This is a genomic window from Vibrio casei (assembly GCF_002218025.2).
GTDB classification, from domain to species: Bacteria; Pseudomonadota; Gammaproteobacteria; order Enterobacterales; family Vibrionaceae; genus Vibrio; species Vibrio casei.
In genome coordinates this window covers 1,787,812-1,845,482 of sequence record NZ_AP018680.1, presented here as the reverse complement: position 1 = coordinate 1,845,482, position 57,671 = coordinate 1,787,812, and the positions used below count along the sequence as shown (strand labels likewise).

Annotated in this window: 47 protein-coding genes and 1 tRNA gene (2 of these 48 only partly in view); 37 read left to right on the top strand and 11 right to left on the bottom strand. The window is 40.2% G+C overall.

The window, feature by feature from the left end; genetic code table 11:
• The 3 genes from VCASEI_RS08680 to feoB form a co-directional block, all read left to right on the top strand.
• Nucleotides 1-2,078, top strand: partial view of a helix-turn-helix domain-containing protein gene (locus VCASEI_RS08680; RefSeq protein ID WP_162621040.1) — the 3' portion only. It extends 1,414 nt beyond the left edge of the window; 2,078 of the gene's 3,492 nt are visible here — the last part of the coding sequence; the start codon falls outside the window, past its left edge; it ends in the stop codon at nt 2,076-2,078.
• Nucleotides 2,079-2,689: 611 nt separating this feature from the next.
• Nucleotides 2,690-2,920, top strand: a complete 231-nt coding sequence (locus VCASEI_RS08675) for a FeoA family protein (protein WP_086962525.1) — start codon at nt 2,690-2,692, stop codon at nt 2,918-2,920.
• Complete coding sequence (feoB, locus tag VCASEI_RS08670) at nt 2,917-5,205, top strand: Fe(2+) transporter permease subunit FeoB (protein ID WP_086962522.1); 2,289 nt, start codon at nt 2,917-2,919, stop codon at nt 5,203-5,205. The genes VCASEI_RS08675 and feoB overlap by 4 nt, the downstream gene beginning before the upstream one ends.
• A 189-nt stretch (nt 5,206-5,394) precedes the next feature.
• On the opposite strand, the gene VCASEI_RS08665 is transcribed toward feoB, so the two are convergent.
• Together VCASEI_RS08665 and argS are read right to left on the bottom strand one after the other, a co-directional pair.
• On the bottom strand, nt 5,395-5,826 hold the full coding sequence (locus tag VCASEI_RS08665) for an HIT family protein (protein WP_086962520.1): 432 nt from the start codon (nt 5,824-5,826) through the stop codon (nt 5,395-5,397).
• A gap of 149 nt (nt 5,827-5,975) precedes the next feature.
• Nucleotides 5,976-7,709, bottom strand: coding sequence for an arginine--tRNA ligase (gene argS, locus VCASEI_RS08660; protein ID WP_086962518.1), 1,734 nt, complete (start codon nt 7,707-7,709; stop codon nt 5,976-5,978).
• A gap of 260 nt (nt 7,710-7,969) precedes the next feature.
• Here argS and VCASEI_RS08655 point away from each other — a divergent pair, with 260 nt between their 5' ends.
• The gene (locus tag VCASEI_RS08655) at nt 7,970-8,560 is read left to right on the top strand and encodes a VOC family protein (protein WP_086962516.1); all 591 of its coding nucleotides are present in this window, start codon (nt 7,970-7,972) and stop codon (nt 8,558-8,560) included.
• A gap of 78 nt (nt 8,561-8,638) precedes the next feature.
• Here the strand turns inward: VCASEI_RS08655 and purU are convergent, their stop codons facing one another.
• Nucleotides 8,639-9,481 (bottom strand): formyltetrahydrofolate deformylase, encoded by an 843-nt coding sequence (purU, locus tag VCASEI_RS08650; RefSeq protein ID WP_086962514.1) that lies wholly within the window; start codon nt 9,479-9,481, stop codon nt 8,639-8,641.
• A gap of 343 nt (nt 9,482-9,824) precedes the next feature.
• Here purU and VCASEI_RS08645 point away from each other — a divergent pair, with 343 nt between their 5' ends.
• The 6 genes from VCASEI_RS08645 (at nt 9,825) to rnd (ending at nt 17,222) form a co-directional block, all read left to right on the top strand.
• Nucleotides 9,825-11,768, top strand: a complete 1,944-nt coding sequence (locus VCASEI_RS08645) for an ATP-dependent DNA helicase (protein WP_086962512.1) — start codon at nt 9,825-9,827, stop codon at nt 11,766-11,768.
• A gap of 17 nt (nt 11,769-11,785) precedes the next feature.
• Complete coding sequence (gene tsaB / locus VCASEI_RS08640) at nt 11,786-12,502, top strand: tRNA (adenosine(37)-N6)-threonylcarbamoyltransferase complex dimerization subunit type 1 TsaB (RefSeq protein ID WP_086962510.1); 717 nt, start codon at nt 11,786-11,788, stop codon at nt 12,500-12,502.
• A gap of 169 nt (nt 12,503-12,671) precedes the next feature.
• Nucleotides 12,672-13,220: a Slp family lipoprotein gene (locus VCASEI_RS08635; RefSeq protein ID WP_086962509.1), complete on the top strand. Its 549-nt coding sequence runs from the start codon at nt 12,672-12,674 to the stop codon at nt 13,218-13,220.
• A complete protein-coding gene (locus tag VCASEI_RS08630) occupies nt 13,220-14,098 on the top strand; it encodes an alpha/beta fold hydrolase (protein WP_086962507.1) in 879 nt (292 codons plus the stop codon). Before VCASEI_RS08635 ends, VCASEI_RS08630 begins: the two co-directional genes overlap by 1 nt.
• A 168-nt stretch (nt 14,099-14,266) precedes the next feature.
• Nucleotides 14,267-15,973, top strand: a complete 1,707-nt coding sequence (gene fadD, locus VCASEI_RS08625; protein ID WP_086962505.1) for a long-chain-fatty-acid--CoA ligase FadD — start codon at nt 14,267-14,269, stop codon at nt 15,971-15,973.
• Nucleotides 15,974-16,103: 130 nt separating this feature from the next.
• On the top strand, nt 16,104-17,222 hold the full coding sequence (gene rnd, locus VCASEI_RS08620; RefSeq protein WP_086962503.1) for a ribonuclease D: 1,119 nt from the start codon (nt 16,104-16,106) through the stop codon (nt 17,220-17,222).
• 86 nt (nt 17,223-17,308) lie between these two features.
• Here rnd and minE read toward each other — a convergent pair whose 3' ends face one another.
• The 3 genes from minE to minC all read right to left on the bottom strand — a co-directional run bounded on the left by minE (nt 17,309) and on the right by minC (nt 19,174).
• Complete coding sequence (minE, locus tag VCASEI_RS08615) at nt 17,309-17,569, bottom strand: cell division topological specificity factor MinE (protein ID WP_086962501.1); 261 nt, start codon at nt 17,567-17,569, stop codon at nt 17,309-17,311.
• Between the two features lies 1 nt (nt 17,570).
• On the bottom strand, nt 17,571-18,383 hold the full coding sequence (minD, locus tag VCASEI_RS08610) for a septum site-determining protein MinD (RefSeq protein ID WP_086962499.1): 813 nt from the start codon (nt 18,381-18,383) through the stop codon (nt 17,571-17,573).
• A gap of 128 nt (nt 18,384-18,511) precedes the next feature.
• Nucleotides 18,512-19,174 (bottom strand): septum site-determining protein MinC, encoded by a 663-nt coding sequence (gene minC, locus VCASEI_RS08605; RefSeq protein ID WP_086962498.1) that lies wholly within the window; start codon nt 19,172-19,174, stop codon nt 18,512-18,514.
• Nucleotides 19,175-19,419: 245 nt separating this feature from the next.
• Here minC and VCASEI_RS08600 point away from each other — a divergent pair, with 245 nt between their 5' ends.
• From VCASEI_RS08600 to VCASEI_RS08585, 4 genes are all read left to right on the top strand, one after another.
• The gene (locus tag VCASEI_RS08600; protein WP_089110215.1) at nt 19,420-19,692 is read left to right on the top strand and encodes a YcgL domain-containing protein; all 273 of its coding nucleotides are present in this window, start codon (nt 19,420-19,422) and stop codon (nt 19,690-19,692) included.
• A gap of 67 nt (nt 19,693-19,759) precedes the next feature.
• Nucleotides 19,760-20,701, top strand: coding sequence for a lytic murein transglycosylase (locus tag VCASEI_RS08595; RefSeq protein WP_394347157.1), 942 nt, complete (start codon nt 19,760-19,762; stop codon nt 20,699-20,701).
• A gap of 179 nt (nt 20,702-20,880) precedes the next feature.
• Nucleotides 20,881-22,059, top strand: a complete 1,179-nt coding sequence (locus VCASEI_RS08590) for an efflux RND transporter periplasmic adaptor subunit (protein WP_086962493.1) — start codon at nt 20,881-20,883, stop codon at nt 22,057-22,059.
• Between the two features lie 12 nt (nt 22,060-22,071).
• Nucleotides 22,072-25,203 carry an efflux RND transporter permease subunit gene (locus VCASEI_RS08585; protein WP_089110213.1) on the top strand — a complete coding sequence of 1,044 codons (3,132 nt, stop codon included), beginning with the start codon at nt 22,072-22,074 and terminating at the stop codon, nt 25,201-25,203.
• Between the two features lie 100 nt (nt 25,204-25,303).
• Here VCASEI_RS08585 and folD read toward each other — a convergent pair whose 3' ends face one another.
• Nucleotides 25,304-26,158: a bifunctional methylenetetrahydrofolate dehydrogenase/methenyltetrahydrofolate cyclohydrolase FolD gene (gene folD / locus VCASEI_RS08580; protein WP_089110212.1), complete on the bottom strand. Its 855-nt coding sequence runs from the start codon at nt 26,156-26,158 to the stop codon at nt 25,304-25,306.
• Nucleotides 26,159-26,371: 213 nt separating this feature from the next.
• Between folD and VCASEI_RS08575 the strand changes: the two genes are divergently transcribed.
• Nucleotides 26,372-26,448 (top strand) — tRNA-Arg (locus VCASEI_RS08575).
• A gap of 220 nt (nt 26,449-26,668) precedes the next feature.
• On the opposite strand, the gene VCASEI_RS08570 is transcribed toward VCASEI_RS08575, so the two are convergent.
• On the bottom strand, nt 26,669-27,925 hold the full coding sequence (locus VCASEI_RS08570; protein WP_089110211.1) for an adenylosuccinate synthase: 1,257 nt from the start codon (nt 27,923-27,925) through the stop codon (nt 26,669-26,671).
• 133 nt (nt 27,926-28,058) lie between these two features.
• On the opposite strand from VCASEI_RS08570, the gene VCASEI_RS08565 reads away from it, so the two are divergent.
• From VCASEI_RS08565 to VCASEI_RS08500, 14 genes are all read left to right on the top strand, one after another.
• Complete coding sequence (locus VCASEI_RS08565; RefSeq protein ID WP_086960865.1) at nt 28,059-28,946, top strand: LysR family transcriptional regulator; 888 nt, start codon at nt 28,059-28,061, stop codon at nt 28,944-28,946.
• Between the two features lie 285 nt (nt 28,947-29,231).
• Entirely contained in the window at nt 29,232-30,461 is a 1,230-nt protein-coding gene (locus VCASEI_RS08560; RefSeq protein ID WP_089110210.1) for an aromatic amino acid transporter, read from the top strand.
• Between the two features lie 242 nt (nt 30,462-30,703).
• Complete coding sequence (locus VCASEI_RS08555; protein WP_089110209.1) at nt 30,704-31,249, top strand: hypothetical protein; 546 nt, start codon at nt 30,704-30,706, stop codon at nt 31,247-31,249.
• Between the two features lie 107 nt (nt 31,250-31,356).
• A complete protein-coding gene (locus tag VCASEI_RS08550; protein WP_089110208.1) occupies nt 31,357-32,751 on the top strand; it encodes a sensor domain-containing diguanylate cyclase in 1,395 nt (464 codons plus the stop codon).
• A 34-nt stretch (nt 32,752-32,785) separates the two neighbouring features.
• Nucleotides 32,786-33,352, top strand: coding sequence for a hypothetical protein (locus VCASEI_RS08545; protein WP_089110207.1), 567 nt, complete (start codon nt 32,786-32,788; stop codon nt 33,350-33,352).
• A 209-nt stretch (nt 33,353-33,561) separates the two neighbouring features.
• Nucleotides 33,562-34,278 carry a response regulator gene (locus VCASEI_RS08540; RefSeq protein ID WP_089110206.1) on the top strand — a complete coding sequence of 239 codons (717 nt, stop codon included), beginning with the start codon at nt 33,562-33,564 and terminating at the stop codon, nt 34,276-34,278.
• Between the two features lie 3 nt (nt 34,279-34,281).
• Nucleotides 34,282-35,733 (top strand): ATP-binding protein, encoded by a 1,452-nt coding sequence (locus VCASEI_RS08535; protein ID WP_086960878.1) that lies wholly within the window; start codon nt 34,282-34,284, stop codon nt 35,731-35,733.
• Between the two features lie 206 nt (nt 35,734-35,939).
• On the top strand, nt 35,940-37,205 hold the full coding sequence (locus tag VCASEI_RS08530; protein WP_089110205.1) for an ABC transporter substrate-binding protein: 1,266 nt from the start codon (nt 35,940-35,942) through the stop codon (nt 37,203-37,205).
• Between the two features lie 199 nt (nt 37,206-37,404).
• Nucleotides 37,405-38,310: a carbohydrate ABC transporter permease gene (locus tag VCASEI_RS08525; RefSeq protein ID WP_086961213.1), complete on the top strand. Its 906-nt coding sequence runs from the start codon at nt 37,405-37,407 to the stop codon at nt 38,308-38,310.
• A gap of 41 nt (nt 38,311-38,351) precedes the next feature.
• On the top strand, nt 38,352-39,224 hold the full coding sequence (locus VCASEI_RS08520; RefSeq protein WP_089110222.1) for a carbohydrate ABC transporter permease: 873 nt from the start codon (nt 38,352-38,354) through the stop codon (nt 39,222-39,224).
• Between the two features lie 190 nt (nt 39,225-39,414).
• Nucleotides 39,415-40,536, top strand: coding sequence for an ABC transporter ATP-binding protein (locus VCASEI_RS08515; RefSeq protein WP_089110204.1), 1,122 nt, complete (start codon nt 39,415-39,417; stop codon nt 40,534-40,536).
• Nucleotides 40,537-40,841: 305 nt separating this feature from the next.
• Nucleotides 40,842-41,849: a TRAP transporter substrate-binding protein gene (locus tag VCASEI_RS08510; protein ID WP_089110203.1), complete on the top strand. Its 1,008-nt coding sequence runs from the start codon at nt 40,842-40,844 to the stop codon at nt 41,847-41,849.
• A 96-nt stretch (nt 41,850-41,945) separates the two neighbouring features.
• Nucleotides 41,946-42,569 (top strand): TRAP transporter small permease, encoded by a 624-nt coding sequence (locus VCASEI_RS08505; RefSeq protein WP_086960885.1) that lies wholly within the window; start codon nt 41,946-41,948, stop codon nt 42,567-42,569.
• A gap of 3 nt (nt 42,570-42,572) precedes the next feature.
• Nucleotides 42,573-43,934: a TRAP transporter large permease gene (locus tag VCASEI_RS08500; RefSeq protein WP_086960887.1), complete on the top strand. Its 1,362-nt coding sequence runs from the start codon at nt 42,573-42,575 to the stop codon at nt 43,932-43,934.
• A 136-nt stretch (nt 43,935-44,070) separates the two neighbouring features.
• Here the strand turns inward: VCASEI_RS08500 and VCASEI_RS08495 are convergent, their stop codons facing one another.
• Nucleotides 44,071-45,420, bottom strand: coding sequence for a sigma-54-dependent transcriptional regulator (locus VCASEI_RS08495; RefSeq protein ID WP_086960889.1), 1,350 nt, complete (start codon nt 45,418-45,420; stop codon nt 44,071-44,073).
• Between the two features lie 21 nt (nt 45,421-45,441).
• Nucleotides 45,442-47,262: a sensor histidine kinase gene (locus VCASEI_RS08490; protein ID WP_086960892.1), complete on the bottom strand. Its 1,821-nt coding sequence runs from the start codon at nt 47,260-47,262 to the stop codon at nt 45,442-45,444.
• Between the two features lie 521 nt (nt 47,263-47,783).
• Between VCASEI_RS08490 and tig the strand changes: the two genes are divergently transcribed.
• From tig to VCASEI_RS08455, 7 genes are all read left to right on the top strand, one after another.
• Nucleotides 47,784-49,088, top strand: a complete 1,305-nt coding sequence (tig, locus tag VCASEI_RS08485) for a trigger factor (protein ID WP_086960894.1) — start codon at nt 47,784-47,786, stop codon at nt 49,086-49,088.
• Between the two features lie 250 nt (nt 49,089-49,338).
• On the top strand, nt 49,339-49,965 hold the full coding sequence (gene clpP, locus VCASEI_RS08480) for an ATP-dependent Clp endopeptidase proteolytic subunit ClpP (protein WP_086960896.1): 627 nt from the start codon (nt 49,339-49,341) through the stop codon (nt 49,963-49,965).
• 165 nt (nt 49,966-50,130) lie between these two features.
• Nucleotides 50,131-51,411 carry an ATP-dependent protease ATP-binding subunit ClpX gene (gene clpX / locus VCASEI_RS08475; RefSeq protein ID WP_086960898.1) on the top strand — a complete coding sequence of 427 codons (1,281 nt, stop codon included), beginning with the start codon at nt 50,131-50,133 and terminating at the stop codon, nt 51,409-51,411.
• Nucleotides 51,412-51,542: 131 nt separating this feature from the next.
• Nucleotides 51,543-53,894: an endopeptidase La gene (gene lon / locus VCASEI_RS08470; RefSeq protein ID WP_089110202.1), complete on the top strand. Its 2,352-nt coding sequence runs from the start codon at nt 51,543-51,545 to the stop codon at nt 53,892-53,894.
• A gap of 208 nt (nt 53,895-54,102) precedes the next feature.
• Nucleotides 54,103-54,375 (top strand): HU family DNA-binding protein, encoded by a 273-nt coding sequence (locus VCASEI_RS08465; protein WP_086960902.1) that lies wholly within the window; start codon nt 54,103-54,105, stop codon nt 54,373-54,375.
• 222 nt (nt 54,376-54,597) lie between these two features.
• Nucleotides 54,598-56,457 (top strand): peptidylprolyl isomerase, encoded by a 1,860-nt coding sequence (gene ppiD / locus VCASEI_RS08460; RefSeq protein WP_086960904.1) that lies wholly within the window; start codon nt 54,598-54,600, stop codon nt 56,455-56,457.
• Between the two features lie 209 nt (nt 56,458-56,666).
• Nucleotides 56,667-56,993: a ComEA family DNA-binding protein gene (locus tag VCASEI_RS08455; RefSeq protein ID WP_374700994.1), complete on the top strand. Its 327-nt coding sequence runs from the start codon at nt 56,667-56,669 to the stop codon at nt 56,991-56,993.
• A 60-nt stretch (nt 56,994-57,053) separates the two neighbouring features.
• Here VCASEI_RS08455 and rrtA read toward each other — a convergent pair whose 3' ends face one another.
• Complete coding sequence (gene rrtA / locus VCASEI_RS08450; protein WP_089110201.1) at nt 57,054-57,614, bottom strand: rhombosortase; 561 nt, start codon at nt 57,612-57,614, stop codon at nt 57,054-57,056.
• Nucleotides 57,615-57,624: 10 nt separating this feature from the next.
• Here rrtA and VCASEI_RS08445 point away from each other — a divergent pair, with 10 nt between their 5' ends.
• Nucleotides 57,625-57,671 carry the 5' end (the start) of a tRNA-uridine aminocarboxypropyltransferase gene (locus tag VCASEI_RS08445; protein ID WP_089110200.1) on the top strand. Its footprint extends 592 nt past the window's final position, so 47 of the gene's 639 nt are visible here — the first part of the coding sequence; it begins with the start codon at nt 57,625-57,627; its stop codon lies beyond the right edge, outside the window.

Below are 57,671 nucleotides of genomic sequence, written 5' to 3'. Positions count from 1 at the left end.
CAGAGCATGGTATCTATGAATATAAAGATCAAGAAGTAACATTTAACGCAAATAGTATAGGTTTGGGAAATACGATAAGTATTAGTGACTTTAATATGAAAACCTTATGGACTGCAAATAACTATGGTGTCCTTACCTTTAATATTGAGAATGGAAAATCGTTAAAGGTACCATTAAAAAATACTAATAGCGTACCTTTGTGCGTTGCTGCTTCGCAATATGGCACATGGGTTGTTACTTCTAAAGGGTTGAGTTTTTACAATGATGATGCTCGTTTAATGAAGCATTATTCATCACCGTTTGGTGTGATTACTAATGAATTTTTACCTAATCGATGTGCATTATCTTCTAATGGTGAGCATTTAGTACTAGCCAGTAAATTAGGTTTGGTTTTTGCCTCAACCAAAGGTTTGGAAGCGAAATCATTACCCGAGAACAAGGTATTAATAGGAGAAGTTCAGGTCGATCGAACTGTCGTCTCCGTTGCTCCATCACTCAAACAGCCACTTTATATTGAACCGAATAAACCGATTAGTTTCTTATTCGGTATTTTGCCTGACTTTGATACTCCCCACCTCCAATATCGCTTAATTGGCAGTAAAAACGAATTATGGACAACTTATAAAGGTTCACAATTGACTTTCGATTACTTGAACTCGGGTCAGTATACGCTTGAATTTAAAACGTTATCACAGGTAGGCAGTAACCAAGGAGGAACGCAACTGAGGTTTATTGTTAACAATAAATGGTATCAATTACCTTGGATGGTTTTTTTTCTTGGGGGGGGGATTTTAATATTGATTATCAGTGTGATAGCTTGGCGGTCACGAATCATGGTTCGTTCAAACTTTCGTTTACGACAATTAATTAATTTAAAAACACAGCAATTGAACCATCAAAGTCAATTACTCATTAGTACGAATATACAGTTAAAAAAGCAGACGAAAACCAGACAAATCCTCGTGAATAATATGGCAGAAAAAGTGAAGGCGTCTATTTATGAATTACAACAGCAGATTAGGCTGATCGGTAATGGTGCTCACAGTTTAAGTCGGTATTCTAATGAGGCTTTAGATAGAGTTGAACAAATTTTAGCGCTGCATTCTAATAACGCTAAGCAAAATACTTTGTTGGATGGGCAAGTTGTCTCTCTCGTTATTCATACGGTTATTAAAGGGTGGTTAGCCGAGATTGAAAAAGCCTCGGTGACATTAAAATTAGATGATTTAACCGAAGGTTGTACCGTTCAAGTGAAACACTTTAATTTAGATTCAATATTGAGCATGTTAATCGCGAGTGCGTTATCTCGGTCAGAGGCTAATCAAGTTATTTACCTTAAGGTTAAATTGGTTGATAACAAGCTACAGATTACACTACAAGATACAGGAAAAGATCTCACGGAGGAAGATATTCGAGATCTTGAAGCTTATGAGTATGGTTTGAAAAATCATGCTCTAGCATATCAATCATCAGAAATTTCTTTATCTGCGATAGCACATATGGTTATGGAAAGTGGGGGAAGGCTTAATTTTAAAACGAATCGTATTTGTAGAACAACAGAAGTGTCGGTTTCTTGGCCTATTGGATCGTGTCATTACCCTCGGCATAGTCACGGACGTCATCCGGATATTGGATTACAGAATAGTCAGTTAATAAAAAGAGAACAGATAAAAGGTGATCTCAATGAATGTGAAGAATCACTTACTCTGTCTGATAACTATAATGCTACTCTAGCATTAACCCTTAAAGATAAATGGTTGAGTAAAGTGTACGCTTTAGTCGAGCATCATTATCCAAACCCAGACTTTAGCACCAGTTCAGCGGCAAAGTTATTGTTTGTCTCTGAACGTAGTTTACAGCGGAAATTTAAGTACCTTACGGGTAAATCTTTTATGGATTACGTTATTAAAGTTCGATTGGATAATGCTTGCGAACGTTTAATGTTGGGGCAAAAAATTGCTGATATTGCTTTTGAGGTAGGATTTAATGACCCTTCTTACTTTAGCCAACGTTTTAAACATCACTTTGGTTTATCGCCAAGTAAATTCTTAGAGAATACGTCTAATAAAATGAATTAGCCTGCTCATTTGACTTCTACTGATATTGTAAACAATACCATTAACGGTCCTACCTATTTGGATAGAAACCGTTATCAATAATTAATTATTGATTTAAAACAAAAAATCGTCTCGTTTTATCACGAGGCGATTTTTTTTAAATAAAAAAAACGTGACACAACCGGGGGGATCATGTCACGGGTGTCAATGACACCATCGCTTGCTGCCGGAGTGTATCGGAGTGCAATACACATCAGGAATAAAAGGTTTGATACTTGTTATCAACAGGATTATTTGTAACGCAGACGCAGTTATTTTTTGTATAAAAATAACGACAATGTTTCATGATGATTGCGACAGTTTAACTCTTATGGGTTAAAATTCCTTTAAATCAATAGCTTAATTTGTTTTTGGTAAGCGTGATATGTTTTATAAATTAATCAACTTGAAAAATATTGACGTTTTTAACAAATTTAAATGTAACTGAAATGACGTTTTTAACGGGATGTAAATACGAATTAATTTCAAATGAACGATTGAATTGATATAACTCAAAAAAACTTACTGCTTTAAAGGTTATTATGAGTAAAAATAGAAATCATTATCATTAATTTTTGGTTTGGAATTTAAGCATGAAGTTAAATGAACTTAAAAATGGGCAGTCAGCTCGCATTGTTACTTTATCGGCGCTCTCTAGTGATATTCGAAAGAAATTAATGATTATGGGAATGCTTCCAAATACGGAAGTTAAATTGATACGTAAAGCGCCATTAGGTGATCCCTTACAAGTAGAAGTAAGAGGAGTCTCATTGGCTATTCGTGGAAAAGTAGCAGAAGTGATTGAAATAGAGGTTGATGCATGAGCTTTAACATATTAACTGTTGGGAATCCGAATAGTGGAAAAACCACTTTATTTAATGGCTTAACAGGTGCTAAGCAGAATGTAGGTAACTGGGCCGGTGTTACAGTTGAGAAAAAAACTGGCTTTTTTGAGTATCGCGATACTGAATTCAAGCTAACCGATTTGCCGGGCATTTATTCTTTAGATAGCGCCAATGATGCAAACAGTATTGATGAGTCAATAGCCTCTTCTGCTATTTCTTCAATGTCTGCTGATTTGATTATTAATGTAGTTGATGCGACAAGCTTAGAAAGAAGTTTATACATGACACTTCAACTTCGTGAGCTTGGTCGGCCGATGATCGTCGTCCTGAATAAGCTTGATGCTTTGCATCGCGAACGCCAGGAAATCGATGTTGACGCTTTACAAAAAGAGCTGGGTTGCCCCGTTTTTATTTTATCGGCTATTAATGCAAAGCAAGTGACTAAATTTAAAGATGATCTGTTTGGTCTTTTGCAAAAACCTTTGTTTATCGATGGGCTGACATTAGATTATGGCGATACGATAGAAAGTAGCATTGAAGCTTTGAATCCAATTTGGTCAAAAGACAGTATTATTTTGCCAAGAGCGATGTCAATTCGTGCTTTAGAACAAGATTCATTGGTTGTTGATCGTTTAGCCGATATTGACAAAGAATATTGTAGAGAAACTGTTCAGCGTTTAAATGCTGAGTTGGACTTAGATTTAGCGATTACCAATACAAAGTATAATTACCTTCACCAACTTTGCCATCAAGTGAGAAGCATTGATTCTAGTTTGAGTAAAAACTTTACTGAAAAATTAGACCAAATTGTATTAAATAAATGGCTAGGTATTCCTATCTTTTTTGTCATTATGTACTTGATGTTTATGTTCTCAATTAACATTGGTAGTGCGTTTATTGATTTCTTTGATATCGGTGTGGGAGCAATTTTAGTCGATGGTGGGCATTACTTATTAGATAGTCATTTACCCGTTTGGTTAGTCACGGTATTGGCTGATGGCCTCGGTGGCGGTATTCAAACTGTCGCGACCTTTATACCGGTTATCGCTTGTTTGTATTTATTTCTATCGTTATTGGAAAGCTCCGGCTATATGGCTCGTGCGGCTTTTGTTCTTGATAAAGTGATGCAAAAAATTGGCCTTCCGGGTAAAGCCTTTGTCCCTTTAATATTGGGCTTTGGTTGTAACGTGCCTGCGATTATGGCAACCAGAACAATGGATCAAGAACGGGAGCGTAAACTTTCTGCGGCAATGGCACCGTTCATGTCGTGCGGTGCTCGCTTACCGGTATATACGTTATTTGCAGCCGCATTTTTTCCAAATAACGGGCAAAATGTGGTATTCGCTTTGTATGTTTTGGGTATTTTAGCGGCCGTGTTTACGGGGATTATTCTTAAAAATACGTTATATCCAGGTAAGAGTAGCAGTTTTATTATGGAGATGCCGGACTATGAAATTCCAACAGTGCGTAGTATTGGTTTAAAAACATGGCAAAAATTAAAACGTTTTGTTCTTGGTGCGGGTAAAACGATTGTCGTAGTTGTCGCTATTTTAAGTTTTTTAAATTCATTAGGAACCGATGGTTCATTCGGTAATGAAGACAGTCAAAACTCAGTTTTATCAAAAGTTGCACAAGTTGTGACACCCGTTTTCGCTCCTATGGGGATAGAAAAGGATAACTGGCCCGCGACCGTGGGAATTATTACTGGGATTTTTGCTAAAGAAGCCGTTGTCGGAACTTTAAATAACTTGTATTCAGATCCTACGGATGAAGCGGTAGAGTTCAGCTTAACCAACAGTTTGCAAGAAGCATTACAGAGTATCCCTGATAATTTATCAGCATTAAGCTTTTCTGACCCATTAGGCATTGATGTTGGGGACTTAGCCGATTCAAACGTTGCGGCGGAAGACCAAGGGGTAAGTTCAGGTATTTTTGGTAACTTACAAGCGTATTTTATTACTGGTGGTGCCGCTTTTGCTTATTTGATTTTTATCTTACTCTACACACCGTGTGTTGCTGCAATGGGAGCTTATGCGCGCGAATTTGGCTCTAAGTTTGCTCGTTTTATTGGTTTATGGACTATGTTTCTAGCTTATGCTTCGGCGGTGATTTATTACCAAGCGAGCAGTTTTAGTTTACATCCTGTCGCCAGTACTAGTTGGATTCTTGGCATGACGCTAGTGATGCTGCTTGTTTATACCCGCTTAAAGCAGGTTGGTTTAAAAGAGCAAAAACTCCGTATTGATATCGTTAATATCACCTAATTAAGTGTATTAATTGTACCCTTCGTACTTTGGTATATATGATCCAATAATATCCAGGCTGCTGAAGTAACCGGCTAGTGTCTGGGTATTTTTTGGGTATCTTTATTGAGTATTCTTAGGGGACTTCTGACGCAATACCAAAGTGTTTTATACTATTAATATGTTTATACTATCAATGACTTAATAAAATCATACCGCACTGAATCCAGCGTATTTTTCCATAAATGCATGGCGTAACTGTGCCAGAACTAATTGGGTTGATTCTTGGTTTCTCGTTTTACCTTCGGTGTTTCCCCAAACTGGCTTTGGCCACGCGATATCGATATCAAAACGAGCGATATGATGAATATGCAATTGTGGCACCATGTTACCTAATGCACCTAGATTGAGTTTTTTAGGTTTATAAAGAGTCTCTAAACTTTCAAAGACGGTTTGAGATTCCACTAAAAACTGTTGTTGCTCTGCCATTGGTAAATGGTGCAACTCTTGGAGGTTGGGTTTTTTAGGGACCAAAATCACCCAAGGGCCGATGTCTTCCTTATGCAGTAAAGCTAAACACAATGGAAATTCACCAATGATATCGGTATCAGCTTGAAGTTGAGGGTGCAAAAGAAAACTCATAAAACAACCTTATATTTTTTGATTGGTATAAAAAGAATACCACTAAATGAATAAAAAAATCCCTTCGAATCTGAAATATCGAAGGGGTTCAGTTTTAGTCTATAAATAGGGTAAGACATCGTGGAGTAAGACGCCGAATAAGAACGAAATTACATGCGTTCTAAAGTCTTAATACCTAACAAGTCTAAACCTTGCTTAATGGTTTTTGCTGTTAATGCAGCCAGTTTTAAGCGGCTTTGTTTTACGGTCTCATCTGCGGCATTTAGGATTGGACAGGCTTCATAGAAGCTAGAAAATTGACCTGCTAATTCAAATAAATAACTACACATTAAGTGCGGTTGACCTTCACGAGCGACAGAAGTGACCGCTTCATCAAATTGCAGTAATTTAGAAATCAGTGCTTTTTCTTTGTCATCACCGATCATTATATCACCCGAAAGGCTGTTCATATCAATGTCTGCTTTAGCAAAGATAGAGGCCACACGAGTATAAGCATATTGCATATAAGGGGCAGTATTTCCCTCAAACGCTAGCATGTTATCCCAATCGAAAATGTAATCGGTGGTACGGTGCTTAGAAAGATCGGAGTATTTCACTGCTGCCATTGCCACTGTATTAGCAATGTTGGCTTTTTCTTCAGTTGAAAGCTCAGGGTTTTTATCTTCAATCAGTTTTTGCGCACGTTCAGTCGCTTCATCAAGAAGATCAGCTAAACGAACCGTACCGCCAGCGCGAGTTTTAAATGGACGACCATCTTTGCCTAGCATCATGCCGAAAGCGTGGTGTTCAAGTGAAACAGACTCAGGCACATAACCGGCTTTGCGCACGATAGTCCAAGCTTGCATTAGGTGTTGATGTTGGCGTGAATCAATAAAGTACAATACGCGATCTGCACCTAGTGTTTCATAACGATATTTCGCACATGCAATGTCGGTTGTGGTGTACAGGTAACCACCATCGCGTTTTTGTACGATAACGCCCATAGGTTCGCCATCTTTGTTTTTGTATTCATCAAGGAAAACGACTTGTGCGCCTTCACTTTCAACCGCTAAGCCTTTTTCTTTTAAGTCAGCGACGATAACCGATAACATGTCGTTATACATGCTTTCACCCATGACATCATCACGAGTTAACGATACGTTTAAGCGATCGTAGTTACGTTGATTTTGGATCATGGTGACATCCACTAATTTCTTCCACATTTTCGCACAATGCTCATCACCACCTTGCAGTTTAACAACGTAGGCACGAGCACGTTCAGCAAAGGCTTCATCTTCATCGTATAACTTTTTTGATTCGCGGTAGAAGCCTTCTAAATCAGCAAGCTCCATCGATACTTCGCCTTGCTCTTTTTCTACTCGCTCAAGGTTAGCAATCAACATACCAAATTGCGTACCCCAGTCACCAATGTGGTTAGCACGAATTACTTTGTGGCCTAAAAATTCAAGAGTACGAACCACCGCATCACCAATGATGGTTGAACGTAAGTGACCAACGTGCATCTCTTTTGCCACATTTGGTGCGGAATAATCGGCAACAATAGTTTGTTGAGCTTGAGTGGCAATCCCTAAACGTGCATCAGCCAATGCAGCAGAGGCTTGTTTGGCTAAAAAGGCCGGCTCTAGGAAAATGTTAATGAAGCCCGGACCCGCAATTTCAGCCTTGCTCGCGATACCGTCTAGGTCTAATACATCAATGACTTTTTGTGCAAATTCACGTGGGTTCATGCCTAATTTTTTTGCCACGCCCATAACACCATTGGCTTGGTAGTCACCAAATTGTGCTTTGGCTGATGGTCGGACGGCGGCTGGGCTTCCAGCAGGTGCGCCAGCGGCTTCAAGAGCCTGTGAAACTTTGTCATTAATGAGGGCTGCAATATTCACGTGAGCTTCCTATGTAGTAGCGATAAGAGTGGTTGTGCTTGAATAGACAACCAGTCAAAATTTTTAATTAGAAAATGTGATCCATGATACCAATATTTATCGACACATGAAAAACCTAATCGACAAAATAAAGGTATTTTGCTCGATTTATCGTCTTATTATTTGGTGTTAGGTCTTGGGTAGTTATTTCAATGGTTTTTGCTATCGCGGTATTTCAGATACACTTCGCAATATTCATCTTCATTTGGAACACAACAATTATGACGGCTTCACTATCAGCTCATCTATTTCCTAAAACATTATTGTCTGATTTACCTCGCTTCTGGGGGGATATTTTAATGTTAGCGAATGAGTTGGGCATTGATACTCCAGCTTTGGTGGCGGATCATATTGCGATGCGAATTAACGATCTCAACGTAGCAAAGTTGGTGCACCAAGAATGGCTCACTCAAGGAAAACAAATTTCTAAGGCGTTAATTAATGGCCGGCCGATTATTGTGATTGAGTTTGAGCAGCCATTAGTCATTGATGGACATCATATTGAATGTTTAGAACTGCCTTATCCAAGTGATAAAGCGTATCCAAATGAAGGTTGGGAGCATGTTGAGTTTGTCGTACCTAGTTCTGCGCAAACCGCACATGAATTTGTCGAAGAGGTAAAAGCTGTATTTCCGCAATTGTCGGGTAATTGGGATAGCTTGGCTGAAAAAGGGATCAAAGTGAAATTATCCAGCCCACAAGGAGAGGGGGAGCGTTTGGTCAATCCGACAGTGGCTTTCAAGAAAAATGGCGTGTGTATTAAGCTGCATCCACATTCTTTGAAAGAAGTGATTGCGAGCGAGCAAGTCTAATAAGTTTATCTTTTCTAAAATTAGCAGGGGCGCTCAGCTAAAAACCGAGCGCCCCTATTTTTGTTATAAATCGCTTTGCTATAGAATTACAGTCTTATTGCCGTAAACAAACACATGATCATTGACCACTTTGTTTAATGCCTTGCTCAATACATTCTTCTCTACATCACGGCCTGCTTGGGCCATATCTGCTGCGCTGAAATTATGATCGACAGGGATCACATCTTGCTTAATGATTGGACCTTCATCTAAATCGTTGGTTACAAAGTGCGCAGTAGCACCAATAATTTTCACACCACGGTCAAAGGCTTGTTGATACGGTTTTGCGCCAATGAAAGCAGGTAAAAAGCTATGGTGAATATTGATGATTTTATGTGGAAACTGAGAAACAAAATTTGGCGTCAACACACGCATGTATTTTGCTAAAACCACGTAGCGAGGATCATAACCTTTAATCACATCGAGCATTTTTTCTTCATGCTCTTCACGGCTTAAACCTTCATGAGAGATAAAGTGATAAGGAATATCAAAGCGCTCGGTTAAGGTTTGCAATTTATCGTAGTTACCCACTACCGCTGCAATTTCAACATCTAGGCTACCGTCGTAGGCTTTCATCAAAATATCACCAAGACAGTGCGCTTCTTTTGTCACCATAATCACGATTTTTTTGCACGATGAGCTAATCAAAGAACGTTTGCTACTCGCTGGAAGGGCGAGATCTAAATCAGCCAGTAATGTTTTATCATCAAAAGTGCCTTCCAGTTCGGTTCGCATGAAGAAGTGACCGCTGGCATTATCAACGAATTCATTATTATGAATAATGTTTAACTGATGTTTAAAGCAAATATTGGTAATTTTAGCGATTAAACCATGTTCATCACTGCAATGCGTTAGCAGTGTTTTTCTTTCTACGTTTTCCATATTCAATCCAAAAAGTGGCTATACCTAATAACGACAATACCAAATAGTAATAATATCGAACGGAAAGCTGATTTCTTGGTATCACTACCATTCGATTAAAAAGATTTACTTTAATATCAAATCGCCGTGACGTGGATGTCTGTCAGCATTTGATAAACAAAAGTAGCCGAACAATTTAACGGTCAGCCCGCCAATTGGCAAGTGGATTGAAAGCTTTTCTCTTTAACTGTCTACAATGTGAGTCTCCCATTGGATCTAGCATACCAAGTAAGTCATTTCCACTGCTTTAATAAAGCTGCCATAATTGCTCGCTCCTATAACGTCATTTGGGTATCGGCAATCCATGATCAGCAAAACTTTTTCTTCCTCTGGTGCACTTGGTAAAGCTATTCCGGGGTTTCAGCCGCGACAGCCTCAGATTGATATGGCTGAAGCGGTACACAAGGCAATTCAACATCAAGATCAGTTGGTAGTCGAAGCGGGAACTGGAACGGGAAAAACCTTTGCGTATCTTGTGCCTGCATTATTAAGTGGTAAAAAAGTAATTATCAGCACCGGCTCTAAGAACTTGCAAGAGCAGCTTTATCATAGAGATTTGCCTTTGATGGTGAGTGCCTTGGGTTTTATGGGAAATGTTGCATTATTAAAAGGGCGTTCTAACTACCTGTGTTTAGACCGTTTAAGCCGTCAATTGATTGAAAGTCATACCACAGAAGCTGACCCTGAATTGTTATCTCAATTGGTGAAAGTCCGTTCTTGGTCTTCGGCTAATAAAAGTGGCGATCTGGGGGAGTGTGATGCGATAGCTGAAGACTCACCGATCATCAGCACGATTACGTCTACCAATGATAATTGTTTAGGGAAGGAATGCCCAAGTTACCAAGATTGCTTTGTTCTTAAAGCTCGGCGCAAAGCCATGGATGCAGACATTGTTGTGGTTAATCATCATTTGTTTTTGGCTGATTTGGCGATAAAAGAAACCGGATTTGGTGAGTTAATTCCCGATGCTGACGTCTTTATTTTTGATGAAGCTCATCAATTGCCCGATATCGCTAGCCAATACTTCGGACAATCTATTTCAAGTCGTCAAATCCAAGAACTCGCAAAAGACATTGAAATTGGTTATCGCACAGAAGCGAAGGACATGCGTCAATTGCAAAAAATTGCTGTTAAATTAAACCAAACTTTCATGGATCTGCGTATTACATTAGGCGAGGTGAGTTCAAAAGGAACCCGATTTTCAGAAAAAGGCACTCGTGGTAATTGGCGTGAAGTGGTGAAAGCACCATCGGTGATACGAGATATTGAGCGCTTACATGATGCTTTAGACTTGGCTTTAGAGGTCTTAAAAATAGCGTTAGGTCGCAGTGAATTATTGGACGCTGCTTATGAGCGTACACATATGGTAAAAAGCCGACTAACCCGAGTCTGTGATGTTTCTATTACCGGTTATTCTTATTGGTTTGAATGTTCGCCACGCCATTTTAGTTTGCATATTACGCCATTATCGGTGTCTGAAAAGTTTAAAGAACAAATAGAATTGAAGAAGGGCAGTTGGATTTTTACTTCTGCTACGTTAGCGGTAAAAGATAACTTTAAACATTTTACGGATCGTTTAGGCATATCGCCAAAGCAACAGTTTACTTTACCAAGCCCGTTTGATTATCAAACTCAAGCGCTACTCTGTGTGCCTCGTTATTTACCAGAGCCAAACAGTGTGGGAATGGCCGAAAAATTAGCCGAAATGTTATCACCGGTGATCGTTGCGAATAAAGGCCGTTGTTTTTTCTTGTGTACGTCTCACCATATGATGCGACAATTAGCGGATTTATTTCGAGATCAATTAGATTTACCTGTATTGGTTCAAGGTGAAACCAGTAAACAAAAATTATTGAATGAATTTATAGAGCTGGGGAATGCCGTTTTGGTTGCAACTGGTGCGTTTTGGGAAGGGATTGATGTTAGAGGCGATACGTTAAGCTGTGTTATCATCGACAAATTGCCGTTTACGGCACCGGATGATCCATTATTAAAAGCTCGAATTGAAGATTGTCGTTTAAAGCAAGGCGATGCTTTTTCAGAAGTGCAATTGCCTGAAGCTGTGATTACCTTAAAGCAAGGCGTTGGTCGCTTAATTCGAGATCAGAACGATAAAGGGGTGTTGATTATCTGTGATAATCGTTTGGTCACCCGAGATTATGGTGGCATCTTTTTACAGAGTTTACCCCCGATACCAAGAACCCGAGACTTGAGTAAAGTATCGGATTTTTTATTAAATAATAATTGAAATAGCTTGAGGCTTTAATGAGCGCAAAAATTCTTGCCTTAGATACATCAACAGAAAACTGCTCTGTTGCACTGATGATCAATGATCAAATGTTCACACGTAGTGAAGTGGCACCACGCGATCATACTAAAAAAATTCTGCCTATGGTTGATGAAGTATTAAAAGAAGCGGGTATTTCATTACATGATCTGGATGCATTAGCATTTGGACGTGGGCCGGGTAGTTTTACGGGTGTTCGTATTGGTATTGGCATTGCACAAGGTCTTTCTTTTGGTGCCGAGCTCCCCATGATTGGTATTTCGACTCTAGCTGCGATGGCGCAAGCTTGTTATAGAGTGAATCAAAGTGGACAAGTTGTGACTGCTATCGATGCCAGAATGAGTGAAATTTATTGGGCTCAGTATATTCGTCAAGATGATGGTGGGTGGTCTGCGCTTCTCATGAGTGATTCTCAAGGTGAGTGTGTAATTCCACCACAGGAGTTGGTCGATAATGTGTTGACATCGGAAGGTCTTTGGGTACAAGCGGGAACTGGCTGGGCGGCTTATCATGAAACGTTATCTCATCTCCCGTTGAATATGCAATCAAGCGATATTTTGTACCCAGAAGCTCAAGACATTGCCGTATTAGCGCAGCTTGAGTGGAATAAAGGTAATACAGTCAACGCAGAACAGGCGAGCCCAACGTACTTACGCGATAAAGTTACGTGGAAAAAATTACCTGGCCGTGAATAAATGATGTGGAAAATACAGTATGGTCATTGTTGGAATGGATAAAAGGAGAGCGTATCTAGCTTTTATCTTATTGAAATATTAAGTCTTTTTTTATGCACTTTTCAAGCGTTAAAGCATTGAGATAGCGTTTTGTCTAAACGATAGGCTTACTTTAGCGAAAGGATAAATTATGCAACGTTTATTACTGATAACTTTAACTATCCTTACCTTAACGGCCTGCTCAACCTTACCTGAAGAGTTGAATACTCGTACCGCAGATGCCCCCATAACGGACTACCAGCAGTGGAAAAATACGCCACTAGTGTCTAAAAAAGAGGTTCGTTTAGGTGGTGTCATCACGAAAATCACCAATCAAAAAGATAAAACTCGTATTGAGATTGCGAACATACCGATTTCTAGCATAGGTAAACCGGATATTAATCAAGCGCCTGAAGGTCGATTTGTTGCATATGTTGATGGTTTTCTCGATCCTGTTAATTATGAAAAAGGCAGCTTGATCAGTGTGGTGGGTCAAACCATGCCATCCGAAAAAGGGAGAGTTGGTGAATTCGAATATACTTTTCCGGTTATGAAAGCCTATGGGCAGCGTTTATGGGTGATCCAGGAAAGTACTTATATCATGAATGATAATTATGGGATGGGAGGCTGTGGTTTTAGCACTTATCGTTGTCGAGGCTATGTTCCCATCAGGATGAATGTGATTAAAGAAGTCCGATAATGTTAAAAGAACGAAAGTTGCAATTGTCTAATATTGGTTTATCGGCACTTGAATATGGAAATGAGAGTGAGGCGCAAGCTGCTCTCATTTTTATTCATGGTTGGCTCGATAATGCCGCGAGTTTTACCACTACGATTGAATCTATCTGTCAAAAAGCAGAGGCGTCAAACTGGTACTTTCTATCGCTTGATCTTCCTGGGCATGGTTTGTCTCAGCATCGCAATCAGGATAATTATTATCCATTTCACGACTATATCTCCGAACTTCATGAATTATTAGCTCAAATAGAAGTAAAAAACTTAATTTTAGTAGGGCATTCTCTTGGTGCTTTAATCGCAAGTTGCTATAGTGCGGCTTTTCCGGAAAAGGTCCAGGGGGTCATTCTGATTGAAGGACTTGGGCCACTCACGGAAAGTGCTGAAAAATCGGTACAACGTCTTCGTAAAGGCGTACTGAGCCGACAACGTATATTAGCAAAACCAATACGCCGCTATGCAACACGTCATGATGCTTGTTTACATCGAATGCATGCGAATCAACTCAGTGAGTATCAACTTAAGCCGATCATTGAACGAGGTACACATCAAGAGGGTGAATATTGGTATTGGCGCTATGATCCTAAGTTGACGTGTGACTCTTTATTTAGGATGACGGAAGCACAAGGCTTAGCGTATTTATCAGCCATTGAGTGCCGTAACTTGTTAATTCTTGGTGACCAAGGTTTTCCGCAACTGGCAGAAGCGCAGCAAAGGAAAGAAGCATTAAAGTTTAATGAAGAAGTTACCGTGATGGGTGGTCATCACTGCCATATTGAATCGGTAGAAGAAGTAAGTGAATTAATCGTGACATTTGTCCGAAAGCAGCTCACAGAAATGTGATTTTATTACAGACGGTTAGTTCTCATACTCGTTAGTATTTATATAAGAATAATGTATTTAAATAATCTAGATTCGCCAGTGGATCTTATTCCAACTCAACGAGAATAAATTGAGTGAAAGAATGGTGATAAGAAAAGAGTACTGACGATTTAATGAAAGGAAAATATTGTGGAAAAAGCTTGGCTAAAACGTTACCCAGAAAACGTGCCGGAAACGATTGATCCAGACAAATATTCATCGTTAGTTGAAATGTTTGAGCAATCGGTACAAAAATTTGCGGACCAACCTGCTTTCATGAACATGGGTTCGGTGATGACTTACCGGAAGCTAGAAGAGCGTAGTCGTGCTTTTGCGGCTTATCTACAAAATGATCTTAAATTGCAAAAAGGCGATCGTGTCGCTTTAATGATGCCGAATGTTCTGCAATATCCTATTGCTTTATTTGGCATTTTGCGTGCAGGCATGATTGCGGTGAATGTGAACCCACTGTATACGCCAAGAGAACTAGAACACCAGCTAAACGACGCCGATGCAAAGGCGATTGTTATTGTGTCTAACTTTGCACATACCCTTGAAAAGGCCGTTGCTAATACGCCTATTAAACATGTTATTTTAACGAGCCTTGGCGAAATGTTGCCGAAAGTAAAAGGCACCATTGTTGATTTTGTCGTTAAATATGTAAAAGGGATGGTACCTAAGTATAATTTACCCGGGGCGATTTCGTTTCGTAAAGCATTGTATCGTGGTCGACGCTTACAGTATGTAAAACCATTTATTGAAGGTGATGACATTGCTTTCTTGCAGTATACCGGCGGGACAACCGGCGTAGCTAAAGGCGCTATTTTATCGCATCGCAATATGGTCGCGAATGTTCTGCAAGCCAAAGGAGCTTATGGTTCATTCCTACAAGAGGGGCGTGAAGTTGTGGTCACGGCGCTGCCGTTGTATCACGTGTTTGCGTTAACAATTAACTGCTTATTGTTTATCGAAATTGGTGCTCGTAATCTATTGATTACCAACCCACGAGATATCCCAGGTTTTGTTAAAGAGCTTCAAGGTGTGCCTTTTACGGCGATGACAGGTGTGAACACATTGTTTAATGCCTTAGTGAATAATGAAGATTTTAAAGAATTGGATTTTAGTCATTTACGATTTTCTGTCGGTGGTGGTATGGCGGTTCAGCGCGCAGTGGCTGAAAAATGGTTAAAGATCACCAAATGTTATTTACTTGAAGGGTATGGTTTAACTGAATGTGCGCCTTTAGTAGCCGCTTACCCATACGATTTGAAAGAATATAATGGGTCTATTGGCCTTGCAATGCCTTCAACGGATGTTCGTATTATTGATGATGAAGGCAATGTATTACCTTATGATCAAACGGGTGAGCTTCAAGTACGAGGCCCACAGGTCATGGAAGGGTATTGGAAGCGTTCTGAAGCGACCAAAGAAATTCTGACCCATGATGGCTGGTTATCAACCGGTGATATTGTTCGGTTTGATGAAGAAGGCTTTATGTATATTGTTGATCGTAAAAAAGACATGATTTTGGTGTCTGGTTTTAACGTTTACCCGAACGAAATTGAAGATGTGGTTGCGTTAAATAGTAAGGTCTTAGAAGTGGCAGCCATTGGCCAACCTAACGACGCTTCGGGTGAAGTGGTTAAAATCTATGTGGTTAAAAATAATAGTAGCTTAACAAAAGAAGAATTAATCGCCCATTGTCGTGAGCATCTAACGGGGTATAAAATTCCTAAAATTGTTGAGTTCAGAGAAGAGCTGCCAAAAAGTAATGTAGGTAAAATTCTTCGCCGTGAGCTCAGGGAAGAAAACATAGCAAATCTTTCAAAGAAATCAGCGGACAAGCAACCGGCTTAGCTTGAGGGATATGTGCTCAATAAATTTGAGTATACTGTAAAATTATTAAGTGATTAGAATGCCAGAAGCTACTTCTATTCTATCTAGTTTAGAGAAGGAAAGATCTGGCATTTTTATTTTAAGGAATGACGTGAACTATACCATCATCAAAGATACTCAAGCACTAGCTCATGTGTGTGAAAAAGCACGATTAGCGCAAGTGGTCATGCTCGATACTGAATTTGTCCGTACTCGGACTTACCATCCTCAGTTGGGGTTAATTCAGCTATTTGATGGTGAACAATTAGTATTAATCGATCCACTTGAAATTGATAACATGGACTCGTTTGCTGAGTTGTTACAAGACCAATCCGTGATGAAAATTTTACACGCCTGTGGTGAAGATTTAGAAGTGTTTCAGCATTCGTTTGGTTGTATTCCAAATCCGATGATTGATACGCAGTTAATGGCCGCTTTTCTCGGTCATGGATTGTCTACAGGGTTTGCTGCTCTAGTCAATGAGTACTTATCGGTAGAGCTCGATAAAAGTGAATCAAGGGCCGATTGGTTAGCTCGCCCATTAACCGATAAGCAACTTGATTATGCTGCTGCCGATGTTTACTACTTATTGCCTCTTTATCAGCAATTGCTGGAAGAAGTAGAGTCAAAAGGTTGGTTGGAAGCGGTTCAGCAAGAATCAACCCTTTTAATCAGTAAGCGCTTAAAAACAGTAGACGCTAATAATGCTTTTCTTGATGTTAAAGGCGCTTGGACACTTAACTCCGAACAATTGGCAATTTTAAAAGTGATTGCAAAGTGGCGTTTGCTAGAAGCGCAAAAGCGAGACTTGGCTTTAAACTTCATTGTTAAAGAAGCCAATATGCTAGAAATATGCCGCCTTAAAATGACCAGTTTGAAACAAATGAATGAAGCGGGTTTTGATCACCGTGAGATCCGTCGACATGGTAATACATTGATTGATCTTGTGAAGCAAGGGGTGGCAACACCGAAAAGTGAATGGCCAGATAAAATCACACGTTTAATGGATGATCCGACTTATAAACAACTGTTTAAACGACTTAAAGATGAAGTTAAGGCTGTGTCTGAATCAACTGGTTTGGCAACGGAATTTTTAGCCTCTAAAAAACAACTTAATCAGTTTATTTCATGGGTTTGGTTAGACGATCGTTCGGAAAGCAACCTTCCGGATGTGATGCGAGACTGGCGTAAAGATATTTTAGGGGAAATACTCAATAAACAGATGAAATAGCGTATTTCGATTTTCGTTATTTACCCTTTTAGACAATTTAAGCCGCTTTCATATCAATGTGAAGCGGCTTTCTTATGAGGAAGGTTTTACTCTTTTTCTGGTAGCTGAATGTTTAATTCTAGTACAGAAAGATCATCATCGCCTTGCTCTAAGCTCACGTTGACCATGGAAGGGTCAACCGACACGTACTTGCTTAGCACTTGCAAAATATCTTCTTTTAATTGAGGTAAATAAGAAGGGTTAGTACTGCCATGATTACGACGTTCAGCAACAATGATCTGTAAGCGTTCTTTGGCGAGGTTGGCGGTGTCTTTTTTCTTCGGTCGGAAGAATTGTAGTAGTGACATATTAACCTCCAAATAAACGTTTAAAGATGCCTTTTTTCTCTTCAGTTAAGAAGCGAAACTCTCTTTCTTCACCAAGTAGGCGGTCAACCGCGTCACTATAGGCAAGACCTGCATCGGATTCATCATCGTGAATTACAGGCACGCCTTTGTTTGAAGCATTTAATACGGCTTGGCTTTCTGGAATGACACCCAATAAAGGAATATGCAGAATGTCTTCAACATCGGTGACACTCAGCATTTCACCAGCGTTAACACGAGCAGGATTATAACGGGTTAATAGTAAATGTTGCTTAACCGGTTCAAGTCCTTGTTCGGCCCGTAATGATTTAGAATCGAGTAAGCCTAAAATTCGGTCTGAATCTCGAACCGAAGAGACTTCTGGATTGGTAGTAATGACTGCTTCATCAGCAAAGTATAGCGACATCAAGGCACCTTGCTCGATACCGGCAGGAGAGTCACAAATAATGAAATCAAACCCCATATCATGCAGTTCAGTTAAAATGCGTTTCACACCAATGTGAGTTAATGCATCTTTGTCACGAGTCTGAGAGGCCGGAAGAATGTATAAGTTCTCACAGCGTTTATCTTTAATCAGAGCTTGATTGAGTGTTGCTTCGCCATTGATAACATTTACAAAATCATAAACAACACGACGTTCACAACCCATAATGAGATCAAGGTTACGCAAACCGATATCAAAATCGATAACCGCAGTTTTTTTGCCTCGTAAGGCCAGCCCAGATGCGATTGCTGCGCTAGAGGTAGTCTTGCCTACACCTCCTTTACCTGACGTCACGACGATAGTACGTGCCATTTTTCCCTTTCCTTTTGTTAAATATGGATATTCACTTAGGTGCGTAAAATTCAAGATATTTGAGCTGAATGTAACATGGCTGCTTAAAAATATCTAAAGTGTTGCTGCTAATACGAAAGCGATTAATATTATGTTACTTTTTCAAACTGTAGCGTCTTATCTTGCAATGAAAGAATGACTTTCTTTTGCCAATATTCAGTATCAATTTGGTCACTTAAACAATAATTGCCAGCAATTGAAACCAATTCAGCTTGTAGATCTTGGCAAATGATTTTTGCATCTTGTTGGCCATTCGCGCCAGCAATGGCTCGGCCTCGACAAGTACCATGAATATGAATGCTTCCGTCGGCGATCACTTCTGCGCCGGCACTTACATGGCTTAAAATGACTAAATCTGTATCTTTGGCATAGACTTGTTGCCCAGAACGTATTGGTGTCCGAATGACTTTCGTTGGAACTAATTCTGCTGGGGGTTGATAGCTACTTTTACTGTTAGACATCACCGCAAAACCGGCATTAGTCACCAATGTTTTTACGTTATTGCTTTTACAACCAGTAACGCCAACTGGGATCATACCAGCCTTCACAATTCCCTGACGCAAGGCAATGAAATCTATGTCAATTTGCTGTGACTTTTCAATGTCGACGACTAAGGGTGCATGGGTGAAAAAAGCAGGTGCTTGATTGACTTTACTGTGTAAAAATTGAAGACAGTTTTCTACATTATCTTCCGTTAAATGAAGGACAGATAAGGCAAAGCTGCTTCCTTTTAAATCGGGTTTTGTAGCCATATAGACAATTACTCTAAAGTTGAATGCGTGTATTGAAAATACAATGAGTTAAATTTCAAACCATTGGTTACCAGTCGTCGGAATGTTTAACTTTAAAAAGGCTCTCAATGTTATAGTCTATATAAGACTTTACTGGGTTAATTGCCTGTCAAATGACATTATAATGATAAAAAACGGTGTTAATTCCAAGCGAAAGTCCATTTACCAGTTTAGATTGCTTATATTAAATGCAAAAAAGGATAGTTATGTTGTGTTCTGTGTATAAAAGCAGCAAGAAAGAAGGAATGTATCTTTATATTTCAAAGAAAGATGATTTTTCAGACGTTCCTCAAGCTCTATTGACAATGTTTGGTAAACCCATTTTCGTTATGGTGATGAAAATGGAAGGGCGAAAACTCGCATTAGCCGATATTGAAAAAGTAAAAATGTCTTTAAAAGACGACGGATTCTTTTTACAGCTGCCACCACCACAGATCAACTTACTTGATGAATATAAATCTCGTAAATCTCAATCGTAAACGTGTTGTAAGGGGAAGTATGAAAACCAAATTTATTGGTGTGGCTGCATTTTTGGTTGGAAGCATAATGAGTTTCCAAAGTTTTGCGACACCTGAAACTGATTTTGACGCTTATGTTCAAGGTTTAAAGCAAGAAGCGAAAGAAAAAGGCATTAGCGAGTCTACGATAAATTCAGCATTTAAAAATGTTCAATTTAAGCCCAAAGCGGTGGTTGCTGATAATAACCAACCTGAGAAAAAACTGACTTTGGATGAGTATATCCCAAGAGCGGTTCCTAAATGGAAAGTTCAACAAGGAAAGCGGCTTTATCATGAGTATTTTGATGATTTAAAACGTATTGGTGATGCTTATGGCGTTCAACCTCGTTTCATTGTTGCATTGTGGGGCGTTGAAAGTAATTTCGGGCGATTTACGGGCAATTACAATGTGGTGGAAGCGCTGTCGACTTTGGCGTTTGATGGTCGCCGTGAAGCGCTTTTTCGTAAACAAACCATGGCGGCATTACAGATCATTGATGAAGGTCATATCAGCGCTGACAATATGAAAGGATCTTGGGCTGGTGCTATGGGGCAGGCTCAATTCATGCCAACTTCATTTTTACATTATGCGGCTGATGGTAATGGAGATGGTAAAAAAGACATTTGGACAACTAAGGAAGATGTGTTTGCTTCCACAGCTAACTATTTAAAAACAGAAGGTTGGGACGATAAATACACGTGGGGACGCCAAATTCACGTACCGGCTGGCATCAACCCTGAACTTCAAGGAAGAGATGAAGAGAAAGGCAAATATTTACAAGAGTGGAGTAAAATCGGGATTACAAGTTTAGATGGGTCGCCATTGCCGGTTTTAAAAGAAGATATTAAAGCGTGGTTAATCATGCCCGATGATGAGATTGGTCGTAGTTATTTAGTCTATAATAATTACAACGTACTTATGCACTGGAATCGCTCTTACTATTTTGCGATTGCCGTGAGTACATTGGCTGACCGTATTGTACAAGATTAATGAATAACCTAACGCTTACCGAGTCAACATGGCTCGGTTATCGTAAATAAATGTAAACAAAGTGCCTTCTCATTTATTTTTAGGGGCGTTAGGTATATTTTTGCATACTTGGAAACATTTTTTACCTTTTTACTATTGCGATTTTGGATGGTACTAGTAAATAAATTTGAGAAACCATTATGCTCACCAAACGATTTTCTACCGGATCATTGTCCGTCTTATTACTATTAGTTTTAGTCGGTTGTGATACTAAGAATGATTCAGAAAAAACAACCTCTACCTCGCCACAAACGTTATCAGTCCAAGTCATCAACGTAGAGAAAAAACCAACGACAACGTTCACAGAACTTCCAGCACGTGTTGTGTCTCCGCGTGTTGCAGAAGTTCGTCCACAAGTCACTGGTATTATTGAAAAACGACTTTTTGAAGAAGGTCAGCTTGTTCAAAAAGGTGACGTGTTATATCAGATTGATCCTGCTACTTACCAATCTGATGTGAATAGTGCTAAAGCAGCATTACTGAAGGCTCAAGCGGATGAATCGGTATCAAAGAAAACCGCACTTCGTTATCAAAATTTAATTAAACGTAAATTAATTAGCCAAGAAGATTACGACACCGCAGAAGGAAACTGGAAACAAGCTCAAGCTCAATCGGCAGTTGCCAAAGCCGCATTAGATAACGCTGGAATTTTGTTGTCGTATACGCAAGTTAAAGCGCCTATCACGGGGCGTATTGATATTTCAAATGTCACTGAAGGTGCGTTAACCACGACAAACCAAGAAACTCCACTCACGATGATTCAAGCACTTGATCCTATTTATGTTGACCTGACACAATCGTCACTGGCGATGGCTCGTATCAAGAAAAATTTAGGTAATAATTCTAATCTTAAAGTGTCGGTTTCTTTGGAAGATGGCTCAAAATACGATCACGATGGTAAGTTAACGTTTTCAGGTACTCGAGTTGATCCTTCGACAGGAAGTGTCACTTTACGTGCTGTTATTCCCAATCCTAATTCAATATTGCTTCCAGGAATGTTTGTGCGAGCGCAAATAATTACCGCAAATAATCAACCCATGGTGACACTTCCTCAATCGTTGGTGACATTTAATAACCTAGGTAAAGCGACGGTTATGGTGGTAGAAGACGGTAAAGTGGCTGTGCGTCCAGTCGTAACTGGCGGTACGGTTAATAGTAATGAGTGGGTGATTACCTCTGGTTTGCAGGAAGGTGATCACGTGATTGCTAACAATTTATTACGTATCCGCCCTGGCATGCCTGTGGAAGTGTTATCTGATGAGTCTGTCAAAAAAGCCCCAGAAGCGCCTGCTTCAGCCAAATCCACTAAAGCCAACTAGTAGGTAGCTATCATGGTTAGATTTTTTATCGATCGCCCTATTTTTGCATGGGTGATTGCGATCCTTATTATGCTCGGCGGGGCACTGGCAGTGACAAGCCTTCCTGTTCAGCAATACCCAACCATTGCCCCACCTGCAGTTCAAATTTCGGCTGTGTATCCAGGAGCTTCCGCTAAAACTGCAGAAAACTCTGTGACTCAGGTGGTAGAACAGAATATGACGGGATTGGATAATCTGCTTTACATGTCCTCTTCAAGTAGTGCATCTGGATCGGTTTCAGTGACGTTAACTTTTGCTTTGGGCACGGACCCAGATATTGCTCAAGTTCAGGTGCAAAACCAGTTACAACAAGCGATGAGTCAATTACCTGCTGAAGTTCAACAGCAAGGTTTAAGTGTACGTAAAACGTCTTCTTCTTTTATGTCGGTGACGGCTTTCATCTCTCAAGATGGCAGTATGACGGGCGATGATATAAAAGATTATGTGAATTCTCATATCTCTGATCCACTCAGTCGAATTAATGGTGTGGGTGATGTTCAAGTCTTCGGTTCGCAGTATGCTATGCGTATTTGGCTTGATCCGTCTAAATTAACCAGCTACCAATTAACACCGATTGATGTATCTAGCGCCATTCAAGCACAGAATACCGAAGTAACCGTTGGTCAATTAGGTGGTGCACCGTCGGTTAAAGGTCAACTGATAAATGCCACTATTACGGCCCAAAGTCGGCTAGAAACCACGAAGCAGTTTGAAAACATACTACTTAAAGTGAATGCAGATGGCTCACAGGTTAGAGTGAAAGATGTCGCCCGTGTGGAGCTAAATGGCGAGGATATGAGCGTGCTTTCCCGTTATAACGGAAAAGGTGCCGGTGGGATTGCGATTAAACTTGGGACAGGTGCGAATGCCATTGATACGCAAAAACGTGTTGATGAAAAGTTAGCAGAATTGGCGAAATCTATGCCACACGGGCTCGTGATGGAAAAAGCCATGGACACTATTCCTTTTGTGACATTGTCTATTGAAGAGGTTGTGCATACTTTAATTGAAGCCATTGTCTTGGTTTTCTTGGTGATGTATCTATTCTTACAAAATTTGCGTGCGACACTTATTCCTACCATTGCGGTTCCTGTGGTATTGCTTGGCGCTTTTGGTGTTATGTCTGCATTGGGATTTAGTGTTAACACCTTAACGATGTTTGGTATGGTACTTGCCATCGGTTTGCTGGTGGACGATGCCATCGTTGTGGTGGAAAACGTGGAAAGGGTAATGGCCGAAGAAAAGCTGCCCCCATTAGAAGCGACACGTAAAGCAATGGGAGAAATATCCGGTGCATTAGTCGGCGTGGCGATGGTGCTTTCTGCAGTATTCATTCCTATGGCATTCATGAGCGGCTCTACAGGGGCAATTTATCGTCAGTTCTCGTTGACCATTGTTGCCTCAATGGTATTGTCGGTTATTGTTGCTATGATCTTCACACCTGCCCTTTGTGCCACAATGTTAAAGCCAAGCCATGGCGAAAAAACAACGGGCTTCTTTGGTTGGTTTAACCGCAAATTTAACCGTTCAAGTGAGAAATACACATCCGGAGTCGGTGGCATTTTAAAGCGCCCTAAACGTATGTTTATTATCTACCTTGCGTTATTGCCGTTGATGGGGTGGATGTTTACGTCAATTCCTGCGAGCTTTCTGCCAGATGAAGACCAAGGTAACTTTATGGTCATGGTGCAGCTCCCTTCTGGTGCGACCTTAGAGCGTACGGAAAAAGTCTTGGGCGAGGTGAGAGAATACTTTGCTACGGAAGAAAAAGAGAATGTTGAAGCATTCTTCCAAGTGAGTGGCTTTAGTTTTGTCGGTCAAGCACAAAATGCGGGTATGGGGTTTGTTAGCTTAAAAGACTGGTCTGAGCGTACCGACCCATCACAAGATGTGAACGCGATTATTGGCCGAGCAATGAAGCATTTTAGCCAAAATAAAGATGGCGTTATATTTGCGATTAACCCACCCGCCATACGCGAACTAGGGCAAGCAACCGGTTTTGATTTCTATTTAGAAGATCGCTCAGGAATGGGGCACGATAAATTGATGGAAGCACGTAATATGTTGCTTCAAAAAGCCGCACAAAGCCCAGTGTTACAAAAAGTGCGCCCAAATGGATTAGAAGATACTGCTCAATTTTATATTGATCTGGATTATGAGAAAGCCAAAGCCTTAAGTGTCAGCATTGATGATATTAATAAAACATTATCTATCGCATGGGGTTCATCTTATGTGAATGACTTTATAGATAGAGGCAGAGTTAAGCGTGTGTACATTCAAGCCGATGCGCCTTATCGTATGACACCAGATGATCTGGATAATTGGTATGTGCGTAATAATGAAGACAAGATGGTGCCATTTAATGCCTTTAGTCACACGCATTGGGGAACCAGCTCGCCTAACTTACAACGTTATAATGGTAACTCTGCCATTGAAATTTTAGGTGAAGCCAAAGCGGGTTACAGCACCGGAGATGCTATGGATGCTATTGAAGAGATAGCTAAAACCTTACCAGATGGTGTTGCCGTTAGTTGGACCGGAATGTCGTATCAAGAGCGGATGTCAGGTTCACAAGCACCGATACTCTATGCGATATCCATGATTGTGGTTTTCTTGAGTCTAGCGGCTTTATATGAAAGTTGGTCAGTGCCCATGGCGGTTATTTTGGTCGTTCCGTTAGGTGTATTAGGTGCGCTTGCGGCGACGATGATGCGTGGGTTAGAAAACGATGTGTACTTACAGGTAGGTCTATTAACCACCATAGGGTTATCGGCTAAGAACGCCATCCTAATCGTCGAGTTTGCTAAAGACCTTTATGACAAAGGTATGGGGTTAGTCGAAGCTACGATGGAAGCATGTCGTATGCGTTTACGCCCGATCTTGATGACCTCTTTGGCCTTTATTCTTGGCGTATTGCCGTTGGCAACCAGTACTGGTGCTGGTGCTAATTCTCGCCATGCTATTGGTACTTCGGTTATTGGTGGGATGTTCACAGCGACTTTCTTGGCCATATTCTTTGTCCCTTTATTCTATGTAGGGGTCATGAAAATTTTCGGTAAGAAAAGGGAAGAACCAGAAGAAGCAGCCAGTACAAGACAAAGATAAAACGTTAGAATAAAAATACGTAAGCCGTGCTAAATAAAAAACCCCTTGCTAATCACTTTAACTTAGCAAGGGGTTTGTTTTATGCTTTAAATTCGAAAGATTACTTTGAAAACTTCTCACAAGCGAGCATGGTGTTTTCGATCAAGCTTGCCACTGTCATAGGACCAACGCCACCGGGTACAGGAGTAATATGGCTTGCTTTTAATTTTGCAACGTCGTATTCCACATCACCAATGAGCTTTCCATCTTCCATGCGGTTAATGCCCACATCGATCACAATAGCGCCTTCTTTAATCCAAGCACCAGGAATAAAATTCGGTTTACCAACGGCAACGACTAATATATCGGCTTGGCGAACATGGCCTTCCAAATCCTTAGTGAATCGATGACAAGTGGTGGTGGTGCAACCAGCAAGTAGCAGCTCTAATGTCATTGGGCGCCCCACAATATTAGAGGCACCAACAATCACAGCATGCTTACCATAACAATCAACATTATAACGCTCTAACAAGGTGATAATACCTTTAGGAGTACAAGAACGAAGTTTTGGCATACGTTGGCATAAGCGACCGACATTATACGGATGAAATCCATCAACATCTTTTTCAGGATGGATATTTTCTAATACCTTCGTGCTATCAATACCCGCAGGCAGGGGGAGTTGAACTAAAATACCATCGATTTCAGGATCACTGTTAAGCTGCTCAACAATTTCTAGCAATTCAGCTTCGGTTGTTGTCGTGGGCAAATCAAATGACTTTGAAATAAACCCAACCTCTTCACAAGCGCGGCGCTTACTCCCCACATAAACTTGAGAAGCTGGGTCACTTCCTACTAACACGACAGCAAGGCCGGGAGCACGTAAACCAGCCTCAACACGAGCTTGGACACGAGCTTTAACTTCCGAACGAACGGTTTGAGATATTAACTTTCCATCAATAATTTGAGCAGTCATGGTTTTCTTTACTATCCTCATTAGACTAGCAGCAGTTGACAACGCGGCGTATTGTCGCAAAAAACGTGATCAATATCTATGCCGCAAACGTTTGCATCATCAACTTAATTTCTAACTTATTTATTACAATGCGCTTTTTTTCAGCAATCAAACCATTATATAGAATAAAGGCGTTGACCTAACGCGTTCATCTCGTATAATTCCCCACTTAAAGCGCCCTTAGCTCAGCTGGATAGAGCACCTGCCTTCTAAGCAGGTGGTCACAGGTTCGAATCCTGTAGGGCGTACCATATACAAAAGAAACCCCAGATAGCTTAATAAGTTATCTGGGGTTTTTGTTTTTTATTTATTTATTTATTTAATTTCTCTTCTCTGTCATGAATTGAAGATTTTAGGCATAGGACAAGCCGTGACTTTTTCATCGTTGTATTTTTAGTATTGATTAAAAGCCCTTAAATAACGTCATGAAGTATTTGAGGGCTTTTAGCCATTCAGTATGTAGGTTTGGTTTTAACGAATGATCATTTGCTCACGTTCTGGGCCAACAGAAACCATGCTAATAGGGACGCCCATTAATACTTCAATGCGTTCAACATAGTGTTGCGCTGCAATAGGAAGGCTATCAAACGTGCGGCAACCGGTGATGTCTTCATCCCAGCCTTGCATGTCTTCGTAAACAGGGCTTAGTGCTGCGGTTTGTGGCCAAATCGGGTTTTCACTGTGATCGCCGGCATAAGCGACACAGATTTTTAAATCTTTCATACCAGATAAACAGTCGATTTTGGTTAATGCAATCTCAGTTGCCGCTTGTAATTCCACACCGTTACGAGTGGCAACGGCATCGAAATAACCCATGTCACGTGGGCGACCGGTTACTGCTCCATATTCATTGGCACTTTCACGGAAATTATCTTGTTCTTCCATAGCGGTGACCAAAGTGCCTGTACCCACAGATGAGCTAAATGATTTCGCGACAGCAACAATACGCTCTGGGCGCAGGGCTGGTAAACCACTACCAATACCGGCATAAGCGGCAGTTACATTGGAAGAGGTGGTGTATGGATATTCACCATATACCAAATCACGGCCTGCACCGAGTTGGGCTTCAAATAATAGGTTGGCATCTTGTTTTTGTAGTGCTTTTAAAGGTTCAGTGACATTACAAATAAATGGTCGCCAAGCGGCTGTAACATCTAATAGCCATTGGGTCATCTCTTCTGCGCTTTGAGAAAAATCACAGCTTGGGTAGAGGGCTTTTAGTTGAGGCATTTTCCAATCAAGCATGAATTGAATGCGCTCTTGTAATACTTCTGGCTGGTTTAACCAACCAACCAAAATGCCTTTCTTCATGACGCGATCGCCATACGCCGGTGCAATACCTTGTCTCGTTGAGCCGTAAGCGGCATCACCTAATCGTTGTTCTTCTAGTGTATCTTCAAGTGCATGTAAAGGAAGGCACAGCGTTGCGCGATCAGAAATGCATAATTTTACATCAACTCCAGTGGCTTTAACTTCAGCCATTTCTTCGCTTAATGCCGCGGGGCTTATCACCATGCCTGGGCCAAGTACCGCAATACAATTTGGATTGAAAATACCACTCGGCAGTTGGTGTAATTTAAAGGTGCCAAAGTCGTTTACAACAGTATGGCCGGCGTTATTACCACCTTGAAAGCGAATGCTAGCGGAAGCATCTTCGGCTAAAAAATCAACGATACGGCCTTTACCTTCGTCACCCCAGTTTGCACCTACAACCACAATAGACGGCATAATTTCATCTCCAAATTGATTTGAATAAACATGGTAGGCGCTCTATCTAAATAAGAGAAATTAATTATAATTATGATCTTGATAAGTATTTCATATCAAATTTTGAGTTGAGAGGTTCCATTAAGGTGAAGGTATGTTAGATATTCATTGGTTAAAAACATTTGTGACGTTGGCTGAATTAAAGCATTTTGGTAAAACGGCCAATGCATTACATATGACGCAACCTAATGTTAGCCTGCACATTAAACAACTTGAAAAAAACACCCGAGTGAAATTGATCGAGCGCAATCCATTTTGTTTAACACAAGCGGGGTTACGTTTATTAGTATCGTCGAAAAAGGCACTGTGGGAATTGCAGGTTTGTCAGTCGGATTTGAATGCGATTAATGATTTGAGCCAAGGCACATTAACCATTGCGGCGAGTGACATTATTTCTCGATTATTGCTTATTGAGCCTTTTCAGCTGTTTAAAGCCGAATTTCCGGGGATTGATTTTTCTTTGCTTAATACCACTTCATCGCAAGCATCTAGTTTGGTAAAGAGTGCGGAAGCGGATTTAGGATTTGTGATCGCACAAAAAGAAAGTGAGCCTTTGCATTTCACTGAGCTTCAGCAAGTAAAATGGTGTGCATTAGGCAATGATTTAGAGTTGTGGCAACAAGCAAAATACACCGATGATGCGTCCCTGACCGATCTACCAACATTGATTTTATTAGGGCACGATACCCGGACCCGAGACTTACTGGATAGCGCGTTACCATCATTAAATTTACCTAAATATCGGATTATGGAAGTGGGCAGTGTGGATGCGCAGATAGACTGGGCAGAAGCGGGGTTTGGCGTTGCGATTGTGCCGGAATTCTCACTTTATACGAAGCCGAGTTTAACCACAAAAGTTACCCAATTACCGCAGTTCCCTAGCACTAGTTTGGGTTATATTGTGCGGCAAAATCAGGTGTTATCTAAGGCGACTAAGCAGTTGTTGCATTGGGTTAATGAGGAGATTTCACGCAGGCAATAAACCTGGCACAACCAACCTGAACGCGATGAAATGATAGGCCGAGTGATCTTAATGGTGTTTAAATGATGGGATTTACTGCTATTTATTGATTGTTTTTTGATATTGTATCAGTTAACTAGTTTACTAGTGTGGTGGATGTCGCTACTATAAGGGCATTCATCAGCACAGAAACGGGTTGCCTTTTTCTTGAATACCATTTATGGCAACAACCTTCCTTCTTCAGCTTGATGCTTGTTTGTTTTTGAGTCAGCACAATGGCTTAATTTAGCGTAAAGAGAATCTATTATGACAACCATGGCAACAAAGAAACCCTCGTTAGTTGGTGGTGCTTGTATTATTGCAAGTGTGTGTGTTGGGGCAGGAATGCTTGGTTTGCCAAGTGCTGGTGCGGGTAGCTGGACGCTTTGGTCTATTTTAGCCATTGCATTAACCATGGCGGTAATGACGGTTTCGGGTTGGTTATTACTTGAAGCATTTAAACATTATGATTTGAATGTATCATTTAATACTGTGACATCTGATTTGTTAGGTGAAAAAGTTAATGCTTTTAATAACTTAACCGTATATTTTGTGGGTGGGATTTTATTGTATGCCTATACCACTTCTTTTGGTTTAATTTTGCAAGGATCGCTTGGGTTAGAAAGTAAAACTGCCTCGATTATATTTGTTTTTCTTGCTTCTAGCGTTGTGTGGCATTCAACTCGCGCAGTGGATCGTATTTCCGTTGTCTTGATTTGTATCATGCTGTTTAGCTTTATTTTCGGTGTATTTGGTTTGACGGTTCATGTGGATTTTTCGAAATTGACTGATGCCGTTAATCAGAATGGTGAATACGCAAAGTATGCAATGGCGTTACTCCCTATCGCGTTAACCTCATTTGGTTATCATCATTCAGTGGCTTCAATGCGGTCGTACTATGGTGAAGAACGCAAAGCGAAATATGCCATTTTAGGCGGTACGTCGATTGCGTTATTTCTTTATGTTATTTGGTTAGTGAGCATTTTTGGGCATTTATCTCGTGATTCGTTTGGTCCTGTAATTGCTCAAGATGGCAATGTGGATGTTTTACTGAGTGCGTTAGGTACAGTGGTCTCTTCAGAAAAAGTATCGCAAGCGATTAATGTTTTTTCAGTTTCCGCGATTTTATCTTCGTTTATTGGTGTGGGGTTAGGCGTATTTGACTACATTGCTGATTTATTCCACTTTGATAACCGCAATAAATCGGGCCGTACGAAAACGTGGGCAGTCACGTTTATGCCACCACTGGTATTGTCTTTACTTTTCCCATTTGGTTTCATTTTGGCAATAGGTTATGCGGGAGCAGCCGCCACGGTTTGGACTTGTATTATTCCTGCTTTACTCGTATTGAAATCTCGTCAACGAGAAGGCAGTGAGAAAGGCTTCTTAGTTAAAGGCGGAAAGATTGTTCCTTATTTTGTATTGGGATTTGGTGTGGCAACGGCAATATTTCACTTCTTAACGATGGTGGATGTGTTACCCGTATTTAGAGGTTAAATCATACTCGATAGCATTAACATATAATGCAATGTAGTTAGTGTATAAAGTCCTTGAATCGATAAGTAAGCTTCAAGGGCTTTTTTATTTGTAATTGGTGTGGTGTTGAGAGGCAAACATACTCAGATAACTTGTATACCCAAGTAACTTTAACTTGCCTTACGGCGGCATCTTGACATCACTTAGGTATATACTGAATACAAAATGACTCATTAATGATAGACAAAGAAAAGGAAATGGGGATGGCAAAGATTTCTATCGTTATTCAAGCGTGTTTAGCGGCGTCGATTTTTTATTTAGGGTTCACCATTTATAGTTTCACTAACACGGTGAATAAAGTCGTGGATACTTACCCTGCAATCTTGGCTGATTTTAATCAAACGACTGCAAATTTAGACATTGAAGGTTGGCTGGATGTGGCAAATAAATATGCAGAGATAGCACCTAACGCATTGAAAGTGGCGCAAGATGCTAATGTCACAGCCTCAGAAATCAATAAAACCATGGTTTCAGTCAATAAAACGGTAAGTTCAGTAGATGAAAAATTACCGAAAATATTGTCAGAAGTGCATGGTGTGCGTACGGAAATGGTACCAGCAGTATTAAAAGAGTCGGCTTCGCTGCGGCAGGCTCTTCCTCCTATGATCACCAAAATTGATGACATTGTAGAGAAAAGTGAAGAGATTAGTCGAAATGCAACTGAGGGAGCAGTAAAAGGCGTTATTTTATCACCAATTAATTTATTGAAAGATGCGGGAAGTGGTTTGAAGTCGAAAGTATCTCAATAATCATTGAACGATTAATCGCGTAGTATCTCAATTTTTAGCGCTAAATTTTTGATTTTTCTTCTAATTCATTAATACTTAGTAAAGATGATAATGTTGAGGTGAATAGAATGATGGTCTCTAGTATAGAAAATATCTTAGATGCAAAGACGCTTTCTCTCGTTTTTGAAAATATTGATACGGCCGTTTTTATTGGAAACCTCTCACGACAAATTGTTGCCATGAATACTGCTGCAGAAGACTTGTTTGGTTATAAAAAAGAAGAGTTAATTGGTCAAAGTACCCAAGTGTTGTATGCCAAATCATCAGATTTCAATAAACAAGGAACGTATCGTTTTAACGCTGAGTCTAATTTAGTGGATGATTCTTATTCTATGGATTATCGGAATAAAGCAGATAAAACCTTTAAGGGACAAACTACTGCTGGGGCTATAAAAGATAACTTGGGAAATACGCTATTTTTTGTGGTGATGATTAAAGATGAATCTTCACGCCTTGCAGCAGAAGGTGCATTAAATAAGCTCCATACTATAACTTCTTCGAGGTCATTAGATTTTACTCAACGTGTAGATGAAATTTTAAAGTTAGGTACTGAACACTTTGGCTTACCGATTGGGATTTTTAGTAAGGTTGTTGATGACGAATATGTTGTTCAACAAGCGATTCACCCTGATGGTGCTTTAGATTCAGGAATGACGTTTGATCTTGGTATTACTTATTGTTGGCATGTATATCAATCTAATGACGTACAAGGCTTTCATCATGTATCTCAAAGCACAATTGTGTCCCATCCTTGTTATCAAAGTTTTAAGCTAGAAGCCTACTTAGGTACGCCTATTTTCGTTGATGGGGCACGTTATGGTACGCTTAATTTTTCAAGTCCTGAACCAACGAGGCCGTTTATACGCCAAGATTTTGAGTTGATTCGTTTGTTTGCAGAATGGATTGGACATGAGATCGCTCGAAATAATGACTTACTCGAACTTAAAAATGCGCATCAACAAATGAGAATTCTTGCCGATACCGATGCATTAACAGGGTTACCAAATCGAGGCTGCACTGAGCGTGTGATGAATCAATATTTAAATCGGGTGAAAGGCTCTGCATCTAGACGAAAATTGGCGTGTGCTCTTTTTGATTTTGATTATTTTAAATCCATTAATGATAATTATGGGCATCATATTGGAGATGAAGTACTTAAATTATTTGCCCAGAGTGTGCAAATAGGCTGCCGAGATGATGATCATTATGGTCGTTGGGGCGGAGAAGAGTTTTTGGCTATTTTTCCAGATAAATCAGCAGAGGATGTTCTGCCTATTTTACAAAGATTAAAAAAAGAAATGTATGGCAGGCCAATTCGTAGTAAAGGCGAAGTAATCGTACCGACTTTTAGTATTGGGTTAACGGATTGCCAAGGTGATTCAATAAATGAAGTCCTGAAGCGTGTGGATGGGCTTTTGTATAAAGCTAAAGACAATGGACGAGATAGAATAGAAGTTGGTTAATCGTTAATTATTGTTTAAAGCATTAGGAGTTTTTATGCTGAAATGGAATAAACAAATCTGGCAAAAGTGGTGTCTTGCTTTATTTGTTACGTTTGGGTTAGCGGCTTGTTCAACAACGTCTTCAACGAATGCCTCTTATGTATACACTGATAGTTGGTGGTATGACGATTATTGGTATTATCAAAACCACGTTTATCCTAATTGTTGTCATGGTGACGGTGAATTTAAAAATGCAGTGAATAGTTGGTGGCACACTCTTGATCCTGATCAGCAAGCTGAGATCAAAGATAAAGTCGATAACTGGAAAGAAGGGCTCGGCCCAGATGTTTCAGCTCTAAAATCAGACTTTAATAAAAAATGGCAAGCTTTACTACCTGAAAAGCAGCAAAAAATTAGTGAGAAGCGCCAAGAAATTCAAACCAAAATGGGTGGAAATGGTCTTTCGAGTGAACAGAAAAAAGCAGTAAAAACGAAATGGCAAAGTAAAAATCGCCCAACATTACAGCGTTCTCAAATTCATCGTCCGATCAGGATGCCGGCTTCTCGACCTTCAGGTTTTGGTGGTGGCGGCAGATTGGGAGGCGGTGGCTTGAGGCGTTGATTTTTTCCCTTTCCACATTGACCAAATGTACTATTTGGTTGTTGTCTAGCTTAGAAATACCACTCTAATCATTGAGTGGTATTTTTTTCTTGGCTTGATAAACACTGCAAAAGGATACCGACGTCAAGTTATTCTGATTAATATCCATGAAACCCTAGTAATGTTGCAAAATTGTTTATTATTGTATGGACACTTAACGAGAGGTGAACATGCGAGATCATAAGCAAATTTTAGTGGTGGATGACGATAGAGAGATTCGAGATCTGCTCGATGAATACCTTTCTAAAATGGGCTTTACTGTTGTGACGGCGTGCGACGGCGTAGAAATGCAGTCTCAAATTAGTCAAAGTGGCTATCCAGATTTAATCTTATTGGATGTAATGCTTCCAGGTGAAGATGGTTTTGAACTTTGTCAGAGAATCCGTAAAGATTCGATGGTACCTATCATTATGTTAACGGCCGTGTCGGATGAAACTGATCAAATTATCGGCTTAGAAATTGGTGCCGATGATTATATTGCCAAGCCATTTAGCCCTAGGCAGTTAATGGCGAGAATTAAAGCGCTTTTACGTCGCAGCCATAATGAGGAGCAAGTGAATCCTACCACCATTTATTTTGGCAATTGGGCGTTAGACACATTGTCCCACACGGTTTTTAATCAAGAGACTCAAGATAAGGTGGAGCTTTCGGGCAGTGATTTTTCTTTATTAATGCTATTTCTATCCAAACCCAACCAAGTGTTAGATAGGGATACCATTTCTTATGCTATTAAAGGCCGAGAAACATTGCCTTTAGAGCGTGGGATTGATGTTCAATTGAGTCGTTTACGCCAGCGCTTAGGCGATACGGGAAAGCATCATAAATACATTAAAACCATGCGTGGTAATGGGTATATATTTACAGCGTCTGTTCATTACGGACATTAATTTATGTTTCGATTTTGGAAATCACAATCGCTCGTTTCGCGAACCTTATTGTTGACGTTATTAACAGTCGTCATGGCGCAAGGTATTTCAACGTCTATTTGGTATACCAATTCTCGCCAACAAGAAATTCAAGGTATTACCACGGCAACGACGAGTATGGCGTCTTTGTTTGCCTCGACGGTTTCTTATTTTCAATCACTTCCTGTGAATTACCGACACGTGATTATGGAGCAGTTGCGCAAAATGGGAGGAACTCGGTTTTTTGTCTCTTTTAACCATGAATTTTTGCAGTTATCTCCTCTACCTGATAGCCGACTAAAACAGGTCGCGATAGATTCAATGGAGCAGGCATTAACGGATAAGTTAACCAATGTGAAATCGATTCATGTGGAATTTTCTGAACCGGATAAATTAAAAATTTTGAAAAATGACATTTACCTCAGCGATCTTCCTAAATCTTGGGCGCACTACACCTTAACGTTAGAACCCTTAAACCCACCGATCATGGTGGTGCAAATTGAATTAGGTTCTGATGAATGGATTTATATTGCTGCCTTATTACCCCCTCCGTATAACACCTTAGAAGATAATATATTACCGCCATCACAGTGGTTATATTTGCTTCTTTCAACCGCATTATTGCTGTTCTTTACTTATTTCATGGTACGCAGACAAGTTCGACCTTTGCGTAATTTAGCTAAAGCTGCGAATCAAATGAGTGTGGATGGTGACCAATCGCCATTACCTGAAGAAGGGGCTAATGAGTTGGTGACGGCTACGTTAGCATTTAACCGTATGCAACAGCGAATTCGCCACTATGTAATGGATAGAGAGCAACTATTTTCGGCTATTTCTCATGATTTAAAAACACCAATTACTCGTTTACGATTGCGAGCTGAATTATTAGAGAATGACTCTAAAAGAGCGAAGTTTAATCAAGATCTCGATGAGCTTGAGATGATGGTGAAAGGCGCCTTGCAGTGTGTCCATGACACCGAACTACACGAGAACTCCAATCTGGTGTATTTAAATGAATTGTTGCTTGCTGCGGCGGAAACCCATAACCAAAATGAGATCAAAGTCGTACTACCGAAAGAAAGTATTCGACCAGTGTTAGGCAAACCACTGGCATTAAAACGGGTAATGACCAACTTGATTGACAACGCAGTGAAGTATGGCCATAAGGTTGAGGTGAGCTGTGAACAAACCAAGACTTATGTACAACTTAATATGTTAGATGAAGGGGATGGGATTCCTGAGGAGCAGCTCGAATCGGTATTTGAGCCTTATGTACGCTTGGCTAAAGATAAAGATGGCCATGGTTTAGGGTTAGGTATTTGTCGTAATATTTTGCATGCTCATGGCGGCACAATCACAATAAAAAATTCTTATACTAAGGGGCTGATTGTGCAAATTGTTCTGCCCTTTAACACGAAACTTCCAACCATAAAATAACTAATGTAACGACATTGTTACATAATTGTTACTCTTTGTGCCGAAGCCATCCTCATTCTTTATTTATAGTTATTGGGTTGTTTCTATAGGCGACATCGGATCGAGTGCCTTTTAGAAAATAAAAATAAAGCGTTCAACATGTATTAACGCAATATTTAATATTAATACCCTATTTTTATTCAATAACTAACACATGGACGATAACAATGAAAATAATCAAGAAAAGTCTTTTAACGGTCAGCTTATTTTCTGCCGGTTTGCTTTCTGTTACTCAATTTGCCAATGCAGGTGAGGTTGAAGTTTTACACTGGTGGACTTCTGGTGGTGAAGCGAAGTCGGTTTCTGTTTTGAAAGATATGATGGAAAAAGAAGGCCATACTTGGAAAGATTTTGCTGTCGCCGGTGGGGGGGGTGAAAGCGCAATGACTGTCTTGAAAACCCGTGCGGTATCAGGAAACCCACCCGCAGCAGCACAAATTAAAGGACATAATATTCAAGAGTGGGCAGAACTTGGATTTTTGACTAATTTAGATGATGTTGCCAAGCAAGGAAATTGGGACGGCATCTTACCGAAAGTGGTGGCTGATACAAGTAAATATCAAGGTCATTATGTTTCGGTTCCGGTTAACGTTCACCGTGTAAACTGGTTATGGGCAAATAAAGCGGTATTGGATAAAGCGGGTGTTGAAGTTCCAACCTCTTGGGATGAATTCTTCACCGCTGGGGATAAATTAAAGGCTGCAGGAATTATACCGCTTGCTCATGGTGGCCAGCCTTGGCAGGATGCAACGTTGTTTGAAGCGATCGCTCTCGAAACATTGGGTAATGCCGATTACAACAAAGCTTTTGTCGATCTCGATCAGACGACATTGTCTGGAGATAAAATGGTTGAAGCCTTTACGATCTTCAAGAAAGTGCATGGTTATATCGATAGTAATTCACCGGGTCGTGACTGGAATGTGGCGACTTCTATGGTGATTAATGGCAAAGCGGCTATGCAAGTGATGGGTGATTGGGCAAAAGGAGAATTTAGTGCGGCCAACAAACAACCGGGCACGGATTATGTTTGTGCGCCAACGCCGGGTACGGATGATTCTTTCACCTTCAATATTGATAGTTTTGCTTTCTTCAAAATTAAAGATAAAGCGAACCAAAAAGCACAACAAGATTTAGCCAAAACTATCCTTTCAAAAGATTTCCAAGAAGTCTTTAACCTTAATAAAGGGTCGATTCCTGTTCGTTTAGATATGGATATGTCTAAGTTTGATCAATGTGCTTTAGATTCAATGGCTGCGTTTAAAGCCACGGCCGATACGGGCGGTTTAGTTCCAAGTATGGCACATGGCATGTCGACAACGAGTTATGTTCAAGGTGCGATGTATGACGTCATTACTAACTTCTTCAATGATGCTGACGCCGATCCTAAACAAGCTGCTCAGAAGTTAGCAAAAGCAGTCAAAGCTGCTGAGTAATCCCTTTATTCATCTATTTTCTTTGACTTAAAAAGAACAAAAGGCTGTGTTGATAAGTGATTTTCACGCAGCCTTCCTTTTGCTCAACTCAATAAAAGTTAATGAGTAACAGAGCAGTAAGGATTTCAGAACCAAAGGATCGGTTATGGACAACGCTTTCGATTCCACAACGCAAAAAGTGGGTGCTTCTAAAAAAGGCATGCCAATACGACGCGCCGCCCCTAAGCCAAAGCTGAAGGATCGGTTGCAATATTTATTGCCTAAAATTGTACTTGCCCCAACCATGGTGATTACGGTGGTGTGCATTTATGGTTATATATTTTGGACGGGAGCACTGTCGCTGACGAATTCCCGTTTTTTACCGAGTTTTAACTTTACTGGATTTGGTCAATACATCAAATTGATGGAAAACGATCGCTGGATTACCTCAATAACCAATCTAGGGATTTTCGGATTACTGTTTTTAGCTATTGTGATTGTGCTTGGGGTTGGGCTGGCGATTTTCCTCGACCAGAACATTCGTAGTGAAGGGGTGATCCGCAGTATTTATCTCTACCCAATGGCTCTGTCATTTATTGTGACCGGTACTGCTTGGAAATGGATATTAAACCCAGGTCTTGGCATTGAAAAAATGGTGCGAGATTGGGGCTTCACGGATTTCAAATTTGACTGGATAGTCGATTCTGACATGGTGGTTTACACCTTAGTGATTGCTGCGGTTTGGCAGTCTTCTGGCTTTGTTATGGCGATGTTCCTCGCTGGGTTGCGTGGTATTGATTCTTCAATCATCAAAGCCGCGCAAATTGATGGTGCGAGTTTGCCTCGTATCTATTGGAGTATCGTTTTGCCTTGCTTGCGTCCTGTCTTTTTTAGCGCGGTGATCATCACGTCCCATATTGCGATTAAGAGTTTTGATTTAGTGACGGCGTTAACCGCTGGTGGGCCGGGTTATTCTTCTGATTTACCTGCTCTGTTTATGTATGCGTACTCCTTTACTCGTGGTCAAACGGCATTAGGGTCTGCCAGTGCCATGATGATGCTTGCTGGGATCCTAGCGATTTTAGTGCCGTATCTCTATTCAGAATTAAGGGAGAAAAAATCATGATATTTTCGGCTAACAATAAATCTGCTATGAATAAGCCCTTGATGGGAAAGCAACGCTATTTTAATTCGAAGCGCATCGGGCGAATTGCCATTTATGGCTTACTGTTGTTTTTTTGTGTGCTTTATCTGATGCCATTATTTGTCATGGTGATCACCTCTTTTAAAAGTTTGGGGGATATTCGTACCGGGAACTTGATGTCTTTACCCACGGAATGGGTGCTTGATGCTTGGCATAAAGCGTGGTCGACATCATGTACGGGTGTGAAATGTGAAGGGATTAAAAGCTATTTTTGGAATTCGTTCCAAATGGTGATCCCAGCGGTGGCGATATCAACACTGATGGGCGCATTCAATGGTTATGTGATCAGTAAATGGCAGTTTAGAGGTTCTAATTTGCTGTTTAGTTTATTGCTGTTTGGTTGCTTCATTCCGTTCCAAGTCGTGCTTTTGCCAATGGCGGCGACATTAGGATTTTTTGGACTAGCCAATACCACAACAGGTTTAGTGGTTGTTCATGTTATCTATGGACTAGCTTTTACGACATTGTTTTTCCGTAATTTCTATATTGGTGTGCCAGATGAATTGGTGAAAGCCGCTAAGCTGGATGGCGCGGGGTTCTTTACAATTTTCTTCAAGATTATGCTGCCGCTTTCTACCCCGATTATCATGGTGACGGTGATTTGGCAGTTTACCTCTATCTGGAATGATTTTTTATTTGGTGTGGTGTATTCAGGTTCGGAAACTCAGCCAATTACGGTTGCGTTAAATAATCTAGTGAATACGAGTACAGGGATCAAAGAATATAACGTAGACATGGCTGCCGCCATTATTGCTGCATTGCCAACCTTGTTGGTGTATGTCGTGGCAGGGAAGTATTTCGTTAGGGGATTAACCGCAGGTTCGGTTAAAGGTTGATACTCTTCGTACTTGAAGTTACAGCTTTGTTGACGGCACTCATTCGCCCCAATCACTTAGACGAGCCCTTAGTTTTATAAATAGGGCTCATGGGGTCTCATTCATTTGTCGCCGCGCTGTAACGTCAATTACTTTGAGTATCGATTTAAAAAGAAAATTTATATGGAATCGGCTTAAAAGGAAAATAATAATGGCTGCTTTAGAACTAAATCAAATTCGTAAAACTTATCGCAATGCCGATACGGAAACGCTTAAAGGGATTAATATTCAGATTGAATCCGGTGAATTTTTAATTCTCGTTGGCCCGTCTGGTTGTGGTAAATCGACCTTAATGAATACCATTGCAGGGCTGGAATCGATAAGCTCAGGTGAAATTGTCATTGATGGTGTTGATGTATCCAATGTTGAACCGAAAGATCGTGATATTGCGATGGTGTTTCAATCTTATGCGTTATACCCAAATATGACGGTGCGTGGCAATATTGCATTTGGCTTGAAGATTCGAAAATTACCGCAAGTAAAAATTGATGCAGAAGTGAACCGTGTGGCAGAAATGCTGCAAATTGATCATTTACTGGATCGCAAACCTGCGCAGCTTTCTGGAGGGCAACGTCAACGAGTAGCAATGGGGCGTGCATTGGCTCGGCAACCTAAGTTGTATTTATTTGATGAACCGTTATCGAACCTTGATGCAAAATTAAGAGTAGAAATGCGTACTCAAATAAAACGATTACACCAAAAATTAAACACCACCATTGTGTATGTTACTCACGATCAAATTGAAGCCATGACCTTGGCGGATAGGATTGCGGTAATGAAAGATGGCGAACTGCAACAATTGGGGACACCAAAGGAAATCTACAATCAACCCAATAATATGTTTGTGGCGGGCTTTATGGGTTCACCTTCAATGAATTTTATTAAAGCAAGCGTTGGTTTGGATACGGATGATCATCCGCAAGGTGAAATCTGGACGGCAGATGGGCAATCGCACACCATCAAGTTACCGGCTCGTTTACGTAAGTTTGATGGGCAAACGGTGATCATTGGTTTAAGACCGGAATTTATTACCGATCAATCTATTGCTGCGCAATTAAATGATGAAGATAAAACCTTGACCGAAATCCCAATGCAAATTGAGGTATTGGAGCCCACAGGGCCAGATACCATCGCGATTGTCGAAATAAATCAAGAGCATGTGGCGTGCCGGTTATCGGCTGAATTTGATGCGAAAGTGGGCGAAACGGTGTCTTTGTATTTTGATCTTTCTAATGCGGTATTTTTCGATGTCAGAACGGAGATGAGAATTTAGTTCGGCGTGAGTTTTTGTAACATTGATTTTTGTAACATTGGGGTTTTGGTAACATTGGTTTTTTGGAACATGAACCTTTTATAACATGAGCCTTCTGTAAAATTGGCGGTTTTTGACCCATTCAGCTTTGATGCGCCGGTCAAAATCCGCCATTTTTTATGCCTGCGATTAAAAAAAAGAGAGGGGTTTTATTTCAACGGTTTGATTGTTAATGAGTTGTTAATTTATTGAGGGGTTGGTACGGCATTTGCTTATATGAGATACGGCTTTAGAAAAAGTCGATTATCATAATTAAGGAGAACAAAATGTCTAAAAAATCTCTTATCGCTGTCACCTTAACTGCAGCATCGGTACTGGCTAGTTTTAATGCGGCTGCATCCGACTCCTGTGACTCTGGTGAATTGGTGATTAAATTTAGCCATGTAACCAATGCAGACAAACATCCGAAAGGCATCGCCGCTTCTTTATTGGCAGACCGTGTTAATAAGGAAATGGACGGTAAAGCCTGTATGCAGGTTTTCCCGAATTCAACGCTTTATGATGACGATAAAGCACTTGAAGCGTTATTAAATGGTGATGTTCAGCTAGCAGCCCCTTCTTTATCCAAATTTGAAAAATTCACCAAAAAATTCCGCATCTTCGATCTGCCTTTCTTGTTTGATGATGTTGAGGCGGTCGATCGTTTTCAAAATTCAGAATCAGGCGATATTTTGAAAAACTCGATGACTCGCCGTGGCTTAAAAGGTTTGGAGTTTTGGCATAACGGTATGAAACAAATGTCGGCTAATAAACCGCTGATTCACCCTGAGGATGCTAAGGGGTTAAAATTTCGCGTTCAACCTTCCGATGTATTGGTGGCTCAGTTTGAACAACTAGGCGCTAACCCTCAAAAAATGTCATTTAAAGAAGTATATGGCGGCTTACAAACCAAGGTTATTGATGGTCAAGAAAATACATGGTCGAACATTTATGGTCAGAAATTCTTTGAAGTACAAGATGGCGCGACGGAAACAAATCACGGAATTCTGGACTACTTAGTGGTGACCTCAAACTCTTGGTGGAATGACTTACCGGATGATATTCGTAGCCAGCTTAGTCAAATTCTGCATGAAGTGTCGGTGACCCGTAATACGGAATCTACCCGTGTCGATAATGAAAGTAAGAACAATATTTTAGAAGCGGGTGGTGTCGTACGGACGCTGACTCCGGAGCAACGTCAAGAATGGGTCACTGTGTTAAAACCTGTTTGGACAAAGTTCGAAAAAGATATTGGGTCTGATTTGATTGACGCAGCATTAGCCTCAAACAAATAACCTCACGGTTTAGCAAATGGGCATGGCTAATTAATTGTAATGACTGAATAATTGCAATTAAAAGCTATGCCATTTTAATGATGACAGGGAGGGAATATGTCTCATTCTTTGATGGATAAACTGGGCCAAATAACCGACTCAATAGAAGAATCGTTGATCGCTTTATTTTTGGGCTTAATGACGGTACTTACTTTTATCAACGTAGTCTTTCGTTATGTGCTAAATGACAATATTTTATGGGCGCTTGAAGCCACGGTATTTTTGTTTGCGTGGTTGATTCTAGTCGGTGCTTCATATGGCGTGAAAAAGCAGTTTCATATTGGCGTGGATGTGGTGATCAATCTTTTGCCTACTCATTGGCGGAAAGTTTTTGCTTTAATCGCCGTTAGCTCCTGCCTTGCATTTTCTATTTTGTTATTGATTGGCTCTTGGAATTATTGGTATCCATTTGTTACGGAGCGAGCATGGTATGAAACCGATGATATTCCTATGCCAGACTTTTTACAGTTCTTGTCTACTTGGCTTAATGAAGGTGAACGTTATGAAAAAATGCCACGTTTCATTCCTTATATGGCGCTCCCTATAGGAATGTTATTACTGACCTTCCGATTTCTTCAAGTAGCTTACTATGTTGTGACGAACCAAAAGGACCGCATGATTGCGAGCCATGAAGCAGAAGATGATCTCGATATACTAAAAACACAGAACAAGGAAGACTGAATCATGGATATTATTTTATTGTTTGTCATGGTGATTGGCTTCATGGTGTTTGGTGTTCCTATTGCTATTTCACTTGGTTTATCAAGTGTTCTGTTTCTACTCGTTCATTCAGATACTTCACTCGCGTCGGTGGCTCAAACACTATTTAACTCATTTTCTGGGCATTATACGTTATTGGCTATTCCATTCTTTATTCTTGCTTCTACTTTCATGTCGACAGGTGGGGTTGCTCAGCGGATCATTCGTTTTGCGATTGCAATGGTGGGTTGGTTTCGTGGTGGCCTTGCTATGGCGTCGGTTGTGGCGTGTATGATGTTTGCGGCGTTGTCTGGGTCATCGCCTGCGACCGTCGTGGCTATCGGTAGCATTGTTATTGCCGGTATGGTGAAAAATGGTTATTCAAAAGAGTTCGCAGCGGGTGTTATTTGTAATGCGGGAACATTAGGTATTTTGATCCCACCTTCTATTGTTATGGTGGTATACGCTGCAGCGACGGACGTTTCCGTTGGTCGGATGTTTCTAGGAGGGGTGATTCCTGGGTTACTAGCCGGTGTGATGTTAATGGTGGCGATTTATGTTGCTGCTCGCATTAAAAAACTGCCGGCTCAACCTTTTGTCGGTTGGAAAGAAGCATTTTTAGCTGCAAAAGGGGCAAGTTGGGGGTTATTGCTTGTTGTGATCATTTTGGGAGGGATTTATGGCGGGATTTTCACACCAACAGAAGCGGCTGCGGTGGCGGCCATCTATGCCTTTTTGATCGCAAATTTTGTGTATAAAGATATGGGGCCTTTTGCCGACAAGGAAAGCAAATTGCCGACGATTGTGAAAATCGCTTATGCATTTGTGCATCCGGATACTAAAAAGTCGTTATTTGAAGCGGGTAAGCTTACTATTATGCTGATGTTTATCATTGCGAGTGCATTGATTTTAAAGCATGTGTTAACCGAAGAGCGCATTCCTCAGATGATCACCGAGTCGATGCTATCGGCAGGTCTAGGGCCAATTACGTTTTTGATCATGGTGAACATTCTACTGCTGATTGGCGGCCAATTTATGGAACCATCAGGTCTGCTCATTATTGTTGCGCCTTTGGTTTTCCCGATTGCCATAGCATTAGGCATTGATCCTATTCACTTTGGTATAATGATGGTGGTGAATATGGAGATAGGAATGATCACACCACCAGTGGGTTTGAATTTATTTGTGACTTCTGGTGTGGCTAAAATGTCGATGCTTAATGTGGTAAAAGCGGCGCTTCCTTGGGTCGGTGTGATGTTCTTATTTTTAATTATTATCACCTATGTTCCCGTTATTTCAACGTGGTTACCAACCTTGTTAATGGGGCCTGAGATTATTATAAAATAATCAATTTTTTACTGGGGACTTGGGTATGAGAGTTCAAATACTTTAGAAACCAGCATCAATAATAGGTTAAGTAAGTAAACGCCCTGAGAGACTCTGGTGATGGTTTGTCGTCATCATTTGGAACCCGGGGCGTTTTTTATTTATAACTATCTTTATCTATTTGATAGCGTTGCATTTTGTCATATAGGGTCTTACGTGGCAGTTTAAGGTTTTCCATTGCCAGTTTTATACTGCCATCAACTTCCGCTAGGGTTTGTTCAATGAGCATTTTTTCAAATTCCGCGATCTGTTGCACCAAGCCTGTGATAGGGGCTTCGGCTTGGCTTCTTTCTAATATTTTGCCATTAAGATCGCTCAGTTTTCCCAGTAATACAAAACGTTCGGCAGCATTGCGTAATTCTCGTACATTCCCCGGCCAATCATGGCCCAGCAACCGCTGCAAATCGTGAGTGGAAAGACTGGTGGCCGTTTTGCCATAGCGGGCAGCTGCAACCAATAAAAAGTGATGAAAGAGCGCGGGGATATCTTCACGGCGCTGCCTCAATGGCGGAAGCTTTAAAGTGACGACGTTCAGTCGATAATAAAGATCTTGGCGAAAGATTTGCTGTTCGGATGCTTGCCTTAAGTCGGTTTTAGTGGCGGCAATTATCCGGATGTTAATGGGTATTGTTTGATTGGAACCAATGCGTTCAATATGACGCTCTTGCAACACTCGTAATAAGCGGATTTGAGCTTGCATCGGCATCGATTCGATTTCATCAAGAAAAAGAGTCCCACCATTGGCGTATTCAAATTTACCGACTCGGCGACTTTCTGCGCCGGTAAATGCACCTTTTTCATGCCCGTATAGTTCACTTTCGATTAAGTTTTCAGGCACGGCGCCGCAATTCACTGCAACAAAGTTTTGATCACGTCGGCTGCTTTGTTCATGTAAGGATCGGGCGACCAACTCTTTTCCTGTCCCTGTTTCACCATAAAGCAGAATATCAGCATGAGTATCGGCAATATGGTTAATAGCTTGTCTTAATTGTTCAATGCTAGTTGTATTACCGATGATACGTGGCCCAAGGGTTTTATTGGCTTTTAATTCAATTTTTAGATGTTTATTTTCCAGTAATAACTGGCGTTTATCGATAGCACGTTTGACGGTTTCAATTAAACGTTCAGATCCAAATGGCTTTTCTATGAAGTCATAAGCACCATTATGCATGGCTTGTACCGCCATAGAAATATCGCCATGACCAGTAATTAATATGACTGGTAGATTAGCATCTTTTTTTTGTATGGTTGCCAACATGGCTTCACCAGAAATACCGGGTAAGCAAATATCACTGACCACAACTTTAGGTATGTTACCTTCTTGAATCGCGATCAATGCAGATTCAGCATCAGCAAAAAACTGGGCACTAAGATCGGCCAGTTCGAAGCTTTGTTCCACAGCCATCCTAAGATCATGTTCATCATCAATGAAAAATACATCAGACATTATGTTTTCCTTGGTTACTTTCTATGGCGGTATATTGTTATTCGTTGGGTCAATATTCGATGGCTTTCCATTTTTGGGAATCGTTAATGTGAATTGCGCACCGCCTGCTTCTTTATTTTTGGCAGAAATAGAGCCCTTCATACTTTGCATTATCTGCTGAGAAATAGACAAACCTAAGCCTAAGCCATTTTGCTTACTGGTATAAAATGGTTCAAATAAATGATCAAGTTGTTCATGGCTGATACCACATCCATTGTCTCGAATATGGATAAGAACATGTCCTTTTTGTTCGAGTAGCTCAAGTTCTATTATTTTGGAGTGTTGACCGGAAACAGCATGAATTGCATTAGTAATCGTGTTGATAAGGACTTGTTCTAAGGCGATGGTGTTAATTTTTGCCGTAACAGTTTGAGCCGGAATCAGAAGCTGCAGAGTAACGTTATGGACTTTAAGTTCGGGCTGCATTAATTCATCAGCCGATTTAATAACGGCATTAATACTGCTGTTGATTAAGTCATGGGTTGAGGTTCGTTGGGCGAAATGCTTAAGTTGTTGACTTATTTTAGCCATTCGAACCGTAAGGTCGGAAATTCGCTCAAGGTTTTGTTGTACTTTTTCATTGTCCTGTTTTAGCAGAAACTGACGAGCATTATCGGAAAAACTGCGAATAGCTGCTAATGGATTGTTCAGTTCATGACTAATGCTGGCTGACATTTGTCCGAGTACTGCTAGCTTAGCTGTTTGAATTAATTCATTTTGTGTTCGTCGCAAGGTGTTTTCCGTATCTATACGGGTACGAATTTCACCGTGTAATTCGGATGTTCGTTCTAAAACTTGAAATTCAAGTTCTTGCTTCGCTTGTGATCGGATCCGTTCAATTTGTAATAATCGACTTTTTCGCTGTCGGTAAAACATAACAACAAGAAATAATAAGATTGAGACGAGCGTTAGAGTTAAAAGCACGTTTAGAACATCCCAAAGAATTAACATTTTAGGAATCAATATACGGACATTCAGATCTTGCTTAGGTAAATATTGCGAAATAGAAAGAAAACCATTAAACAAACTTGGTTTTTTGTTGATAGTGATTTCGACGGGGTTAGTGTTGATATCGCCCATAAAATCGAGAGAAGAAATGTCTTTATCAAGGTATCTTTGCCCGCGGCGAATTTTTAATAATTGCTCTTCTGGTAAATGGATTAAGCTTTTGTATAACCATTCATCTTGGTTGGTCATCATGACAATATGGTTGTTGTCACTGACTACAAAGCTATTTTGTGTATCATTCCAATTGTCTTCAATGGTGGATAATTGAATTTTAACTACCACCACTCCAATGATCTCAGTGTGATGTACAATAGGGGATGAGTAATAATACCCTCTTAGACCCGACATTGATCCTAATGCAAAGTATTGGCTGTTTTGACCAGAAATAGCAACTTGGAAATAAGGCCTAAAGGTGAAGTTTTGACCTATAAAAGTGACACGCTCTTGCCAGTTACTTGCCGCTATCGTGTTGCCTTTTTGGTCAATTAAGTAAATATCTGAGGTGTTAACCAACTGGTTAATTTGCTCAAGATAACGGTTTGTATTGTTCAGTTGAGAGGTGTTTTCTATGTCCAATAGGGTATTGGTCAGGCGTTTATTTTGAGCCAGTAATTGAGGAATAAAAGCGTATTTTTCTATTTGTGTCAGAAAATGTTGAGAGAATTGTTGGAGCTGAAGATCACTCGCTTTGAGGCGTGATTGGTAATAATGTTGCCACGAAAAAAAAACGGCACAAATGGCAACTGAAAAATAAAGAATAAATGAGACAACAATAAAACGCTTTGGCTTTCTCACAATGGGTACTCATGGATAAACAGCCTCTAGAATAAACGGCAAATAACAAGTTACCAGTTTAACCAATGGAAACCTGAGCTGGATCTCTTTTTATGAGTTTAGTTAAAAAAAGCATTAGATTCCCTTGAAAGGTGAGGTAACGTCCCCCATTTAGTTACATATCTCAATAATTAATTATTTGAGGTGAGAATTTAGGACTTATCTCGACAGCGAGGATTCAGATCGCTAGAATGACGCGTTGAAATTTATCCTGAGACTAATAGGAGAGGCCTTTATCTTACGTTTTTATTGTAGATTCTGTCTTCATATAAAGATGAAAAAGGTTTCGCTCATTAGTTCAATCATCGTAACGTGCTGTGTATCAGTTTAATTCGTTGATTGATGCTCACTATTTTTTTATGTGTTCAATTGAACGCAACACAAGAAATGTAGCTACACGACTCTTTAGACGAATATTCTTTAGATGACCCGTTTAGTTCATATGCTCATAATTACTGAGCCAGTTTTGAGGTTTATAAATAATGCAAGCTACTGTTGAAACTCTAGAAGGCCTAGAACGCCGTCTTACTATTACTGTTCCTGCTGCTAACATCGAAGATGCAGTAACAGCTGAATTGCGCAACATCGCGAAAAACCGTCGTTTTGATGGTTTCCGTAAAGGTAAAGTACCGATGAAGATGGTTGCACAAATGTACGGCAAAGCAGTACGCCAAGACATCATGGGCGAAGTGATGCAACGTCACTTTATTGAGTCAATCGTTAAAGAAAAAATCAATCCAGCGGGTGCGCCAACTTTCGCACCAGTTGACATGGGAGAAGGCAAAGATCTTGTCTTTACTGCAACTTTTGAAGTTTACCCAGAAGTTGAATTAAAAGGTCTAGATAACATTACTGTTGAGAAACCAGCAGTAGAAGTAAAAGAAGAAGACGTTGCTGAAATGATCGAAACACTTCGTAAACAACAGTCTACTTGGGCTGAAGTAGAGGAAGCTGTTGGCGAAGCTAGCCGTGCAACTATCGATTTCGTTGGTTACATCGATGGTGAAGCATTTGAAGGTGGAAAAGCAGACGCTTTCCCTCTTGAAATGGGCCAAGGTCGTATGATTCCTGGTTTTGAAGATGGCATTTTAGGTAAGAAAGCGGGCGAAGAATTTTCTATCGACGTTAACTTCCCAGAAGATTACCACGCTGAAAATCTAAAAGGTAAATCAGCTAAGTTCGATATTAAATTGAGCAAAGTTGAAACTCGTGAGCTTCCTGAGCTAACTGACGAGTTTGTTTCTAAGTTTGGCGTAACGGAAGGCGGTGTTGAAGCACTTAAAGCTGAAGTTCGTAAGAATATGGAACGTGAACTGAAACAAGCTATTAAAGGTCGCATTAAAGAGCAAGCGATTAATGGTCTTGTTGAGCAAAATGAAATGGACGTACCTTCAGCACTTATTGATCAAGAAGTTGAAGTTTTACGTCAACAAGCAGCACAACGTTTCGGTGGAAATCCTGAAGCTGCTGCTCAACTTCCACGTGAGTTATTTGAAGAGCAAGCTGCTCGTCGCGTGAAAGTGGGCCTACTTCTAGGTGAAGTTATTAAGACTGAAGAATTGAAAGCTGACGACGAGCGTGTTAAAGCGCTTATCGAAGAAATGGCAACAGCTTACGAAGATCCATCAGAAGTGATCGCTTATTACGAGCAAAATGAGCAGATGATGAACAACATTCGTAACGTAGCGCTTGAAGATCAAGCAATTGATGCAATCATTGCTAAAGCAAAAGTTTCTGATAAAGAAGTAAGCTTCAATGAGTTAATGAACCAGCAACAACCTGCTTAATCACTCAAAATATTAAGTGAAATCAGGTTTCGCTGAGTAGAAGAGTTGACAGCGTTTTAACTCTTTTGCTAACAATGGCTCGATATGACTCTCTTTATATGAGCAGCTCATTCGAGCCATTTATTTTTATAGCTTGCTGCAACCATCGTTATTCTCGGTTGGCATAGGTAAGCATCTAGGTTTATGATTAACCAATAATTGCTATCGGCAAGAGTTAGTTATGAACTTATCTACTACAGGGAAAGCGAATATGAGCTACCAAGAAAATAATTCCATGTCTCCAATTGTTGATGCGCTTGTACCAATGGTGGTAGAGCAAACTTCTCGTGGTGAACGTTCATACGATATCTATTCTCGTTTATTAAAAGAACGTATTATTTTTCTAACTGGGCAAGTAGAAGACCACATGGCAAACCTTGTCGTGGCTCAGTTACTATTTTTAGAATCAGAAAGCCCAGATAAAGATATTTTCCTTTATATTAATTCACCGGGTGGTTCTGTAACTGCGGGAATGTCGATTTACGACACCATGCAGTTTATCAAGCCAAATGTAAGTACAGTGTGCATGGGACAGGCGTGTTCTATGGGCGCATTTTTACTTGCTGGTGGGGAAAAAGGTAAGCGTTTTTGTTTGCCAAACTCGCGCGTGATGATTCACCAACCGTTAGGTGGTTTCCAAGGCCAAGCGTCTGATATTCAAATTCACGCGCAAGAGATCCTAACGATTAAAAAACGTCTAAATGGTCTACTTGCTGAGCATACCGGCCAACCGTTAGAAGTGATTGAGAAAGATACCGATCGTGATAATTTCATGTCGGCACAACAATCAGTTGATTACGGTTTAGTCGATGCAGTATTAGCAAATCGTCCAGCGTAAATCATAAAGAGATACGCAATATTTTAGAATGAAAGAAAATCGACTTTTATAAGGTCTGTTCTCTAAAGTGTTGCATTTTTCTTTAGCTCAACGATTTACCACAAAGCATTGTGTCTAAAATTGTTGTAGACTGAATTTAAGATTTAAAGGCTAAGAGGTTAGCGAATGACAGATAAAAGCAAAGAGGGTGGTAGTACTAAACTGCTATATTGCTCTTTCTGCGGTAAAAGCCAGCATGAGGTTCGCAAGCTGATCGCAGGTCCTTCCGTATATGTGTGTGATGAATGTGTTGATTTATGCAATGACATTATCCGCGAAGAAGTAAAAGATGTGGTTCCGAAAAAAGAATCGGAAGCATTACCGACGCCAAAAGATATTCGTGAGCATTTAGACGATTATGTTATTGGTCAAGATTACGCAAAAAAAGTGTTATCAGTTGCGGTGTATAACCACTACAAACGTTTACGTAATGGTGATAAAACTAAAGATGGTGTAGAGCTAGGTAAGAGTAATATCTTGCTTATTGGACCTACCGGTAGTGGTAAAACGCTGCTAGCTGAAACATTAGCACGTTTCTTGGATGTCCCTTTCACTATGGCCGATGCAACCACGCTGACAGAGGCGGGTTATGTAGGTGAAGATGTTGAGAATATCATTCAAAAGCTATTACAAAAGTGCGATTACGACGTTTCTAAAGCAGAGCGCGGTATAGTGTATATCGATGAAATCGATAAAATTTCACGTAAAGCGGAAAATCCATCCATCACTCGTGATGTGTCTGGTGAAGGTGTACAACAAGCTCTACTCAAACTGGTTGAAGGTACGGTTGCCTCAGTTCCGCCTCAAGGCGGTCGTAAGCATCCTCAGCAAGAGTTTTTACAAGTTGATACGTCTAAAATTTTATTTATCTGTGGTGGTGCATTTGCTGGCCTAGATAAAGTGATTGAACAACGTGTCGCTGTTGGTACCGGCATTGGCTTTGGGGCGGATGTTCGCAGTAAAGACGAAAGCAAAACTATCAGTGAATTATTCAAGCAAGTAGAACCGGAAGATTTGGTAAAATATGGTTTAATTCCTGAATTTATTGGTCGTTTACCGGTAACCACTACGTTGACAGAGTTGGATGAAGACGCATTGATTCAAATTCTTTGCCAACCAAAAAATGCATTGACCAAACAATACGGTGCACTATTTGATTTGGAAGGTGCTGAGCTTGAGTTTCGTGAAGATGCATTAAAAGCGATTGCGAAGAAAGCCATGGACCGTAAAACAGGTGCTCGTGGACTTCGTTCAATTTTGGAATCGGTATTACTTGAAACCATGTATGAGTTGCCATCAAATAAAGATGTGACCAAAGTGGTTATTGATGAATCAGTAATTAAAGGTGAATCTGAGCCTTTATTGATTTATCAAAATACAGAAAACCAACTCGCAAGCTCTGAATAAAATAGACTAAAAGCGAAAATATGAAGAATAAGGAGGCGATAAGCCTCCTTTTTTTATTTATGTTATTGAAACTAGCAAGATAGCCCCCATATACTTTTCAATGAATGTGCAAACGGAATAGAGAGAATAATATGAACTTGGAGCGTTCCGAGCGTATCGAGATTCCCGTATTACCCCTACGTGATGTTGTGGTATATCCACACATGGTCATTCCACTTTTTGTTGGCCGTGAAAAGTCGATTCAATGTTTAGAAACCGCAATGGATACTAATAAGCAAGTCTTATTGGTTGCTCAAAAAGATGCGGAAACTGATGAGCCGGGTGTAGATGATCTGTTTTCAACAGGGACAGTAGCAACGATTTTACAGTTGCTAAAATTACCTGATGGAACGGTGAAAGTGCTTGTCGAAGGGCAACAACGTGCCAAGGTGCACGCTTTTTCAAATGAAGAATTTTTCACGGCTGATGCTGAGTTTCTGGTCACCCCAGAGATAGATGAGCGTGAGCAAGAAGTGATTGTACGCAGTGCTATCAATCAGTTTGAAGGCTTTATCAAGCTGAACAAAAAAATCCCACCAGAAGTATTAACGTCATTAAATGGGATTGATGAAGCTGCTCGTTTAGCCGATACCATTGCCGCTCACATGCCACTTAAACTGAATGATAAGCAACGAGTGCTTGAAATTTCAAATGTGGTTGAACGTCTTGAATTTTTAATGGGAATGATGGAATCGGAAATTGACTTATTACAAGTTGAAAAACGTATTCGCGGTCGTGTTAAAAAACAGATGGAGAAGTCTCAACGTGAGTACTATTTGAATGAGCAAATGAAAGCCATTCAAAAAGAACTGGGTGATATGGACGATGCACCTGATGAGTTTGAAGCCCTGCAGAAAAAAATTGAAGCCGCTAAAATGCCAAAAGAGGCACGTGAAAAAACGGAGCAAGAACTGCAAAAGCTGAAAATGATGTCTCCGATGTCAGCCGAAGCGACCGTTGTACGTAGCTATATTGATTGGATGGTGGGTGTACCTTGGAGCAAACGCTCTAAAGTGAAAAAGAACTTAGCGAAAGCGGAAGAGGTCTTAAATGAAGACCACTATGGGTTAGAGCGAGTCAAAGAACGTATTCTTGAGTATTTAGCCGTTCAAAGCCGAATTAATAAGCTTAAAGGTCCTATTCTTTGCTTAGTCGGACCTCCCGGTGTGGGTAAAACGTCCCTTGGTCGCTCCATTGCTGCTGCAACAGGTCGTCAATATACTCGTATGGCATTGGGTGGAGTACGTGATGAAGCGGAAATTCGTGGGCACCGACGCACCTACATTGGTTCTATGCCTGGGAAGCTTATTCAAAAAATGTCGAAAGTGGGTGTTAAAAATCCATTATTTTTGCTAGATGAAATTGATAAAATGGCATCAGATATGCGAGGTGATCCTTCTTCGGCTTTACTTGAAGTGTTGGATCCTGAGCAAAATAACTCGTTCAACGACCATTACCTAGAAGTCGATTATGACTTGTCGGATGTGATGTTTGTAGCAACGTCAAACTCGATGAATATCCCTGGTCCATTATTGGATCGTATGGAAGTGATTCGTTTATCGGGTTATACCGAAGATGAAAAGCTTAATATTGCTAAAAAGCATCTGACTAATAAGCAAATTGAACGTAATGGTTTAAAACCTTCAGAGATCACAATCGAAGATTCAGCGATTATAGGTATTATTCGTTACTACACTCGTGAAGCTGGTGTGCGTAATTTGGAGAGAGAAATCTCTAAAATTTGTCGTAAAGCAGTGAAAAATATCCTTCTGAATCCAGTGTTGAAATCCGTTACGGTGACAATGGATAATTTGAGAGATTACCTTGGTGTGCAACGTTGTGACTATGGTAAAGCTGATGATAGTAATCGCATTGGCCAAGTGACTGGGCTTGCTTGGACAGAAGTTGGCGGTGATTTATTGACAATTGAAACGCAATCCATGCTTGGTAAAGGTAAGCTCACTTATACCGGTTCTTTGGGTGATGTTATGCAAGAGTCGATTCAAGCAGCGATGACCGTTGTGCGTTCCCGCGCAGAAAAATTGGGTATTAATCCTGATTTTTACGAAAAGCGTGATATTCATGTACACGTACCTGAAGGGGCGACACCAAAAGATGGTCCAAGTGCCGGTATCGCAATGTGTACTGCATTGGTTTCGAGCTTGACAGGTAACCCTGTACGTGCGGATGTTGCAATGACCGGTGAAATCACACTGCGCGGAGAGGTATTACCAATCGGTGGATTGAAAGAAAAACTACTGGCAGCACATCGTGGTGGAATTAAAACCGTTTTGATTCCAAAAGAAAATGAACGTGATTTAGAAGACATTCCAGCAAATGTGATAGCAGACCTTATAGTTAAACCTGTCCAATGGTTAGACGAAGTTTTAGTTGTTGCCCTGGAAAATGACCCAACAGGTTGTGTGATTGATGTCACAAAGTAGTGATATTAAACAAATTTAGTTGAAAGTTTGACGCTGACAGGACGGAAAGTACTTGTCAGCGTTTTTTTTCAAGGCTAAGTTAAGTCCTGATAGACCTGAGCTGGTAGTCATTAAAGACGTTGAATTAAAAACAGTTCAGTCTAATTTTAATCTTTATGGAACGTATATTGTTAATAACTAAAATTGACAATGAAAAGGGGAACAACAAGTGAATAAAACTCAATTAGTAGAAAAAATTGCGGGTGATGCGGATATCTCTAAAGCAGCAGCGGGCCGTGCACTAGATGCATTTATCGAAGCAGTAACAGAAACGTTGAAATCTGAAGAGCAAGTAGCGCTAGTCGGTTTTGGTACTTTTAGTGTTCGTACTCGTGCTGCTCGCACTGGTCGTAACCCTAAAACTGGTGATGTCATTCAAATCGCTGAAGCTAAAGTACCTGCATTCAAAGCTGGTAAAGCACTTAAAGATGCTTGTAACTAATATCCCTGATGGTTTTTGACCGTCAAAGAGTGAACAGGCTTGGGATTTTTACGAATAATCTCAATCTTTACCTATCAAAAAGCGCATCTTACTGGTGCGCTTTTCTTTTTCTGATATTATCGAGGTAATATTTTTTTCGACCAAACGTGTTGTTTCTTTCTCGTATTTTTACAAGTGGTTTCGACAGTTGGTAACAGTCAGTATTAAGAGAGCAGTTAGATTATGATGGATCGACTACGCGAAGGCGTAAATGGCATCGCAATTAAAATTATCTTAGGATTAATTATCCTTTCGTTTGTTTTTGCTGGTGTAGGCAGTTATTTAGTGACAGGCGGTAATAATACGGCCGCTAAAGTGGGTAATACTGAAATTAGCCAACGTTCATTTGAGCAAGCGTATCAAAATGAACGTAATCGTATGCAGTCTCAAATGGGGGATTATTTCTCAACATTAATGGGCGATCCTCAATACGTTCAATCTTTTCGTAAAAGCGTGCTGGATCGAATGATTAATGATGTGCTGCTTGAAGAGTATGCAAAGTCATTAGATCTGCGTGTCAGTGATGATCAAGTCCGTCAATTGATTGTGACTATGCCTCAGTTCCAAAATGATGGTAAATTTGATCAAGATTTTTACGCAGCAGCCTTACGTCGTGCTGGATTCAGTCCTGATAGTTTTGCAGAATATTTGCGAAAAGATACTCTTCGTCAGCAAGTATTGTCTTCATTGGAAGATAGTGAATTTACTTTACCGAATGAAGTCGCTCAGCAAAGCAAGTTATTAACTCAAAAACGTGATATTCAATCAATCGTGTTAAATGTTGCTGATTTTGCTAAAAAGGTCGATGTGACGGATGAAGAGTTACAAACCTACTATAAAGAGCACATGGATCAATATGCTCGTCCGGAGCAAATGAAAGTCGCTTATGTTGAACTTTCAGCCGAGCAACTTAAAAAATCAATTAAAATTACTGAAGTGGAAGCTCAAAAATATTATCAAGAGCATTTAGATAAATACTCAACGAAAGAACAGCGCAAAGTTCGCCATATCTTAGTCAAAGATGAGAAGAAAGCGGATGAAGTGCTTGCTAGACTTCAATCAGGTGAAGATTTTGCTCAGTTAGCGGAAGAAACCTCCGAAGATGTAGGAAGCGCGAAAAATGGTGGTGAACTTGGCTGGATTGAAAAGGGTGCGATGGACCCTGAGTTTGAAGCTGCTGCATTTGAATTGAAAAACAAAGATGATATTTCATCTGTTGTGAAATCTAATTTTGGTTATCACATAATTCAACTAGAAGACGATAAAGCACCCGATGCTAAGCCTTACTCAGAAGTGGTTGACGAAATTAAGTCAGATCTAACGGATGAAAAAGCTTTAGATCAGTTCTATAAGCTACAAACGAAACTGGAATCGGTTTCTTTTGAATCACCAGATTCGTTAGATGATTCGGCTAAAGCGATTAATCAAAAAATTCAAACGACAGAGTTTATTTCATCTGAAACTGCGCCTGATGTTTTGAAAGTACCTGCGGTGGCAAAGGCACTTGAAAACTCTGATGTTAAAAAAGAAGGTTTGAACTCTGAAGTACTTGAAGTGGCGCCTGAGCATGTGATTGTTGTTCGTGTCAATGATCTACGTTCTGAAACGATATTGCCACTTGACGATGTTAAAGACAAAGTTAAAGCGCAACTTGCCGCAACGAAGGGTGAACAAGATGCATTAAATTTGTCGTCTAAAATTGTGGATTCACTGAAAAAAGGTGATGACTCAGTATTAGTGAGTAATAATCTAACGTTTGGAGACTCTCAAAATATTGATCGCCGATCGCCTTTAGCCGCTCAAGCTTTTGCTCTACCTCATCCTGAAGAAGGTAAAGCTTCTTATGGGAAAGCAAAAGATGAGAACGGTAATATTGTAATTTTGAAACTGAATAAAGTAACGACTAGTGATGATCCTCAGTTCCAACAGCAAATTGCTTCCCAATTGTTACGCGTTAATAATCAACAAGATTTAGAAGTGGTTCTAGATTCTTTACGTAAAACGACAACGATTAAATACTATGCAATTGAAGAGCAACAATAACTCCTCTTTCAATACATAGAAAATTAAAGAGCTGCCAATGTGCAGCTCTTTTTTATATTTCAATGCTGAATATTTTATGTAATTGATATATCTGTAGTTTCTTTAAAATTTGCTATGCATCGAATGTCCAAATTTGAGACAAATCGACATTATGCTTTGAATTAATCTGGTACTCCTTTTTTATTACTGGAGATATTGAAATGACATTTATTCGAACTGTTTTTATGACGTTATTGTCTATGGGGTTGATGTTTAATATTGCTTATGCAGAAGTTAAAGCCGAAGAGAGTAGTGAAGTAAGTACCAATAAGAATACGCAAGAAAAGCATGCAGGTATTAATATTACTGTTAATGTGAATACTGCTAATGCTGAGGAAATTGCCTCTATGCTTAAAGGTATTGGGGCTAAGAAGGCACAAGATATTGTTGATTATAGAAATGAGCATGGAAACTTTATGTCATTAGAGGACTTAATGAACGTTAAGGGGATTGGTCAAGCGACCGTGCAAAAAAATCAGGATCGCATTTTGTTGTAACGTTTTTTATTGTTCTGGGCATTTTAATAATGGATGAATCTGTTATTGAGTTGCCCTTATTTATTCACTAAGTTTTAGAGGCGATGCTGGTTTTTTTAGAAGACAAAAACTTAAGATATAACCTGTTAAGCATCCAAATAAATGTGCATTGATTGCGACACTCGCGCTAATCAATTCTTCACTTCCTGTCGGTGAGCCAAACAGTTGCTCCCATAATATTTTCGTAAGTAGACCTAAAACAAGCCATAAACTGGCTTTCTTACCTTTTCTATACTCCGTGAGTGCATAACAAGCAAACAAGCCATGTAATATACCGGATAACCCAACATAAATGTACATGGACGTTGTGAGTAGCAAGGTTCCCACTGCTAATGCTAAGCAACCGATAATCAGTAAAAAAGATCGAGGTTTGAGTTCTGGTCTGAATATAGAGCAGATAAGCCACAAACCGATGAGATTCATACCTAAATGATAGATATTGGTGTGAGCAAAGTTTCCTGTTACGATTCGCCACACTTGGCCCGTTAAAATGGCGTCACGATCCCAAAGCATCCAGTCGTTGATAATAGGAATTTGGAAAAAGATCATAATTGCGCTAATGATGAACAGTAAAAGGAACAATCTTTACCTCATGTCTCGATATTGTTTACAGTGTGGAAAGGCTAATAATGCCTGTAT

Excerpts from the sequence above, each read along its gene's own strand:
- VCASEI_RS08555 (WP_089110209.1), top strand. The coding sequence starts at position 30,704 with ATGGCAAAGATTTCTATCGTTATTCAAGCGTGTTTAGCGGCGTCGATT.
- VCASEI_RS08530 (WP_089110205.1), top strand. The coding sequence starts at position 35,940 with ATGAAAATAATCAAGAAAAGTCTTTTAACGGTCAGCTTATTTTCTGCC.
- VCASEI_RS08585 (WP_089110213.1), top strand. The coding sequence starts at position 22,072 with ATGGTTAGATTTTTTATCGATCGCCCTATTTTTGCATGGGTGATTGCG.
- purU (WP_086962514.1), bottom strand. The coding sequence starts at position 9,481 with ATGGAAAACGTAGAAAGAAAAACACTGCTAACGCATTGCAGTGATGAA.
- tig (WP_086960894.1), top strand. The coding sequence starts at position 47,784 with ATGCAAGCTACTGTTGAAACTCTAGAAGGCCTAGAACGCCGTCTTACT.
- feoB (WP_086962522.1), top strand. The coding sequence starts at position 2,917 with ATGAGCTTTAACATATTAACTGTTGGGAATCCGAATAGTGGAAAAACC.
- VCASEI_RS08550 (WP_089110208.1), top strand. The coding sequence starts at position 31,357 with ATGATGGTCTCTAGTATAGAAAATATCTTAGATGCAAAGACGCTTTCT.
- VCASEI_RS08590 (WP_086962493.1), top strand. The coding sequence starts at position 20,881 with ATGCTCACCAAACGATTTTCTACCGGATCATTGTCCGTCTTATTACTA.
- VCASEI_RS08655 (WP_086962516.1), top strand. The coding sequence starts at position 7,970 with ATGACGGCTTCACTATCAGCTCATCTATTTCCTAAAACATTATTGTCT.
- minC (WP_086962498.1), bottom strand. The coding sequence starts at position 19,174 with ATGGCTACAAAACCCGATTTAAAAGGAAGCAGCTTTGCCTTATCTGTC.
- VCASEI_RS08635 (WP_086962509.1), top strand. The coding sequence starts at position 12,672 with ATGCAACGTTTATTACTGATAACTTTAACTATCCTTACCTTAACGGCC.
- VCASEI_RS08570 (WP_089110211.1), bottom strand. The coding sequence starts at position 27,925 with ATGCCGTCTATTGTGGTTGTAGGTGCAAACTGGGGTGACGAAGGTAAA.
- VCASEI_RS08495 (WP_086960889.1), bottom strand. The coding sequence starts at position 45,420 with ATGTCTGATGTATTTTTCATTGATGATGAACATGATCTTAGGATGGCT.
- lon (WP_089110202.1), top strand. The coding sequence starts at position 51,543 with ATGAACTTGGAGCGTTCCGAGCGTATCGAGATTCCCGTATTACCCCTA.
- VCASEI_RS08525 (WP_086961213.1), top strand. The coding sequence starts at position 37,405 with ATGCCAATACGACGCGCCGCCCCTAAGCCAAAGCTGAAGGATCGGTTG.
- VCASEI_RS08665 (WP_086962520.1), bottom strand. The coding sequence starts at position 5,826 with ATGAGTTTTCTTTTGCACCCTCAACTTCAAGCTGATACCGATATCATT.
- VCASEI_RS08560 (WP_089110210.1), top strand. The coding sequence starts at position 29,232 with ATGACAACCATGGCAACAAAGAAACCCTCGTTAGTTGGTGGTGCTTGT.
- minD (WP_086962499.1), bottom strand. The coding sequence starts at position 18,383 with ATGGCACGTACTATCGTCGTGACGTCAGGTAAAGGAGGTGTAGGCAAG.
- VCASEI_RS08595 (WP_394347157.1), top strand. The coding sequence starts at position 19,760 with ATGAGTTTCCAAAGTTTTGCGACACCTGAAACTGATTTTGACGCTTAT.
- VCASEI_RS08505 (WP_086960885.1), top strand. The coding sequence starts at position 41,946 with ATGTCTCATTCTTTGATGGATAAACTGGGCCAAATAACCGACTCAATA.
- VCASEI_RS08565 (WP_086960865.1), top strand. The coding sequence starts at position 28,059 with ATGTTAGATATTCATTGGTTAAAAACATTTGTGACGTTGGCTGAATTA.
- VCASEI_RS08520 (WP_089110222.1), top strand. The coding sequence starts at position 38,352 with ATGGGAAAGCAACGCTATTTTAATTCGAAGCGCATCGGGCGAATTGCC.
- folD (WP_089110212.1), bottom strand. The coding sequence starts at position 26,158 with ATGACTGCTCAAATTATTGATGGAAAGTTAATATCTCAAACCGTTCGT.
- VCASEI_RS08500 (WP_086960887.1), top strand. The coding sequence starts at position 42,573 with ATGGATATTATTTTATTGTTTGTCATGGTGATTGGCTTCATGGTGTTT.
- clpP (WP_086960896.1), top strand. The coding sequence starts at position 49,339 with ATGAGCTACCAAGAAAATAATTCCATGTCTCCAATTGTTGATGCGCTT.
- VCASEI_RS08545 (WP_089110207.1), top strand. The coding sequence starts at position 32,786 with ATGCTGAAATGGAATAAACAAATCTGGCAAAAGTGGTGTCTTGCTTTA.
- tsaB (WP_086962510.1), top strand. The coding sequence starts at position 11,786 with ATGAGCGCAAAAATTCTTGCCTTAGATACATCAACAGAAAACTGCTCT.
- VCASEI_RS08510 (WP_089110203.1), top strand. The coding sequence starts at position 40,842 with ATGTCTAAAAAATCTCTTATCGCTGTCACCTTAACTGCAGCATCGGTA.
- VCASEI_RS08600 (WP_089110215.1), top strand. The coding sequence starts at position 19,420 with ATGTTGTGTTCTGTGTATAAAAGCAGCAAGAAAGAAGGAATGTATCTT.
- minE (WP_086962501.1), bottom strand. The coding sequence starts at position 17,569 with ATGTCACTACTACAATTCTTCCGACCGAAGAAAAAAGACACCGCCAAC.
- VCASEI_RS08515 (WP_089110204.1), top strand. The coding sequence starts at position 39,415 with ATGGCTGCTTTAGAACTAAATCAAATTCGTAAAACTTATCGCAATGCC.
- VCASEI_RS08540 (WP_089110206.1), top strand. The coding sequence starts at position 33,562 with ATGCGAGATCATAAGCAAATTTTAGTGGTGGATGACGATAGAGAGATT.
- VCASEI_RS08535 (WP_086960878.1), top strand. The coding sequence starts at position 34,282 with ATGTTTCGATTTTGGAAATCACAATCGCTCGTTTCGCGAACCTTATTG.
- VCASEI_RS08675 (WP_086962525.1), top strand. The coding sequence starts at position 2,690 with ATGAAGTTAAATGAACTTAAAAATGGGCAGTCAGCTCGCATTGTTACT.
- VCASEI_RS08630 (WP_086962507.1), top strand. The coding sequence starts at position 13,220 with ATGTTAAAAGAACGAAAGTTGCAATTGTCTAATATTGGTTTATCGGCA.
- VCASEI_RS08645 (WP_086962512.1), top strand. The coding sequence starts at position 9,825 with ATGATCAGCAAAACTTTTTCTTCCTCTGGTGCACTTGGTAAAGCTATT.
- ppiD (WP_086960904.1), top strand. The coding sequence starts at position 54,598 with ATGATGGATCGACTACGCGAAGGCGTAAATGGCATCGCAATTAAAATT.
- clpX (WP_086960898.1), top strand. The coding sequence starts at position 50,131 with ATGACAGATAAAAGCAAAGAGGGTGGTAGTACTAAACTGCTATATTGC.